The organism is Pseudomonas sp. CG7 (assembly GCF_023701885.1).
Classification (GTDB): Bacteria; Pseudomonadota; Gammaproteobacteria; order Pseudomonadales; family Pseudomonadaceae; genus Aquipseudomonas; species Aquipseudomonas zanjanensis.
The window spans coordinates 1-47,026 of record NZ_JABAEE010000057.1 but is presented as its reverse complement, the minus strand read 5'-3'; the positions used below and the strand labels follow the sequence as shown (position 1 = coordinate 47,026).

Annotated in this window: 41 protein-coding genes and 5 pseudogenes; 24 read left to right on the top strand and 22 right to left on the bottom strand. The window is 60.4% G+C overall.

Going from position 1 to position 47,026, the window contains the following annotated elements; all coding sequences use genetic code 11:
* The 3 genes and pseudogenes from HGO40_RS21385 to HGO40_RS21375 form a co-directional block, all read right to left on the bottom strand.
* Window positions 1-260 (bottom strand): annotated as a pseudogene (locus HGO40_RS21385) (erythromycin esterase family protein); the annotation flags it as partial.
* Between the two features lie 69 nt (window positions 261-329).
* On the bottom strand, window positions 330-1,115 hold the full coding sequence (locus HGO40_RS21380; RefSeq protein WP_250964641.1) for a sulfite exporter TauE/SafE family protein: 786 nt from the start codon (window positions 1,113-1,115) through the stop codon (window positions 330-332).
* A 106-nt stretch (window positions 1,116-1,221) separates the two neighbouring features.
* Window positions 1,222-1,926, bottom strand: coding sequence for a hypothetical protein (locus tag HGO40_RS21375; RefSeq protein ID WP_250964640.1), 705 nt, complete (start codon window positions 1,924-1,926; stop codon window positions 1,222-1,224).
* Between the two features lie 341 nt (window positions 1,927-2,267).
* Between HGO40_RS21375 and HGO40_RS21370 the strand changes: the two genes are divergently transcribed.
* Together HGO40_RS21370 and HGO40_RS21365 are read left to right on the top strand one after the other, a co-directional pair.
* Window positions 2,268-3,416, top strand: coding sequence for an aldose epimerase family protein (locus tag HGO40_RS21370; protein ID WP_186708518.1), 1,149 nt, complete (start codon window positions 2,268-2,270; stop codon window positions 3,414-3,416).
* Between the two features lie 161 nt (window positions 3,417-3,577).
* Window positions 3,578-4,399 (top strand): aldo/keto reductase, encoded by an 822-nt coding sequence (locus HGO40_RS21365; protein WP_250964639.1) that lies wholly within the window; start codon window positions 3,578-3,580, stop codon window positions 4,397-4,399.
* Window positions 4,400-4,547: 148 nt separating this feature from the next.
* Here HGO40_RS21365 and HGO40_RS21360 read toward each other — a convergent pair whose 3' ends face one another.
* The gene (locus HGO40_RS21360) at window positions 4,548-6,911 is read right to left on the bottom strand and encodes a DNA polymerase II (RefSeq protein WP_250964638.1); all 2,364 of its coding nucleotides are present in this window, start codon (window positions 6,909-6,911) and stop codon (window positions 4,548-4,550) included.
* 375 nt (window positions 6,912-7,286) lie between these two features.
* Between HGO40_RS21360 and HGO40_RS21355 the strand changes: the two are divergent.
* The 5 genes and pseudogenes from HGO40_RS21355 to HGO40_RS21335 form a co-directional block, all read left to right on the top strand.
* A pseudogene (locus HGO40_RS21355) lies at window positions 7,287-7,724 on the top strand (CBS domain-containing protein); the annotation flags it as partial.
* 72 nt (window positions 7,725-7,796) lie between these two features.
* Window positions 7,797-8,393 (top strand): paraquat-inducible protein A, encoded by a 597-nt coding sequence (locus HGO40_RS21350; RefSeq protein WP_186708496.1) that lies wholly within the window; start codon window positions 7,797-7,799, stop codon window positions 8,391-8,393.
* Window positions 8,390-9,049 carry a paraquat-inducible protein A gene (locus HGO40_RS21345; RefSeq protein WP_250964637.1) on the top strand — a complete coding sequence of 220 codons (660 nt, stop codon included), beginning with the start codon at window positions 8,390-8,392 and terminating at the stop codon, window positions 9,047-9,049. The genes HGO40_RS21350 and HGO40_RS21345 overlap by 4 nt, the downstream gene beginning before the upstream one ends.
* The gene (locus HGO40_RS21340; protein WP_250964636.1) at window positions 9,030-10,688 is read left to right on the top strand and encodes a PqiB family protein; all 1,659 of its coding nucleotides are present in this window, start codon (window positions 9,030-9,032) and stop codon (window positions 10,686-10,688) included. Before HGO40_RS21345 ends, HGO40_RS21340 begins: the two co-directional genes overlap by 20 nt.
* Before the next feature lie 17 nt (window positions 10,689-10,705).
* Complete coding sequence (locus HGO40_RS21335; RefSeq protein WP_250964635.1) at window positions 10,706-11,242, top strand: PqiC family protein; 537 nt, start codon at window positions 10,706-10,708, stop codon at window positions 11,240-11,242.
* 103 nt (window positions 11,243-11,345) lie between these two features.
* On the opposite strand, the gene HGO40_RS21330 is transcribed toward HGO40_RS21335, so the two are convergent.
* Complete coding sequence (locus HGO40_RS21330) at window positions 11,346-11,975, bottom strand: glutathione S-transferase family protein (RefSeq protein WP_250964634.1); 630 nt, start codon at window positions 11,973-11,975, stop codon at window positions 11,346-11,348.
* 221 nt (window positions 11,976-12,196) lie between these two features.
* Between HGO40_RS21330 and HGO40_RS21325 the strand changes: the two are divergent.
* A pseudogene (locus HGO40_RS21325) lies at window positions 12,197-12,466 on the top strand (hypothetical protein); the annotation flags it as partial.
* A gap of 208 nt (window positions 12,467-12,674) precedes the next feature.
* On the opposite strand, the gene HGO40_RS21320 reads toward HGO40_RS21325, so the two are convergent.
* The 7 genes from HGO40_RS21320 to HGO40_RS21290 all read right to left on the bottom strand — a co-directional run bounded on the left by HGO40_RS21320 (window position 12,675) and on the right by HGO40_RS21290 (window position 21,026).
* Window positions 12,675-13,769, bottom strand: a complete 1,095-nt coding sequence (locus HGO40_RS21320) for a DUF1615 domain-containing protein (RefSeq protein WP_250964633.1) — start codon at window positions 13,767-13,769, stop codon at window positions 12,675-12,677.
* Window positions 13,770-14,029: 260 nt separating this feature from the next.
* Window positions 14,030-15,004 carry a porphobilinogen synthase gene (gene hemB, locus HGO40_RS21315; RefSeq protein WP_250964632.1) on the bottom strand — a complete coding sequence of 325 codons (975 nt, stop codon included), beginning with the start codon at window positions 15,002-15,004 and terminating at the stop codon, window positions 14,030-14,032.
* 116 nt (window positions 15,005-15,120) lie between these two features.
* Window positions 15,121-15,978, bottom strand: a complete 858-nt coding sequence (locus tag HGO40_RS21310; protein ID WP_250964631.1) for a PhzF family phenazine biosynthesis protein — start codon at window positions 15,976-15,978, stop codon at window positions 15,121-15,123.
* Complete coding sequence (locus HGO40_RS21305) at window positions 15,975-16,673, bottom strand: glutathione binding-like protein (RefSeq protein WP_250964630.1); 699 nt, start codon at window positions 16,671-16,673, stop codon at window positions 15,975-15,977. Before HGO40_RS21305 ends, HGO40_RS21310 begins: the two co-directional genes overlap by 4 nt.
* A gap of 129 nt (window positions 16,674-16,802) precedes the next feature.
* The gene (locus HGO40_RS21300) at window positions 16,803-17,969 is read right to left on the bottom strand and encodes an alkaline phosphatase family protein (protein WP_250964629.1); all 1,167 of its coding nucleotides are present in this window, start codon (window positions 17,967-17,969) and stop codon (window positions 16,803-16,805) included.
* A gap of 10 nt (window positions 17,970-17,979) precedes the next feature.
* Window positions 17,980-19,419: an FAD/NAD(P)-binding protein gene (locus HGO40_RS21295; protein ID WP_250964628.1), complete on the bottom strand. Its 1,440-nt coding sequence runs from the start codon at window positions 19,417-19,419 to the stop codon at window positions 17,980-17,982.
* Complete coding sequence (locus tag HGO40_RS21290) at window positions 19,416-21,026, bottom strand: AMP-binding protein (protein WP_250964627.1); 1,611 nt, start codon at window positions 21,024-21,026, stop codon at window positions 19,416-19,418. The genes HGO40_RS21295 and HGO40_RS21290 overlap by 4 nt, the downstream gene beginning before the upstream one ends.
* A 904-nt stretch (window positions 21,027-21,930) precedes the next feature.
* Between HGO40_RS21290 and HGO40_RS21285 the strand changes: the two are divergent.
* A pseudogene (locus HGO40_RS21285) lies at window positions 21,931-22,602 on the top strand (histidine phosphatase family protein).
* Between the two features lie 182 nt (window positions 22,603-22,784).
* On the opposite strand, the gene mnmH reads toward HGO40_RS21285, so the two are convergent.
* Together mnmH and selD are read right to left on the bottom strand one after the other, a co-directional pair.
* Window positions 22,785-23,888 (bottom strand): tRNA 2-selenouridine(34) synthase MnmH, encoded by a 1,104-nt coding sequence (gene mnmH, locus HGO40_RS21280; RefSeq protein WP_250964626.1) that lies wholly within the window; start codon window positions 23,886-23,888, stop codon window positions 22,785-22,787.
* Window positions 23,888-24,922, bottom strand: coding sequence for a selenide, water dikinase SelD (gene selD, locus HGO40_RS21275; protein WP_250964625.1), 1,035 nt, complete (start codon window positions 24,920-24,922; stop codon window positions 23,888-23,890). Before selD ends, mnmH begins: the two co-directional genes overlap by 1 nt.
* A 184-nt stretch (window positions 24,923-25,106) precedes the next feature.
* Here selD and HGO40_RS21270 point away from each other — a divergent pair, with 184 nt between their 5' ends.
* The 3 genes from HGO40_RS21270 (at window position 25,107) to HGO40_RS21260 (ending at window position 27,088) form a co-directional block, all read left to right on the top strand.
* Entirely contained in the window at window positions 25,107-25,391 is a 285-nt protein-coding gene (locus HGO40_RS21270; RefSeq protein ID WP_250964624.1) for a hypothetical protein, read from the top strand.
* A gap of 238 nt (window positions 25,392-25,629) precedes the next feature.
* Complete coding sequence (locus HGO40_RS21265; protein ID WP_250964623.1) at window positions 25,630-26,415, top strand: hypothetical protein; 786 nt, start codon at window positions 25,630-25,632, stop codon at window positions 26,413-26,415.
* A gap of 85 nt (window positions 26,416-26,500) precedes the next feature.
* Window positions 26,501-27,088 (top strand): DcrB/PsbP domain-containing protein, encoded by a 588-nt coding sequence (locus tag HGO40_RS21260; RefSeq protein ID WP_250964622.1) that lies wholly within the window; start codon window positions 26,501-26,503, stop codon window positions 27,086-27,088.
* Between the two features lie 387 nt (window positions 27,089-27,475).
* Here the strand turns inward: HGO40_RS21260 and HGO40_RS21255 are convergent, their stop codons facing one another.
* From HGO40_RS21255 to HGO40_RS21240, 4 genes are all read right to left on the bottom strand, one after another.
* Window positions 27,476-28,192 carry an alpha/beta hydrolase gene (locus tag HGO40_RS21255; RefSeq protein ID WP_250964621.1) on the bottom strand — a complete coding sequence of 239 codons (717 nt, stop codon included), beginning with the start codon at window positions 28,190-28,192 and terminating at the stop codon, window positions 27,476-27,478.
* 65 nt (window positions 28,193-28,257) lie between these two features.
* Window positions 28,258-29,370: a succinylglutamate desuccinylase/aspartoacylase family protein gene (locus tag HGO40_RS21250; RefSeq protein WP_250964620.1), complete on the bottom strand. Its 1,113-nt coding sequence runs from the start codon at window positions 29,368-29,370 to the stop codon at window positions 28,258-28,260.
* Window positions 29,371-29,473: 103 nt separating this feature from the next.
* Window positions 29,474-30,253 (bottom strand): L-arginine-binding protein AotJ, encoded by a 780-nt coding sequence (gene aotJ, locus HGO40_RS21245; RefSeq protein ID WP_250964619.1) that lies wholly within the window; start codon window positions 30,251-30,253, stop codon window positions 29,474-29,476.
* 363 nt (window positions 30,254-30,616) lie between these two features.
* A complete protein-coding gene (locus HGO40_RS21240; protein WP_186710054.1) occupies window positions 30,617-31,051 on the bottom strand; it encodes a rhodanese-like domain-containing protein in 435 nt (144 codons plus the stop codon).
* 103 nt (window positions 31,052-31,154) lie between these two features.
* Between HGO40_RS21240 and ftrA the strand changes: the two genes are divergently transcribed.
* Window positions 31,155-32,114: a transcriptional regulator FtrA gene (gene ftrA / locus HGO40_RS21235; RefSeq protein ID WP_250964618.1), complete on the top strand. Its 960-nt coding sequence runs from the start codon at window positions 31,155-31,157 to the stop codon at window positions 32,112-32,114.
* Window positions 32,115-32,324: 210 nt separating this feature from the next.
* On the opposite strand, the gene cobF is transcribed toward ftrA, so the two are convergent.
* Window positions 32,325-33,083 carry a precorrin-6A synthase (deacetylating) gene (gene cobF, locus HGO40_RS21230; protein WP_250964617.1) on the bottom strand — a complete coding sequence of 253 codons (759 nt, stop codon included), beginning with the start codon at window positions 33,081-33,083 and terminating at the stop codon, window positions 32,325-32,327.
* A complete protein-coding gene (locus tag HGO40_RS21225) occupies window positions 33,080-33,658 on the bottom strand; it encodes a histidine phosphatase family protein (protein WP_250964616.1) in 579 nt (192 codons plus the stop codon). Before HGO40_RS21225 ends, cobF begins: the two co-directional genes overlap by 4 nt.
* Window positions 33,659-33,957: 299 nt before the next feature.
* On the opposite strand from HGO40_RS21225, the gene HGO40_RS21220 reads away from it, so the two are divergent.
* From HGO40_RS21220 to HGO40_RS21185, 8 genes are all read left to right on the top strand, one after another.
* Window positions 33,958-34,812 carry a MurR/RpiR family transcriptional regulator gene (locus HGO40_RS21220; RefSeq protein WP_250964615.1) on the top strand — a complete coding sequence of 285 codons (855 nt, stop codon included), beginning with the start codon at window positions 33,958-33,960 and terminating at the stop codon, window positions 34,810-34,812.
* A gap of 2 nt (window positions 34,813-34,814) precedes the next feature.
* Complete coding sequence (locus tag HGO40_RS21215; protein WP_250964614.1) at window positions 34,815-35,459, top strand: cysteine hydrolase family protein; 645 nt, start codon at window positions 34,815-34,817, stop codon at window positions 35,457-35,459.
* Window positions 35,456-36,808, top strand: coding sequence for a type I glutamate--ammonia ligase (locus HGO40_RS21210; protein ID WP_250964613.1), 1,353 nt, complete (start codon window positions 35,456-35,458; stop codon window positions 36,806-36,808). Before HGO40_RS21215 ends, HGO40_RS21210 begins: the two co-directional genes overlap by 4 nt.
* Entirely contained in the window at window positions 36,792-37,544 is a 753-nt protein-coding gene (locus HGO40_RS21205) for an N-formylglutamate amidohydrolase (RefSeq protein ID WP_250964612.1), read from the top strand. Before HGO40_RS21210 ends, HGO40_RS21205 begins: the two co-directional genes overlap by 17 nt.
* A gap of 67 nt (window positions 37,545-37,611) precedes the next feature.
* Complete coding sequence (locus HGO40_RS21200) at window positions 37,612-38,961, top strand: APC family permease (protein WP_250964611.1); 1,350 nt, start codon at window positions 37,612-37,614, stop codon at window positions 38,959-38,961.
* A 110-nt stretch (window positions 38,962-39,071) separates the two neighbouring features.
* Window positions 39,072-40,088, top strand: a complete 1,017-nt coding sequence (locus tag HGO40_RS21195; protein ID WP_250964610.1) for an arginine N-succinyltransferase — start codon at window positions 39,072-39,074, stop codon at window positions 40,086-40,088.
* Window positions 40,089-40,149: 61 nt separating this feature from the next.
* Window positions 40,150-41,184: an arginine N-succinyltransferase gene (gene astA / locus HGO40_RS21190; RefSeq protein WP_250964609.1), complete on the top strand. Its 1,035-nt coding sequence runs from the start codon at window positions 40,150-40,152 to the stop codon at window positions 41,182-41,184.
* A gap of 173 nt (window positions 41,185-41,357) precedes the next feature.
* On the top strand, window positions 41,358-42,227 hold the full coding sequence (locus tag HGO40_RS21185; RefSeq protein ID WP_250964608.1) for an oxaloacetate decarboxylase: 870 nt from the start codon (window positions 41,358-41,360) through the stop codon (window positions 42,225-42,227).
* A 142-nt stretch (window positions 42,228-42,369) separates the two neighbouring features.
* Here the strand turns inward: HGO40_RS21185 and HGO40_RS21180 are convergent, their stop codons facing one another.
* Window positions 42,370-43,599 carry an acyl-CoA dehydrogenase gene (locus HGO40_RS21180; RefSeq protein WP_053120907.1) on the bottom strand — a complete coding sequence of 410 codons (1,230 nt, stop codon included), beginning with the start codon at window positions 43,597-43,599 and terminating at the stop codon, window positions 42,370-42,372.
* Window positions 43,600-43,776: 177 nt separating this feature from the next.
* Here HGO40_RS21180 and HGO40_RS21175 point away from each other — a divergent pair, with 177 nt between their 5' ends.
* The 3 genes from HGO40_RS21175 to HGO40_RS21165 all read left to right on the top strand — a co-directional run bounded on the left by HGO40_RS21175 (window position 43,777) and on the right by HGO40_RS21165 (window position 46,351).
* The gene (locus tag HGO40_RS21175; RefSeq protein ID WP_250964607.1) at window positions 43,777-44,706 is read left to right on the top strand and encodes a LysR family transcriptional regulator; all 930 of its coding nucleotides are present in this window, start codon (window positions 43,777-43,779) and stop codon (window positions 44,704-44,706) included.
* 187 nt (window positions 44,707-44,893) lie between these two features.
* On the top strand, window positions 44,894-45,295 hold the full coding sequence (locus HGO40_RS21170; protein ID WP_186730703.1) for a MerR family transcriptional regulator: 402 nt from the start codon (window positions 44,894-44,896) through the stop codon (window positions 45,293-45,295).
* Window positions 45,296-45,451: 156 nt separating this feature from the next.
* Complete coding sequence (locus HGO40_RS21165) at window positions 45,452-46,351, top strand: hydroxymethylglutaryl-CoA lyase (protein ID WP_250964606.1); 900 nt, start codon at window positions 45,452-45,454, stop codon at window positions 46,349-46,351.
* A 563-nt stretch (window positions 46,352-46,914) separates the two neighbouring features.
* Here HGO40_RS21165 and HGO40_RS21160 read toward each other — a convergent pair.
* A pseudogene (locus HGO40_RS21160) lies at window positions 46,915-47,026 on the bottom strand (IS110 family transposase); the annotation flags it as partial.

Below are 47,026 nucleotides of genomic sequence, written 5' to 3'. Positions count from 1 at the left end.
ACGCTATTGAAGCCGTGACGCTCTATCAGGTGTCGGGTAATGGCGGCACGGGTCCGATAGAATTCATGGGTGCCGTGGCTGGCCTCGCCAATCAACACGACCTTGGCATCAGCGAAGCGATCGAACATCTCACCAAAGGCCGGGCTGTCCTCGGCAGGCAATGGCTCGACGTGGTGACGCAGGATATCGGCAATGTCGGTGCGAGGCTCGGCGCCACGCCGGCGTAGTCGTTGCAGCAGATCTCTGGCTGGGCTGCTCATGGGTCTTGGCCTCATCAGTACCTGGTTTACAGGTATGACTGTGGCTATGGACCCATGACTCCGATCAAATCAGAACGCGAGTTTGAAGCCGATCATCGCCAGCATCACCGCCAGGCAAGGCCGTAGGACCTCATCGGAGATGCGTCCCGACAAATGGCTGCCCAGGTAGATCCCCGGCAACGAACCGATCAGCAGGAAACCCAGGATATGCCAATCCATGTTGCCCATGCTCGCATGGCCCAGGCCAGCCACCAGGGTCAGCGGCACGGCGTGGGCGATCTCGGTGCCCACCAGGCGCTTGGTGACCAGGAACGGATAAAGAATGAACAGCGCCACAGTGCCCAGGGCACCAGCACCGATGGAGGTCAACGCGACCATCGTGCCCAGCACGAGGCCGGTGATGACCGTCAGCACATTGAGTCGTGAACCGGAGGGGTTGTAATGACCGCCGGCACGATCATGGGCGAATTGCAGCAGGCGCTTCTTGAACAGGATCGCCAGGGCGGTGGCGAACAACACAAAGCCCAAGGCTTGTTTGATCACCGCGTTCATAGCGTCGGGCGAGCTGTGCAGGCTGCTGAGAAACCACAGCGTCAAGCCGACCGCCGGCACGCTGCCCAGGGTCAACCAGCCGGTGATTGCCCAATCGATATTGCGGTTTTTTGCGTGAACCAGGACACCGCCAGACTTGGTAATGGCCGCGTACAGCAGGTCGGTGCCCACCGCTGTCGCGGGGTTGATACCAAACCACAACAGGATCGGGGTCATCAGTGAACCACCGCCACCGCCGGTCATTCCAACGATGAAGCCGACCACCAGGCCCGCAACGCCTAAACCGACATTACCGAAATCCATTGAACCCGTCTCGCCACGACCGCGTGAAAAATCTGGCCGCGAGCATAGCGATTTTTCTTATAACCCCCTATATCGATGTGATCTATCTTTATTCCTTTTTCTCAGCTCACTGGACAGGCAGGAAGTTGAGGAACAGCAGGCTCTGGGCGTAATTCAAGCCGATGCGCCGGTAACGCTCATCGAGCATCTGGGTCAGCAGGTCCAATCGGGCGACGATTTTGCCGAACTCCACGGCGAAACTCAGGTTGCTGCCCTCCTCCGAAATCTCGTTGGAAAACAGCAACGGCGTGCCGTCCTTGTTCTGCCGCTGACTGAGCAGCCAAGTGGCTTTTTCGATGTTGCGCGCCGCATTGCTGACAAAACGCGGGTCGATGGTATCGGTCATGTAGAACTCGAGGCGATTGCCGTGAGCCGTGACCAACATGCTGCCGATGGCATAGATGAACGCCCCGACCCGATCACCGAGAAATTCCGGGCTCATGGCATAGCTGAGGGCGGCCAAGTCCTTCTTGCCCCCCAACGTCGGCAAGGGTTGTTGCTGCTCGATGGCCATGCGCACCTGTTTTTCCGCGGTGCGGGCGTCGAGAAAGCCGGACTTGCGCAGTTCCTCGGGGTTGCGCAGGTACAGCTTGCTCATCAGCAGGTAAAGGCTTTGCAAATTGTCGTGCATCGACAACGTCGCCATGCGGTCGACGCTGGTCTGCAAGAACTCCTGGGGCCTGGCTTCGCTGAACTGCGTGACCATGTCCTGCCCCTGTTGATGGCTGCAGCCGCCGCTGAACAGCATCGACACACCAACCAATCCGGCCATGCAGGCTTGGCGCAACCTCGTCACAGAAGAAAAAACACCGGCCATCGAGTCTCAATCTAGGCATGGGGAAGCGATGGGGGTCGCCGCTTCCAGGCCAAGGATAGAGCTGTAAAAACCGCAAAAGTGCGACGCCCGAGGTGAAAGCGTTCGCTTGGGCAAGCCTCGCCTCGATCAATTAGTCTTACTTTTTAATTGATAAATCCCGATTTATAGCTATAAATCCCTTTCCAGCCCTCAAATAGAAAGACTACTGAACAGAAAAACCTTCATCGCTGTCCGACCAAGTAACGGACTCGACCGCGTTAAAACAACAACAAAACAACAGGAAGGAAGGTCACACCATGCTTGAATCCAGACATCTGCTCACGGCCCTCGGAGTCTCTCTGATGATTGCCACCTCCTCCCAGGCCGCCGGCCTGACCAATGAACGCGTTGCCTTCGGCAAGACCGACGACGGCACCGCGGTTGAGAAATTCGTCCTGCGCAACAGCCACGGCATCGAGGCGACCGTCATCACCTATGGCGGGATCCTCCAGTCGCTGATCGTGCCGGACAAAAACGGCATGACCGCTGATGTCGTGCTCGGCTTCGACGATGTGCAGGGCTACCAGAAGAACGGCAGCGTGTATTTCGGCGCGACCATCGGCCGCTTTGGCAATCGCCTGGCCGGTGGGGCGTTCGAGCTGGATGGCAAGCGTTACCAGGTGCCGCAGAACGACAAGGACAATTCCTTGCACGGTGGGCCACAAGGGTTCGACAAACGTGTTTGGAAAGCCGAACCGAGCAATGACAAGGATTCGGTGGGCGTGACCCTGACGTACCTGTCGGCGGATGGCGAAATGGGCTTTCCCGGCAACCTGAAGACGGATGTCACCTACAGCCTCAACGACAAGAACGAGCTGCGCATCGACTACAAGGCCACCACCGACAAGCCGACCGTGTTGAACCTGACCAACCACAGCTATTTCAACCTGGCGGGTGCAGGCAACGGTGACATCCTCAAACAAGTCGCGACCCTGCACGCGGCCCGTTACACCCCGGTCACCGGCAAACTCATTCCCACCGGCGAGCTAGCCCCCGTGGCCGGCACACCGATGGATTTCACCAAGCCCACCGCCATCGGCACGCACATCAAGGCTGATCACCCACAACTCAAGTTCGCCGAACCGAAACAGGGCGGCTTCGATTTCAACTGGGTGCTGGATGCCAAGGGCGATGTGGACAAACTGGCCGCCGAGGTGCATGACCCGCAGTCCGGACGACTCCTGCAGCTCTACACCAGCGAACCTGGCGTGCAGTTCTACACCAGCAACTTCCTCGACGGCACCGTCAAGGGCAAGCAAGGCAAGGTCTATCCGCATTGGGGCGCGTTCACCCTGGAAACCCAGCATTACCCCGACTCGCCAAACCAGCCGGACTTCCCTTCGACGCGGCTTGATCCGGGCCAGACCTACACCCAGACGATGGTATTGAAGTTCTCCACGAAATAGAAAAGCTGCGCAACACCCGTAGGAGCTGTCGAGCGAAGCGAGGCTGCGATCTTTCCCCAGCCAATTGAGTCTGGAGCGAAACATCAAAAGATCGCAGGCTTCGCCAGCTCCTACTATCCTGCTGTCCATTGGATGATGGATCAGCACAACAGGAGAGAGCCATGAGGACGCTGGAATTGGCGGGGGTGTCCGTACCGGTCATTGGCCAGGGCACCTGGCGCATGGGTGAAGAACCGTCCCATCACAAAAAAGAAGTGGCCGCCCTGCGGTTAGGGATCGAACTGGGCATGACCCTGATCGACACTGCAGAGATGTATGCCGAAGGCGGCGCAGAGACCGTCGTCGGCGAAGCGATCACCGGCCTGCGCGACCAGGTGTTCCTGGTGAGCAAGGTCTATCCCCACAACGCCAGCCGCAAAGGCATTCCCCTCGCCTGCGAACGCAGCTTGCGCCGGCTCGACACCGATTACATTGATCTTTACCTGCTGCACTGGCGCGGCCAGTACCCCTTGGAAGAAACCGTCGAAGCGTTCGAGCGTCTGCGCGAAGAAGGCAAGATCGGCCGTTGGGGGGTGTCGAACCTTGACGTCGATGACCTTGAGGAGCTGGCTTCTCCGGTCTGCGCCACCAATCAAGTGCTGTACAACCTGCAGGAACGCGGCATCGAATTCGACCTGCTGCCTTGGTGCCAGCAACAACGCATGCCGATCATGGCTTACTGTCCGGTCGGCCAGGGCGGGCACTTGCTCAAGGATCACACCCTGGGGCAAATTGCCGAGCGCCATCGCGCAACGTCGGCCCAGATAGCACTGGCCTGGTTGCTTCGCCAAGACAACGTGATTGCCATTCCCAAGGCTGTGAAGCCTGAGCATGTGCGCCTGAATGCCGAAGCGGCCAACCTCAGGCTCGATCCCCAGGACCTGGCCGCCCTCGACCTGATCTTTCCCCAGCCCCAGGGCAAGCAGCGGTTGGCGATGGTCTGACCCTCGCGATCAGAAGCTTTTTGTGGCGAGGGAGCTTGCTCCCGCTGGGTCGCGTAGCGGCCCCATTATGCTTTCGATCGCTGCGCAATCGAGCGGGAGCAAGCTCCCTCGCCACAAAAGCAGTCCGGCGCCTCGCAAACGACAGCCGTTAGAACAACCCCATCTGCCCCCCCACCAACGTCGAAAAGTCATCGTCCACAAACGGCAGGATCGCGTCCGCCACCGGCTGCAGCTGTTTGGTCACGTAGTGGTCGTAATCGATTGGTGCGCTGCGGGTTTCCAGCGGTTCGGGACCGGCGACAGTGATGACATAGCTGATCCAGCCGCCATTCTGGTATTGCCGCGGACGGCCCTGGCGCTGGTTGAACTCATCGGCCAACCGCGCGGCCCGTACATGGGGCGGGACGTTGCGTTCATAGTCGTCCAGCGGTCGACGCAGGCGCTTGCGGTAGACCAGCCGCTCATCGAAGGCACCGGACAGGGTCTGCTGCACATAATCGCGCACATAGTCCTGGTAGGGCTTGCGGTGGAAGATCCGCCCGTACAACTCCTGCTGGAACTGCCGGGCCAGCGGCGACCAATCGGTCCGCACGGTTTCCAAACCCTTGTAGACGATTTCATCGCTGCCGTCGGCGCGGGTCACCAGCCCGGCGTAGCGTTTCTTGCTGCCCTCCTCGGCACCTCGGATGGTCGGCATCAGGAAGCGCTTGAAATGCGTTTCGAACTGCAGCTCCAGCGCGCTTTCCAGCCCGAACTCGGCACGCACCTGTTCACGCCACCATTGGTTGACGTGCGCCACCAGCTCGCGACCAATCTTGGCTGCCTCCTCCTGGCCGTGGGCGCGGCGCAGCCAGACGAAAGTGGAATCGGTATCGCCGTAGATCACCGAATGCCCCTGGGCTTCGATCAACTGGCGGGTGTGCTGCATGATCTGGTGGCCACGCAGAGTGATGGACGAAGCCAGGCGCGTGTCGAAGAAGCGACAGCCACTGGAACCGAGCACGCCATAGAATGCGTTCATGATGATTTTCAACGCCTGGGACAGCGGCGCATTGTGTTCACGCTTGGCGGTTTCCCGGCCTTCGGCGACCCGCGCGACGATGGCCGGCAGGCAGTGTCGAGTACGGGAGAAGCGCGCCCCGCGAAAGCCGGGCACCGACTCGTCGTCATCCGGGTGGCGCAGCCCTTCGATCAAGCCCACCGGGTCGATCAGGAAGGTGCGGATGATCGACGGATACAGGCTTTTGTAGTCCAGCACCAGCACCGACTCGTAGAGCCCCGGTTGAGAGTCCATGACAAACCCGCCCGGGCTGGCCTCGGGCGGGCGCTGGCCAAGATTGGGGGCAACGAAGCCCTGGCGGTGCATCAGCGGCATGTACAGGTGCGTGAAGGCTGCCACCGAACCACCGCTGCGGTCCGCTGGCAGGCCGGTGACACTGGCCCGCTCCAAGAGGAACTTGAGCAGTTCGGTCTTGGCGAAGATCCGCGTTACCAGCTCGCAGTCCTTGAGGTTGTAGCGGGCCAGGGCCGGCTTGTCCTCGGCGAACATGCGATTGATCTCGTCCATGCGCTGGTACGGGTTGTCGATGGACTTGCCCTCCCCCAGTAGCGTCTGGGCGACGTTTTCAAGGCTGAACGACGGAAAACTCCAGGTGGCCGAGCGCAGGGACTCGATGCCGTCGATGATCAGCCGACCGGCCGCCGAGGCGAAGAAGTGGTTGTTGCGCGCACCGTGCTCACGCCATTGCATTTCTTCGCCACCACGCCCCAGGCGCAACGGCACCGCCAGCCGCCGGGCATGCTCATGCAACACCCGCAGGTCGAACTGCACCAGGTTCCCGCCAATGATCGCGTCGGGGTCGAAACGGGCGAACCAGTCGTTGAGTTTCTTCAGCAGCAGCGTGCGCGATTCGCAATATTCCAGCTGGAAGTCCACGCCGGTCTCGTCGCCGTTAGGTGGCCCGAGCATGTAGACCTGGCGCTCGCCGCAGCCTTCCAGGGCAATGGAATACAACTCGCCCTGGGCGGTGGTTTCGATGTCCAGGGACACCAGGCGCAACGGTGGACGGTAATCGGGCGCCGGTTTCATCTGGGCATCGACCAGCAGGCCATCCGCGGCCGGGGTACCGCCGAACCAGACCGGGGCAGTGATGAAACGCTCCATCAGGTAGCGCTCCGGCGGCCGGATGTCCGCTTCGAACACCTCCACACCGGCGCGGCGCAAGGTGGTGTCCAGGCGCATCAGCTGGGCATGTTGCTGGCAATACAGGCCCAGCACCGGGCGATGCTCGAAATCCAGCAGGTCAAGGGGGCGCAGTTCTATGTCCTTCTCCCCTTGCAGCAAGGCTTCGAGCTGGCCGCGCTGGACCTGCGGCACAAAGGCCACCGACGTTTGCACGGGCAGGCGCACGCGCCGGGGACCGGCGTCGGTCGCCAGCCAGAACTCGACTTCGGTGCCGGCCGGGGTGTCGCGCCAATGCCGGGTCAGGACGAAGCCCTGCTGTAGATCCACCGCTGCAACCTCGAATTTTGCGTAGGCGATGATTCTACCTGTGGCGGGGGAACTTCACCTGCCCAACTGACACACCACCCACCTGCTTAACTGACACCCACCTGCTTTTTGTGGCGAGGGAGCTTGCTCCCGCTGGGGTGCGCAGCAGCCCCAAAACCGACCACCTCGGTATATCGGGCGAATGCCAACAACCAGGGGCTGCTGCGCAGCCCAGCGGGAGCAAGCTCCCTCGCCACAGGGTGCATGGCGTCACTTCGGTGGTGAATTCACCGGCAATGACGTTTTTGGACGATTGGCCGCCGCTTTACCGCTTGCTCTGCGCCGTTGGGTCTACGATGCTTTAACCACCTGCAAAAACAACACCCGAGGCTCCCCATGAAAACCGTCGCGCAGTTGCTCCGGATAAAAGACGAGACGAACCAGCAAGTGCACACCATCTCACCGGACGACATGGTATTGCAGGCCCTGATGCGCATGGCCGAGAAGAACGTCGGTGCCTTGCTGGTGGTGAAGAACGATGAGGTGCTGGGGATCATCAGCGAGCGCGACTATGCGCGCAAAATGGTCCTGCACGGGCGCTCGTCGGTGGGCACGATGGTCAGTGACATCATGGTCTCCCCGGTGATCACCATCGACCCGCACCAGAATGTCGAGACCTGCCTGAGCATCATGACCGAGAAGCACTTGCGCCATTTGCCGGTGGTAGAAGACGGCAAACTCGTCGGGCTGCTGTCCATCGGTGACCTGGTCAAGGAAGCCATCGCCGAACAGGCCGACCTGATCCGACAACTGGAGCAATACTTTCGCGGCGAATTATCTTGTCCAACGGGTTGCTCATTCTCAACGCACTTCTATATTGAAGGGGTTGTTCCTGCGAGCATCCCGATGGCCGCCACCGACCGACTGATCATTTGTGAACATTGCGATGCGGTGTACGAGCCGGTTGTGCTCGCTCCGCACCAGAAAGCCGCGTGCGTGCGCTGTCACGCGGTGATCCAGCGCTACAACGGCCTGACCATCGAACAGCGCCTGGCCTTGAGCGTGACGGCCGCGGTGTTGTGGGCTTTCGCCAACATTTATCCGGTGATGAGCATCCGCCTCCAGGGCCTGAGCAACAGCGCGACGTTGTGGGACTCCATCGTGGCGCTGAGCCAGGGCCCCATCACTTTCATCGCCCTGGTGACAGCGGTGGCAATCATCATTGCACCGGCCTTCCAACTGGCGCTGCTGCTCTGGGTCCTGGGCCATGCCTACCTCCAGCGGCGGGCACCGGGGTTCGCCCTGTGCATGCGCAGCCTGGAAACCCTGCGGCCCTGGAGCATGCTGGAGGTGTGCCTGCTGGGCGCACTGGTGGCGGTGATCAAGCTCGCCGGCCTGCTGGATGTACTCCCAGGCATCGGCCTGTTCGCCCTCGCGGCCTTGAGCCTGTTGATGATCCGCATTGCCGGACGTGATGTCCGCGACCTGTGGGACAGCCTATGAGCGGCCAGCCGCTGGACACCCCGCCCGAGGCCCGCGACCTGAACCTGTGCCTGTGCCACAGTTGCGGCCTGGCCTGCGACATGACCGACGAACCCGATACCTGCCCCCGTTGCGACGCCGCCCTGCACCGACGCAAACCCAATGCCATCACCCGCACCTGGGCCTACATGCTCGCCGCGCTGGTGTTCTACATCCCAGCCAACCTGCTTCCGGTCATGAACACCCAGATGCTCGGCGAAGGCGCCGACAGCACGATCATCAGCGGCGTCATCGAGGTCTGGCAAGGCGGCGCCTGGGATATCGCCCTGATCATTTTCATCGCCAGCATCGCGGTGCCCGGCCTCAAGTTCGTCGTGCTGACCCTGCTGCTGGTGACCGCACAGCGGCGCAGCACCTGGGCCCAGGTCCAACGGGCGAAGCTGTACCGACTGGTGGAAGTCATCGGCTACTGGTCGATGCTCGACGTGCTGGTGGTGGCCCTGGTGGCGGCCCTGGTCAAGTTCCAGGCACTGAGCGATATCGAACCGCGACCGGGTATCCTGTTTTTCGGCCTCGTGGTGTTGTTCACCATGCTGTCGGCCATGAGTTTCGACCCCCGGCTGATCTGGGACACCCAACCTTCCGAGGAGACCATGGATGAAGTCGCAAGTCACTGACGGGCAACAACCCGCACCCGGTCGGGCTCACGTCAGCACCCGTCGCTGGACGGTGTCGCTGGTGTGGATCGTGCCGATCATCGCGGTGCTGGTGGGCATTTCCCTGGTGGTCAACAACTGGCTGCAGGAAGGCCCGACCATCACCATCACCTTCAAGACCGGCCAGGGCCTGACCGCCAACAAGACCCAGGTGAAATACCGCAACGTGGTCATCGGCCAGGTCACCGACGTGCAATTGAGTGAAGACCAGAAGAACGTCACCGCCACGGTCAAGCTCGCCAAGACCGCCGACACCTTCACCCACGAAGACTCGGTGTTCTGGGTCGTGCGGCCACGTATCGGGGCCGGTGGGATCTCGGGAATCGACACGCTGCTGTCCGGCGATTTCATCGGTGCCGACGCTGGCCAGTCGAAAGTGCGCGCCAAATCCTTCACCGGCCTGGAAGCCCCGCCGCCGATCACCTATGGCGAACCGGGCAAACGCTTCACCCTGCACTCCCAGGACCTCGGTTCGCTGGACATTGGCTCACCGGTGTACCTGCGCAAGATCCCTGTGGGCCAGGTCGTGTCCTATGCGCTGGACGCCGAGGGCAAAGGCGTCAACATCGACGTGTTCGTCAACGCGCCCAACGACCGGTACGTCACCGAAAACACCCGGTTCTGGAACGTCAGCGGCGTGGACGTGAACGTCGGCGCCAACGGGTTCGCCGTCAAGACCGAGTCGCTCTCGGCCTTGCTGCTAGGCGGCATCGCGTTCAGGGCACCGGAATACAGTCCAAACGACACCATTGCCAGCGAAGACCAGACCTTCGAATTGTTTGCCGACCAGCAGAGCGCCCTCGCTCCACCCGACGGCAAGGGACAATACCTGGCCCTGCGTTTTGACCAGGCACTGCGCGGGTTGCGAGTCGGGGCACCGGTGGAGTTCCTAGGCGTTGAAGTCGGCCGGGTGGTGGCCATCAACCTGGATTTCGATGAGAAACAACGCAGCTTTCCGGTCAACGTCGGCGTGGTGATCTACCCTCAGCGCCTGGGCAAGGCCCATGAAAAACTGCTCAAGTCGCTCAACCACGATCCGGAAGACGAAGCCGCCGGTGCCCGCCTGATCGGCAGCTTTGTCGAGCGCGGCCTGCGGGCCCAAGCCCGCAGCGGCAACCTGCTGACCGGGCAGTTGTACATCTCGCTGGACTTTTACCCCAAGGCGGAAAAAGTGGCCTTCGACCCCAGCGCCCGCCCCGTGCGGATTCCAACCCTCCCGGGCAGCCTGCAGCAATTGCAGGAACAACTGCAGACGATGGTCGAGCGGATCAACAAGCTGCCATTGGAGAGCATCGCCGGCAACCTGGATGGCAACCTGGTGGAGTTGCGCAAAGGCCTGGCCCAGTTCAACAGCAAGACCCTGCCCGGCGTGCAAAGCACCTTGCAGGACGTCAGCAAGACCCTGCAATCGGCCAACTCGACCCTGGCCGAAGACTCGCCGCAGCGTGAACAACTGACCCAGACCTTGGACGACCTGGGCCGCATGTCGCGCTCGTTGCGCGAGCTGTCGGACTACCTGAGTCGCCATCCCGAATCGCTGCTTCGCGGTCGTCCCAAGGACGCACCGGCACAGAACCTGACCTTGCCGGTGAAAGAATGATCACAGGAGCCCGCCCCATGCCACTGACGCTGAAACTCTCCCTGGTTGCCGTGGCCCTGCTGCTCGGTGCCTGTCGCAGCGATCCGATCCATTACCACACCCTGAGCCCGGTCCAGCCGGAAGGCCAGTCACGCTCTGGCATGGACATCCAGATCGAACAGGTGAGCGTTCCTCCCCAGGTGGATCGCACCCAGATGGTCATTCGCCAAGGCAGCAGCGGGTTGGCGATCCTCGAAACCGAATGGTGGGGCGCCAGCCTGGCGGATGAGCTGCACAGCAGCCTGGACGAACAACTGAGCAACCCTGGCGCGCCGAAATCATCGCTGCGGGTGGATGTGCAGCGCTTTGACTCGATCCCGGGCCGCTACGCCCGCATGGACGTGCAATGGCGGCTGCGCAGCCTGAGCGGCGATGTTCGCCCCCTCGTTTGTCGCAGCAGCCTGCAGACACCGTCGGGCGCCAGTATCGACGACCTGGTGACAGCCCATCAGCAGAACGTCCGGCAATTTGTCGACCTTGTCGAGCAGGCGGCTGCGCGCAAGGTCTGTCCTTGACCTGTAGGAGCTGTCGAGCGAAGCGAGGCTGCGATCTTTTGATCTTTCGCTTGAGATTCAAGCGTCAGGGGAAAGATCGCAGCCTCGCTTCGCTCGGCAGCTCCTACAACGGCCAATGCAGCGACAGTATCGGCGCCACGCGTGGATGGCGGTCGATGCGCTCCAACAATCCGTGGAATTGCGGGCGGGCGTTGAGCATCGCCTCTCGCGTATTTCTCCACTTGGTGATCACAGCCGCCAGGATATCCAACGCCCCCGGCTCGGCACCGCCGAGAAACGGCTGGGCCGGGAATTGGTCGGCAAACAGCGCCCAGTTGCGGTAGAGCCGTTGCTGGGTACCTGATACCAAGCGCTGCCGAGTCTCTTCGTCTGCATCGTCCAGCCAGCGCTCCGGAAAATCGATGATGCCGATGGGGGTGTAGCAGTTGGCCGCGATGTAAACCAGGCCTCGTATGGCTTGCGCACGTTGGGCTGCGTCGTCAGGGAGCAGCTTCGAGGCGGGAAAGGTCAGCCCGAGGTGAATCAGAATCGCCGATGCCTCGGTCAGCACCGAGCCATCCGGCAGTTGCAGCGTCGGAACCTGCTTCAAGGGGTTGAGGGCCTCGAGCTCTTTCGCTGCTTCACTTTCTTCCGTCGAATAGGCATCGACCCGCCGATAAGCCACATCACAAAGGTCCAGCGCCACCTCCACTGCCGACGAGCCGGATTGCCTGTGACCGAATAACTGATACATGAGCTTGCCTCCTGCCTGTGGGTTACCCTGTAGAGCCTACAAACCTGGCTGTGTTCCACCCGAAGGACGACGCGCACGCCAGGGGACACCCTCACTGGATCAACCGACATCGAGCTATCACTGCCGTCGATGTTCACCATCATGCCAATGAAGTTCTCTTGATGATCGCCCGGGACAACAATGGCCCCACACAAACCACTGCACCCCCGGAGCACACCATCATGAAACGCCAAGTCATCCTCAGCCTCGCTTTCTCCGTACTGGCCGCCAACGTATTCGCCGCCTCCTCGCAACCCGTCGTCGCCGAAGGCGGTTCTGATCGCCTGATCGAAAACCGCGTCGCTGAAGGTGGCGCTGATCGCCTGCTGGATCGCCGCGTGGCCGAAGATGGCTCCGACCGCCTGATCGAAAACCGCGTAGCTGAAGGTGGCGCTGATCGCCTGCTGGAACGCCGCGTCGCTGAAGGTGGCTCTGATCGCCTGATCGAAAACCACGCATGAGTTGCTTGACCGTAATACCTGAAAACATCGCAAGTCATAGGCAACACACCCCGTGGCGAGGGAGCTTGCTCCCGCTCGGGCGCGCAGCGGCCGCAACGCTCGACAAGCCGCTGCGTAGCCCGCCCGCCACCCCAATCAAGACGCCTCCCCCCTAAAAGCCCGGCCTCATCCACCGGGCTTTTTTTTGCCCCGACATCTGCTAACGCCCCGCCGCCCGCGCCATGCAGCGCTGATAACGCTCATCCACCCGCTTGGCAAACCACGCCGTTGTCAGCTTGCGCGTTATCTTCGGGCTCTTGAGCACGATCCCCGGCAATATCGCCCGCGGCAACGGCTTGCCCTCGGCGCGCTCAGCCAGTTCGAACACCCGCTTGTAGAGCTTGCTGTCCTCGAACGCCAGGCTGTCGCCCTGCTCCAACTGATCGCGAATGGTCGGGTTGCGCATCCCCAACGACTTGCCCAGCGTGCGAACCGCCAGCTCCGTGCTGCCCGGCATGATCGAGTCATGGGCAACCAGATCGCCATCCAGCGCCAGGGAAATGCCCGACGCCACACTCACCGCATGCTGGAAAGCCGCGTTGCGACTGGCGTACCACCCGGCATTGAAATCGGCGAAACGATACAACGGCTCGGTATAGCTCACCGCATAACCCAGCAGATGCGCGATACCGAAGTACATCCCGCCACGGCGACTGAACACTTCGCGACGAATCGAACCATCCACCGTATAGGGGTAATCCCGCGCATTGGCTTGGGCAAACGCGATGCTGACCTGCATCGGGCCACCGGTGTGCACCGGATTGAAACCGCCGAACAGCGTCTTGCCCAGCGGCACCATGCCGATGAAATCATCGAAAATCCCGCTCAGCTCTTTCTCGCTACGCGCCGCATTGAGTCGATCGCTGTAGCTTTTGCCGTTGGGCGAACGCACCTGGAGCGCGCCGCTGACCAACAGCTCCGGAATGTGCACCTTCGCCGCACGGCGGTTGATCTCTTGACGAGCGATCTTGCCCAGCCCTGGCACTGGCGGGTCGGCCTGGAACGTCGACTCCTGTTCGGTCACCGCCAGGACCGCACAGATATTCTGCGTCGTGGACGGAATCTGCTGGGCCGCAAAGGCCACGTAGATGTCAGTCGCCCAACCTTGGCGATCCGTCGTCTTGGCCGGCAACAATTGCACGATCTGCTTCTTGACCTCAGCAGGCTGGCGCTCGGGCTCCTGGGCCTGACGACTGCCACAACCGGCCAGGGCCAGCAACGCCGCGAGGCTGATCATCAATCGGTTGAATTGCATGGGGCTCCATCGGGTTTGTTATTCCGGAGCAACCATACGATCAAAAGTGAATGCGAGCTACAGCCCACTGTGGGAGCGAGCCTGCTCGCGAAGGCGGCGGCACTGGCAACATTGATACAAGCTGACCCACCGCTATCGCGAGCAAGCTCGCTCCCACAGGGGAATGGCGGTGGACCTGGATTTCCCATCCAGCCCAAAACCACTGTGGGAGCGAGCTTGCTCGCGAAGGCGGCGGCATTGGCAACATTGATGCAGGCGGATCAGATCCCGCTCAGCGCCAGGTCCATGGCGAAGTAAGTGAAGATCAGATCCGCCCCTGCCCGCTTGATTGCGCCAAGGCTCTCGCGGACCACGCGGGCTTCGTCGATGGCGCCGGCCTGGGCGGCGAATTTGATCATCGCGTATTCGCCACTGACCTGATACGCCGACAGCGGCAGGTTCGACGCCTGGCGAATGTCGCGGATGATATCGAGGTAGGCACCGGCCGGCTTGACCATCAGCGCATCGGCACCTTCCTGCTCGTCGAGCAGGGATTCGCGCAAGGCTTCGCGGCGGTTCATCGGGTTCATCTGATAGCTCTTGCGGTCGCCTTTGAGCGCGCTACCGCCGGCCTCGCGGAACGGGCCATAGAGCGCCGAAGCGAATTTGGTGGAATAGGCCATGATTGCCGTCTGGCTGAAACCGGCGTCATCCAGGGCCTTGCGAATCGCCTGCACCTGCCCGTCCATGGCTGCCGACGGCGCGATCACATCGGCACCGGCGCGGGCCGCCGCCACGGCTTGCTTACCCAGGTTGACCAAGGTCCGGTCGTTGTCCACTTCATCGCCGTGGAGGACACCGCAATGACCATGATCGGTGTATTCACAGAAGCAGGTGTCGGACATCACGATCATTTCCGGCACCGCGTCCTTGCAGATCCCGGCCATGCGCGACACCAGGCCGCGCTCGCTCCAAGTGTCGCTGCCGTCGTTGTCCAAGTGATGGGACACACCAAAAGTCATTACCGACCTGATGCCGGCACGGGCATAGCGCTCGATCTCACTGGCCAGCTTCGACTCAGGGATGCGCACCACGCCGGGCATGCTCTTGATCGGCACAAAATCATCGATTTCTTCTTCGACGAAAATCGGCAGCACCAGGTCGTTCAAGGTGATCTCGGTTTCCTGGAACAGGCTGCGCAAGCTTGCATTGCGACGCAGGCGGCGTGGACGTGCTTCGGGGAACTGGCTGGACATGGGACTCCTGGGCAAAAAAGGGTGCTCGATCACAAAGCGCAAAGCTTATGCCCTGGCCAGCCAGGGCACAAACGCCTGCTGGAAAACAGAGTGTTACCAGCCGAGCAATAATCGCCTCACACGGTCAACGAGCCATTGATGCACGTCACGACTGCGCCGCCAATCCAGACCTCCTCCCCCACCTGCTCGACATGAATGCGCCCGGCCCGGCCCATCGTCAGTCCCTGACTGACCACGTAGGACGCCGGCGCCAGGCCTTTGTCCAGCATCCATTGCGCGAGCCCGGCGTTCAGGCTTCCGGTGGCCGGATCCTCGGGCATGCCATCACCGGCGATGAAGCCGCGCACTTCAAAGTGGGCCTCAGCGCCGTCCACGGCCCGATCCCAGGGGGCAATCACGCCCACGGCCAGATCCAACAACCGTTGATAATCAGGCTCAAGCGTCAGCACCTGCTGGCGATCCTTGAGCATCACCGCCAGCCAGCCGGCACCGTTGTCGACCCATTGCGCCTCGACAATCGCCTCCGCGGCAAGCCCCAGCCCCTTGCGCACCCGCTCCAGCAGCTCGGCGTCCAGCGGACCGGACTTGAGCAAGGGCGGCGCGAGGAACGCCAACCCATGATCGCTGCGGCGAATCCTGACCAGGCCGACGCCGCACTCCTGCACGATCTCCTGCCCTTTTGGCACGCCGCCGGCTTCCAGCCAGGCGTGACAACTGCCCAAGGTCGGATGCCCGGCAAACGGCAACTCGGTCGAGGTGGTGAAGATACGCACCCGGTAATCGGCTTCCGGGTGCCGCGGCGCCAACAGGAACGTGGATTCGCTGAGGTTGGGCCAATTGGCAAAGGCCGCCATGTGCCCGTCACCGAGCCCATCGGCCCCCAGCACCACCGCCAGTGGATTGCCTTTGAGCGGCACGTCGCTGAACACATCCAGTTGCTTGTAATCGAAACGGCGGGACGTCGGGCCACTCATTCCGGAATTTTCAACCCGCGCGCCACAGCCGGTCGCGCCAGGAAGCGCTCCAATACCCGCGTCACATTGGGGAAGTTCTGGATACCTACCAGATCACCGGCCTCATAAAAACCGATCAAGTTGCGCACCCAGGGAAACGTGGCGATATCGGCGATGGTGTAGCGCTCGCCCATGATCCAGTCCCGGCCTTGCAGACGGCCATCGAGGACCTTGAGCAGGCGCTTGCTCTCCTCGACATACCGATCCCGCGGCCGCTTGTCCTCGTAGTCCTTGCCGGCGAACTTGTTGAAGAACCCCAACTGCCCGAACATCGGCCCGACCCCACCCATCTGGAACATCAGCCACTGGATCGTCTCGTAGCGCGCCGCCGATTCCTGGGCCAGCAACTGCCCGCTCTTGTCCGCCAGATAAATCAGGATCGCCCCCGACTCGAACAGCGCCAACGGCTGGTCTCCCGGCCCATGGGGATCGAGAATCGCCGGGATCTTGTTGTTGGGATTCAGGGAAAGGAACTCAGGCGACAACTGGTCGTTGCTGGCGAAGTCCACTTTGTGAGGCTCGTACGGCAGGCCGATCTCCTCCAGCATGATCGAGACCTTCACGCCGTTGGGGGTAGGCAGCGAGTAGAGCTGGAGCCACTCCGGGTATTGGGCGGGCCATTTTTCGGTGATGGGGAACGGGGTCAAGTCGGGCATGGGGTCGGCTCCAGGTGTTTATCTAAAGAACTGGAGCTTAAATCAGAAGGCTCAGCTTTTGGATCCGGAATTTTTCGTTGGATGAATTGGTAGGCCCGTGGCTCTGAGCCGAGCCACGGGCCTATGGAGTTATCCTTTGGAGTAAATCAGAAGCGGAGAAAGCTGATCCTCCTCAGTCAAGGCCCCGTGATGCCCTTTCCATGACGTTTGTTTTTTCTCCGTAAGGCTCTGTACGATGCCACCGCGTCCTGTCGGATATACAATCAGATCTCCCAAGCGCTGTTCGAAGGAGGCTCTCACAGGCCCTCCGAACAAACCCTCATCAACCGCTTGGCTGCGAGAAAGCACCATGAAATCGTCGCCGAGCTTGTTCTTCCAGCGCTCTAATACGGCCGACGTTTTTCCAGCCTCCGCGTAAATGTGCCGGGCACGAATATCACCCGCAATCCACGACACGTCCTCTTGAAGACCGGGGTCGGTATCGAAGTCGAAAATGGCTTCAGAAGAAAGAGTTGTCATGCCGTGGTCGGCAGCGACAAGTAGCTTTGTTCCTCGAACAAGCGCGCTGGCCGTTGAGGAGATCAGAGTATCCACCTGTCGCAGGCTGTCGAGCCAAGCTTCTGAGTTCGTACCATAGACATGACCCACGTAATCCAACTCACCCAAATAAACGTAAATCAACCGTCGCGATGATTTTTTTAACGCCCCTCTAATTTTAAAACCACAATGCCAATAGTCCATATAGGGAGTGATTGTGGCCCCTTTATAAATGGCTTTACTGTAATAGGAGTTAGCAATTTTTAACGGGAGTATGCATTCTATTTTCAGCCCCAGCTCACTGGCACTTTCCCAAGCTGTCTTTTCGACTGTAAAAATTGGAAGGTCAACGGAATGAGCACCGTTTGTCTGACTACGACAAATGCTGCCCGTTTGCCATGACAACGGGGAAAATGCGGTCTGATTATCCAACGCAAAGCGACTCCCAACTATGCCATGCTGACCGCTTCCTTGACCGAGAGCAAAAGAAGCCAAACTGGCCGCGGTAGTGGCAGGGAATCCGACTCCAAAAGACTGACCTGTGCGAAGCAGTGTTTTCAGGAATGGTGCATGGGACTGATACTCGTCGAGCAATAGCTGACCCAAACCGTCAACTATAAAAATGACCAGTCCATTTGTAGGTTGGAGACCGAATCCAGAATCAAATGAGGAAACACCCAGACTCGCCAAAATGGCATGTGACAGTTGAGACAATCCGGACTTTTGAGCGTGACACGCGTTTTGAGTCGATATCTTCATGTCAGCGGTCTCAAGAAAGAATAGCGGAACTGGCAGCGACGCTGTGCATGACGTTGCGTACTACATCGGTGGTTGCCAGAAACTCTCCCTTCGTCAAATCACCCACGACAAAGAGCCCTGGAACCTCATTATTACGATTGGAAAGTGCTTGATAAGTTAGTGGATTGATGGAGAGACCACCCAATGGGTTGATCGTGATCGAGCCATTGGCTAACATACTCCTCAACAAGGGCACCTCTTTTAAGTCCTTATCTCCATAACCAACACCACGCCCATCGATCAAGTACTGAACATTCAAGCATTCGTTTCGACCATGATAGATATCAAAACCCTGCTCAGTTGTTTCGATTCCCTGTAAGTCAGCGTGAATCTCTAACTGCGCACTCTGCATCAATTGCAGTATACGTACAGCACTAGAGGCAGGAAACGCCGCTAAATACGTCATCCAAGGTCCATAGTATTTTTCCATGAACGCAGCTTTCTCTGGATCACTTAGCTTCGCCCACAACTTATCTATGATCGAATAAGAGGCCAACAAAACGCTTTGCCACAGATGATTACCCTGCGAGCAACTGCTTATTTCTCGCTCAAGCTCCTCCATCCGTGTCGCTCCGGGTTTTGCTAGGGTATCCCAGTCAATGAGACCATTTGTGACCCTATCGAGTTCTTTTTTATGGTGCGCAAGAATGGACTCAAGTGTTTGGTCTTTTTCATTCAGCAGAGCTGTGATAAACGTGCTTGGATCATAGCCAGAGTGCTCAGCAATAACCTTGGGTAGTTTGCCGGTTCTGGATACCATGGTTATTTTTCCAGTATGACCTTTTTCTTGTAGTGCCAGCGCTGCATCAATCGCCGTTAACCGAGAACCAATAATCCCCACCGTGGCGTGGGTCGGTATATCCATAGTTTGGTAGGGAGAGCAGAATAGCTTTTGGGGGGCATTGGGTAGCAACGGAAACCTAGGCGCATGCCCGATACAAATAATAACCTTGTCAAAAATTTCTTTGGTGCCGTTGCTAAACTCCACGGAAAACTTTCCAACAGACTGAATAGGTGTTACACAGGAAACCGACGTATTAATAAGTTCCGCAAAAGAGGCGCCGTTCAGCGCGCTTTGTAACTGGTGACCTACATACAATCCAAATAAACGCCGCGATGGAAACTCTGACCATGCCTGTTCTTTATCCGAGAACGCTTCTTGCCATAACGATTGATTTTTTGCGCGCCACTCGACAAACTCTAAAGAATTATCAGGATTAATGCTCATGACTGAAGCAGGCAGATTGATCAGATGACTGCTATAGCCGGTACCAAAAGCCAGACCCGAGCCCGGTTTTCGCCCATCGGCTATAACGTACTCAAGTACAGAATATTGTGTTTCGAGGTGAGAGCATAGCTGAATAAACAGACTAACTCCGGTAGGCCCCGCACCCACTTGAAGAATTCTCATTTGGCCGCTCCTGCTTGCAACGTGATAGCTATCCTATTCGCTTCAACTCGATCTATCTTGCCACTCATGGTCACCGGCAAATCCTTAGCAAAGTAAATATCATTACTGCTGACAGGATAATCCTCAAGACTGGAAACATGCTGGGCGATTGCTTCGCGCTTTAGTTTGGCACTCGTCGGCTTTAGTTTTACCAGCAAAAGTATTTTTTTATTTAAATCGTGTGGTGTTGTGGTAGCAACGCACTCCAAAATATCTTCATGGGCGCGCAAGTGCGCCTCTAACTCTGTGAGGTCTATGAGTTTTCCGGGTACTTTAATCCGAGCATCGGCGCGGCCATGAAGATTGAAATTTTGCCCATCATATGAAGCCAGGTCGCCCGTCCGGTACCATCGAGCATGGCGACCAAGCGGTAGACGACGCAGATATCGACCTGATGTTCTGACGTCATTGTGCAAATACCCCTGACCAACACCACCTCCGCCAATATAGAGTTCTCCCACCTCATGGAGATCAGTATGCGTACCGTCATCTTTTAGAATCGTAATTAAAGTACACGGAAAGGGCACACCAATAGGAAGAGGAGCATCATTTTGGAGCTTACTCAGCGCTTCATGGGTAGCCTCAAAATAGGTGCTATCTATAGTTGTTTCGGTCGTCCCATATGAAAACACCAAGCGACAGTCATCAGAAATTATTTTACGAACATCCTTAAACTCCCTAACACGCATAACATCAGACCCAGCAATCAGCAGTTTGAAACTACTCAGTTTTACGTCATTTCTCAATGCATAACCGCAGAGCTCCCTAAGAATTATTGGAGTAAACTCGGCGCACTCTATTTGGTGGGCAACAATAAAGTCAGCTAGACTTTCAACAACATGTTTCTCGGTTGAAGAAGGCACGTAGATTATGGCTCCGGAACAAAGCCCACGAAGCCAGTCACCAGCAAACACGTCAAAGGAGAGGCTGGCGAATTGAAGATGCCTTTTGAGTTTTTTTAATTGATAGACCGCGTCCCACCCCTTGAATATCTCAATCAGATTGGCATGCCCAATAGCTACTCCCTTGGGGTCTCCAGTTGATCCAGAGGTGAACATAATGTAGGCCAAGGGATGGTAGCGTTGCGTGAGGGCAGCACAGGATGCAGGTGTAGGCAGTTCCTTATAGTGGACAAACTCAGGATCATTGATTTTCCAAATATAAGGAAGGCCTTGTTCGGATAGAACGAACTCGACATTGGCTACGGCCAAGGTACGTTGTATTTTTGCAGAAGGCATAAAGGGGTCTATTGGGCAGTAAATGCATCCCGCGTGGAGACACCCCAACATAGAGGCAAGCGCATCACCAATATTATTTTGTATAATCGCAATTACACTACCGATCGCTACACCTCTGCCTTGAATATAAGCCGACACCTTATATATTTTATTTCTGAGCTCTTGATATGTGACAACATCATCACCTACCACAATAGCTGTCGCACCAGGTGAGGAGTAGCAGTGATCCAGTACAAGATCAAGTATCGAATCATGAGGAACTGCCTGAGACATAAATAAACCCTTATATTTATAATTTGGCGCATCAAGCTTTAAGCGTGACGCCGTCAACCAAAGAACACCATGATCTAGAAATTGGAAACAAGGCGCACCAATGCCAGGCTTGATTTTACTAAAGGCATATCTGAATCATATATTTCGTGAAAAACATAAGATTCCGAAGGCCGCAGCAAATTATCCACCACTGAGAGTGGTGTTCCGTAGACACACATCGATGTAAATAATCAGGGAGAGAGTTTGTTAAGACAACAAACATACGCGAGACGAAACCCAGGCGTTATCCTAATCATTTTCCGCCTTCCTTGGCTGTCATCTGAACTCAATGTTTAGCGGCTGTTGATCCCCCTGTCAACCCTCAACTGTTTGTTTAGGCGAACTAACCATACGCAGTGGGCGTTTCAAAGTTATTCGCAAAAGCCACAAAATGTAACAGCACCTTCGCAAACTACTTAGGAGTCGCCACACTCCATGCAAAAGATATATCGAAAGTAAGCATCATCAAAAAAATACAGCACCAATATTTTGCAGGCCTAGGTAAGACACCTGTCAGATAAGTACGACACCTAATTAAACAAAAGAGCAGTCAGTAGCTGAGATGCAGAACCTTGCAGTGCCGGACGAACATGAGACTTCTGTCGAGGCTGAGGAGATGAGTCAGGGAAAGAAGCGGTGAACGCAGACGATTCGCTAAATTCAAATTTCCATGGCCCCGTCACAGAATTCACACCACCCCTTCTTAAATCCGCAACATCCTGTCGCTAACATTCGCCCTACCTCCTCGCAGGAGGCCTTACAGTGCAGCCAAAATCGAACCAAAGCGCTCAAAGGGACTCTGAGCAATGCCCCCGAGAATTCGACGAGGCGTAACGACAGGGAAAACACCCGAAGCCAGGCGCCTCGCGGTGCCAGGGTTTGTCAGCCTGACTCACGCGTGCCGAAGACTATTTATTCGATGATGAACCCACTGAATTTCGCCAGACGTTTCAAACACCGTTCGTGGCTGATGCTGCCGACGCTGCTTGTGGTCTGTGGCCTGGTGTTGTCGCTGGATTCCAGCGTCAGTCGTGCCCAGCCAGCCGACGGTGTACAGACCCTGGTGTTCCTGCGCCACGCGGAGAAACCCGCCGGCGGCCTGGGCCAGCTCAACTGCCAGGGCCTCAACCGCGCCATCGACCTGGCCACCCTGTTGCCGGAAAAATTCGGCAAGGCCGATTACGTGTTCGCGGCCAACCCTACCCGCAATGTCGAGGAGGGCGAGCTGGACAACTCCTACAGCTACATTCGCCCGCTGATGACCATCAGCCCCAGCGCCATCAAGCTCGGGTTGCCGGTGAACATCAATTAATCGGCCAACGACACCAGCGACCTGGCTGATGAACTGCTGGACGACAAGTACCACAACGCCACCATCTACACCGCCTGGTCCCATGGTTACCTGCCGGAGCTGATCAACGAAGTCGCCGGGGAGGCCTTGGGCAAGAAGCAGACCATTACCGATGACTGGGCCTCGGGAGACTTCGATTCGCTGTATGTGCTGACCCTGACCTGGCACAACGGCAAGGCCAGCCTCACCAGCCAGAGCTATAAGCAGGGGTTGGATAATGGCCAGGAGACCTGCCCGACCTGATCAGCGAGCCTCTCCCACAGGGGAATTGGGCAAGGCATCAATATCTGGCAGCACCACAGAACAGTGTGGGAGCGAGCTTGCTCGCGATAGCGGTGTATCAGCCAACATCACCGCCACTGATCCACCGCTATCGTCGGATCGCCGCCCGGAGCAAGCTCGCTCCCACAGGGGATTTTCGGTGGTCACCCGCCCCTCAGCGCCCGCTCGCGCAAGTACGCCAGCACCGCCGCCTGCTCCCCCGAGAACTCGCTCCGCAGCCCTTTCTTTTCCCGCTGGAACACGTACATCGGGTCGTAATACTCACGCAACAGACCTTCGATCCACCCGCGATGCAAATCGACGGCGCCGCTGTTGGCCTGTTCGGCCAAGGCGGCTTCCAGGATGTCCTTCAGGCGTCGGTGGCGGTCGCCGCCCAGGCGTTTGTGGATGTTGTCCAGGCTTGCCAGCAGTCGCTCGGAAACCAGCGAGAAGCCTTCGTCGCCGTGCACCGCGACAAATTCCGCGCAAAGATCGACGACGTAATCCTGCAGGATCCGCTCGACCCGACGCTCCACGCTGTCCTCCAGCCAGACCATCGGAACCTGCTGCATGCGCTGATACAAGGACAGCGGCAAGGCGCAACTGCCGACCGCACGACTCTCATCTTCCAGCACAAATTGCCCGATACCGGCGGCGCGCTTTTTCAGCACGTCCACGGCCAGGCGATTCTCGAAATCGATGTTGGACGGCTGGCCCGTGGCGCGTTTGCCGAAGCTCGAACCGCGATGGTTGGCATACCCTTCCAGGTCCAGGCTGTTGCCCAGTTGGCCCAGCACTTGGGTCTTGCCGGTGCCGGTCATGCCGCCCAGCAGCACCAGGTCGCACTGGGCGACTGCCTGCTCGATGGTGTCCAGCAAGAACGTGCGCATCGCCTTGTAGCCACCGCCAACCCGAGGGTAGTCGATGCCCGCTTCGTCCTTGAGCCACTGTTGGACGATCTGCGAACGCAAGCCGCCGCGAAAGCAATACAGCAAGCCTTCGGGATGGGCCTTGGCGAACGCGGCCCAAGCCTGGATGCGCTGGGCCTTGGTCTCGCCGGACACCAGTTGATGGCCCAGGACGATGGCGGCCTGCTGCCCCTGCTGCTTGTAACAGGTACCGACGCGTTGCCGTTCGTTGTCGGTCATCAACGGCAAATTGACCACGCCGGGAAAGGCACCCTTGATGAATTCCACCGGGGCGCGCGTGTCCATCATCGGTAAATCATTGAGGAAGATGTCGCGGTAATCGGTGATGTCATGGCTCATCAAGACACCTCGACCGCGTGACTCTGTCGCTCGACCAACTCGCCGATGGGTTCCAGCGCCAGACCGAGTTCAGCGGCCACCCGCAGGAACTCGCCCTCGCCTTCGGGGGTGACGGCAACCAACAAACCGCCGCTGGTCTGCGGGTCGCACAGCACACGCTTGTGCAGGTCCTGGACCCGACCGACCTTGCTGGCGTAGCTGTCGTAGTTGCGCAGCGTTCCGCCCGGCACGCAGCCCAGGTCGAGGTAGTACTCGACGCCTGGCAAACGCGGCACCGCGTCGTAGCGGATGCGCGCGGTCAGTTGGCTGCCGTCGGCCATTTCCACCAAGTGCCCGAGCAGGCCGAAACCGGTGACATCGGTCATCGCGGTCACGCCGTCGAGCTTGCCGAAGCGGCTGCCAGGCTTGTTGAGGGTGCACATCCAGTCACGGGCCAGGCCAACATCGGCGGCGCGCAGCTTGCCCTTCTTTTCCGCCGTGGTGAGGATACCGATGCCCAGGGGCTTGGTCAGGTACAAGCGGCAACCAGCGGTGGCTGTGTCGTTGCGCTTCATGTGGCGCTTTTGCACCAGGCCTGTCACCGCCAGGCCGAACATCGGCTCAGGCGCATCGATCGAGTGCCCGCCCGCCAGGGGGATACCGGCCTCGTCGCACACGGAACGACCGCCGCGAATCACTTCCCGGGCGATTTCCGGGGCCAACACGTTGACTGGCCAGCCGAGAATCGCGATGGCCATCAGCGGGTCACCGCCCATGGCATAGATGTCGCTGATGGCATTGGTGGCAGCGATGCGGCCGAAATCGAAGGGATCATCGACAATCGGCATGAAAAAATCGGTGGTCGAAACCACTCCACGCTCCTCGTCGATAGCGTACACCGCCGCGTCGTCGCGAGAAGCATTGCCGACCCACAGCTTCGGGTCGAGGTTCTGCGCACCACTGCCGGCGAGGATCACTTCCAGCACTTGGGGCGAAATCTTGCAGCCGCAACCGGCGCCGTGGCTGTACTGGGTCAGGCGAATCGGCTCGCTCATGGGCATCCCTCTATTCAGTCAATGGGCCGATTCTAGCAGCAACGCCACCGACTCAGTGCCGCGCCGAGCATTCACCCATACAACAGGTTGGGGCGATTCCCCCCTCAGCCCATCAGATGGAATTTTCCATTTCTGAAGGGATCACTTGAACATCACCCCCGCTTATCCACCCAGGAGACTGCCGATGCGCCTCGCACCCGCTGCTGCCGACAGCACTCATATCGATTACGGCCTCGACACGCTATTTGGTCGCGAAACCAAAAGCGTCCACTGCCAGTTCGATGTCAAACGCCTCGACGACGGCGAACCGCCCTGGTTCGCGCTGCACCTGCGCCCGCCATTGCCGACGGATCTGGAAAAGGCCCAGATCGTGGTATTCAGCGCCGAAGGCAAACGCATCAGCGGCATTGTCCGGCGAGCCGAACGCCTGGCTGATGACAGCCTGCTACTGGACGTGGAACCCGACTGAGGTTTCCCAGGCACCGCGGCCTGATAAGCGTCATGGCCGTCCCGCCGCTATCGCGAGCAAGCTCGCTCCCACAGGGGGTGTCGAACCCAATGGCGAGACCCACACCGCCCCACTGTGGGAGCGAGCTTGCTCGCGATGACGTTAGCCCAGACGCCCCAATCCTGTGGGAGTGCGCTGTATAGGGCATTGAGCCAGACGGTGCTAACGGGGCGCTTCTACCACAGACAAGGATGAGCGCGTGCTGCTGCTCAAATTGCTGGTGATTCCCATGTTCCTGCTGCTGATTTCCCGGGCTGGCAGGCGCTGGGGGCCGAGCGTGGCCGGCTGGCTGTCGGGGTTGCCAGTGGTAGTGGGGCCGATTCTGTTGTTCCTGGCCGTGGAACAGGGCGAGCTGTTTGCCGCGCAGTCGGCGACCGCGGCATTGGCGGCCATGTTTGCGATGATTGCCTTCTGCGTGGTGTACGCCCAAGTCGCCCAGCGCCGTAACTGGCCGTGGGCGCTGGGCACCGCGTTGGGCGTCTGGGCCGTGGTGGCGTTGATCCTGTCCTGGCTACCGGCTTCACTGCCGTTGTCGAGCCTGATCGCCTTGGTCGCGCTGTTGGCGGCGCCGTATCTGTTTCCGACGGTCCGACCGGCGATGAACGGGCCGGCGGTAAAATCCGACAAGTTGCTGCTGCGCATGATCGCCGGCGCACTGTTGACCCTGGCGGTGACGCTGCTGGCCAGCACCGTGGGCGAACGCTGGAGCGGGCTGCTCGCGGTGTTCCCGGTGCTGGGCAGCGTCATGGCGGTGTTCTCCCAACACACCCGCGGGCCGGCCTTCACCGTCACGCTGCTGCGAGCGACGGCCACCGGCATGTATTGCTTCGCCGCCTTCTGCCTGACCCTGGCCCTCGCCCTGCCTGTGATGGGCATGCCGGCTTTTGCCTTGGGCGTCGCGGTGTCGGTGGCCATGTTGCTGGTGACCCGACGCCTGCTGGCGCGGGCACCCTCCGGCGTTACCACACTCCTTTCGCCGAAATGACGCCTCTTCGGCGCTGGCGCTGGAGTCCGGTGCGACGCCCATGGGATGATCGGCCTTCAAGCGCGACCATCCGTGGAGAGTTTCAATGTCATTGCTGAGTAAACAAGCCGCCGCCCTGTTGCTGGGGGCCATCGCCAGCCTGGTCGTGGCATCCGCCCAGGCGGCCCCGGCCAAACCTGCCAGTGATGCGCCGGCGCAGAAGGTATCGATGCTCGGCGGCAAGTTCATCTTCACCTTGCCCAAGGGCTTCACGGCAATGCCATTGCCCGCCGGCGAGGCTGCCCAGGGCACCGCCGGGGCGACGGGGACGATGTACAGCAATGCCACCAGCAGGACCGTGGTGATCGCAGCGGAAAACGTCATCATCAACGGCGCGAATGTGAAGGATGACGATGGTGCGTTCCTCGACACCACCATGGCCGACTTCGCCGTTCAGCGCCTCAAGTCCCTGCCGGACGCCAAGATCCTCAGCGAAAAAAGCCTGAAGCAAAAAGGCACCGGCCTGGGCCTGCGACAGCTCGACACCCAGGCGACCCAGGGCGGTGGGCCGACCCTCGACAGCACCTTGCTGGCTGCCTCCGGCACTCGCATGGCGGCGGTGCAAATCATCTCCCGGGCCAGCGACAAGGCAGGTCATGAAGCGTTGGTGAAACAGATCGCCAGCGGTCAATAAGCGCCCCGAAACCTGTGGGAGCCGGGCTTGCTCGCGATGGCGGCGGCCCACATGGCATCGATGCAAGGTGACACACCACTATCGCGAGCAGGCTCGCTCCCACAGTGGACTTGGGTGTACGCAACATCTAAGTCGGTCGCTGAACCTTGTGGGAGCCGGACTTGCCCGCGATGGGCCTCAACAGTCAGCATCTTAGTGACAGACACACCGCTATCGCGAGCAAGCTCGCTCCCACAGTGGACTTGGGTGTACGCAATATCTAAGTCCGTCGCTGAACCCGGTGGGAGCCGAGCTTGCTCACGATGGCGTCGGCCCACATGGCATCGATACAAGCTGACCCACCGCTATCGCGAGCAAGCTCAGCTCCCACAGTGGACCTTCTTGCAGTCAGGGATTGAGCCGTTCCAGCCAGGCCCGCAGGTCTTGGACTTCCAAGGCAGTGATGCTGTGGCCGACGCCCGGGTAGGCATGGAATTCCGGTTCCAGCGCCAGCGTTTTCAGGAAACTGTTGGCCTCGGTGCCATCGTGATACGGGATGATCGGGTCTGCCGTGCCATGACCGATGAACACCGCCAGCGTCCGGCGTGACTCGTCGGGGGTCAGCTCCGCCCGCAGCACCGACAGGACCCGCCCGCCCATCGCGGCAATGCCGCCGACGGCTTCAGGGTGTCGCAAGGCCACTTCATAGCTCATCATCGCCCCCTGGCTGAACCCCACCAGGTAGACCTTGCTTGCATCGGTCGAATATTTGGCCCGGGCCTTGTCGATGAAGTCCAGCAGCATCTGGCCGCTGGCCTTCAGGTCCGAAGTGTCACCGTCATAAGCGCCGTCGCCCTTTTTCGCGAACCACTGGTAACGGTCCTGCTCCATGCTCTTCGGCGCCCGCACCGAGAGGTAGTTGTAGTCCCGGGGTAGCTCATCCTTGAGTTCGAACAGGTCCTGCTCGTTACTGCCGGAACCGTGCAGGAAGATCACCAGCGGTCGGTTCCGGGCGTGCTCATCGACGTGGGCCAGGTAGTTGAGCGGCAAGTCCGTGTGCAACGAGGGTTGGGCCTGCAACCCGGATGAGACCAGCAACAGAAACAGGGCGAGCGCTTTGAACATCGATCTTCCTCCATCGTTTCGACAGCCGCACGGCAAGGCGCGTGCGGTGAGGTAGACAGCAGTTATCAGTCGTTGATCAATTTCCCCGTACGAATCGGTTCACGCCCGGCGACTTTCGCCTGCCAGATACCCGGCTGCGTATAACGTCCACGGTCCAGGGCGAACAACCCACCGCTGGTGCCGGCCCGCACGGTGGTGACCAGATCGCCCAAAGGGTCGACCACTTCAAACAGCGGATCGCCCCGCTCCACCCATTCACCGGCCTCCCGCAGAAAACTCACCACGCCATGGTGCGGCGCGAACAGGTATTGCGTGCCTTCGAACGGAAAGCCTGCACAGCACTGCTCTGGCGCGGGCGGCCACTCCCCGGCGATGAAACCCTGCTCGGCCAGGAACCCGAGGATGGCTTCACAATTGGCCTGGGCCTGCTCCACCCGGGTATCGCCCATGCTGCCCAGCTCCAGCGTTGTCGCCAGGTTCGCCGGTGGGATTGCCGCCGCGGGAAAGGCCTTGGCCAGGCGCAACCAGGGCGAGGAGCAGGATTCATCGAACGAACTGCCGCCCGAATCCTCGCACAGCAACGCCACACCCGCTTTCAAGCGTGCGGCCAGGGAACGCCATTGCGGCCACTGTTGCGGCAAGGCGTACAAGTGGATAGCGGCCTCGAAATCGCAATGCAGATCCAAGGTAATGTCGGCGTCGCAGGCGTGGCGCAGCAGCAGGCGATGCAGCGCTTCGAGTTGCGATGGAGGTGGCGGCAGGTCGTCGAGGACCTCGGTCATGGCCTGGCGGATCAAGGTGATATTGGCAGCCGGATCGTCGCCCAGGCGCTCACCGATACGCTGCGCCACCGGTGCGCTGAGCTCCACGAAGGAACGGTTGAAATTCTTGCCGCTACCCAGTTCGAAACGCCCCATGTGGGCACTTTGCAGATGTTGATCCAGGCCGATGGGGTTGGCCACCGGCACCAGCTCGATCACGCCCTTGAGCATGCCCTGGGCCTCCAGGTCGTTGAGCCGCTGCTTCAGCTCCCAGGCGGTGCGCATGCCCGGCAGTTCATCGGCGTGCAGGCTGGCCTGGATGTAGGCCTTGCGCGGGCCGTGGCCGTAACGAAACACACTGAGCCGGCGTTCGGTGCCCAGGTGACTCCATGGCAAGGTATGGTCGATGCGTTGCATGAGGAACTCCGAATGACGGCATGACGATAGGCGCAGGGTAAACAATCGCCCATGAAAAAGGTGGCCGGCCGGGTCAACGGCGGGCCACCTTGGGGTTCAGCGATTAATGCCCGTAGACGTCGAAGGCGAAGTATTTGTCCTGCACCTTCTTGTACGTGCCGTTAGCGCGGATTTCGGTGATGGCCGCGTTGAATTGATCGGCCAGGGCCTTATCGCCCTTGCGCACCGCAATGCCGGCGCCGCCGCCAAAGTATTTCGCGTCTTCATAGGTCGGGCCGACGAAGGCGAAGCCTTTGCCGGCGTCGGTTTTCAGGAAGCCTTCGTCGAGGTTGACCGAGTCGGCCAGCATGGCGTCGAGGCGACCGGAGACCATGTCCAGGTTGGCTTCCTGCTGGGAGCCGTAGCGCACCAGGTCGATCCCGGCGGGCACCAGCACTTCGGTGGCGAAACGGTCGTGGGTGCTGGCGCGCAGCACACCGACTTTCTTGCCCTTGAGTTCGGTCAGCGGATCCTTGACCGCGGTGCCTTCCTTCATCACGAAGCGGGCCGGGGTATGGTAGTACTTGATGGTGAAATCGACGTTTTTCTTGCGATCGTCGGTGATGGTCATGGACGACAGGATCGCATCGATTTTCTTCACTTTCAGCGCGGGGATCAGGCCATCGAACTCCTGCTCGACCCAGACGCACTTGACCTTCATCTGTTCACACAGGGCATCGCCGATATCGACGTCGAAGCCGGCCAGCTTGCCGTCGGGGGTTTTCATCGAAAAAGGTGGGTAACCGGCTTCGATCCCGAGGCGGATCGGCTTGGCGTCTTCGGCCACGGCCGACAGGGACAATACGGACAGTGCCAGGGCACCGAACATGGCTAGCTTCTTCATTTTCGCTCCTGAGTGCGCAGGTATTTTATTGGATCGTTATAGGCAGATTCATAGCAGCATTCGGTCAGCAAAAACCGAAGTGGCCGGGAGTCTAGAGGGGCACTCAGGAGGGGAATTATGTTGAGGCGACAAATAGTTATAAAAACAGCCAGGTGCGGCTGGCGGTCAAGGGATTTGCGAAAAGCCTGACAGGGAAACACTCCAAAGGCAGGTAAACACCCTGTGGCAGATACCCCCTGTGGCGAGGGAGCTTGCTCCCGCTGGGGCGCGCAGCGGCCCCAATAAAGGCGAGGCACCAAGGGGCTGCTGCGCAGCCCAGCGGGAGCAAGCTCCCTCGCCACAAAAGCCTGGTTGCAGGAGGCATCAGCAATCGCAGCTGATCGCCTCGTCCGCCACGCGCTCCACCGAGCCGGTCAGGCGAAAGCCTTCGTCGAGCCAGCCCATGATGCCGCCGATCATTTCCTTGACCGGGTAACCCAAGGTTGCCAAACGCACCGCCGCCTTGTTCGCGCCATTGCAATGGGGACCGGCGCAATACACCACGAACAAGGTGGTCTTGGCATAGGCCGCCAGCGCCTGGGCGGTGAGCGTGCGGGTCGGCAGGTTGATCGCCCCGGGGACATGGCCGCGCTCATAGGCCAGCGGTCCGCGAACATCCACCAGCACAAAATCGACATGACCGGCCTGTTGACTGGCGTGAACGTCGGAACAATCCGTTTCGAACGACAAGCGACGGCTGAAATGCTCCAGGGCAATATCGGAAGGGGCGGCAGGCACTTCGCGAACCAGGCTGGTCATGGGTACGTACTCCAAGGGTAGATAAAGGCGTGGAGAGACTTTATCCCCCCGATGCTTGCCGCTACAGTGGCGTACAAGACACTCTGTGGGAACTTTCCGACAAATGCAGCCTATCCCGGGTTTGGTCGCGATCCTCGCCTACGACGGCCTGTGCACCTTCGAATTCGGTGTCGCCGTCGAGATTTTCGGATTGGAACGGCCGGAATTCAATTTCCCTTGGTACGAGCATCGGATCGTCGCGGTCGATGATGGCCCGATGCGCGCCATGGGCGGCTTCCAGGTATTGGCCGATGGCGGCATGGAACTGCTCGAAACCGCCCGGACCATTGTCATACCAGGCTGGCGCAGCCGCAGCGAGCCACCGTCCCAGGCGCTGCTCGACGCATTGCGCAGGGCCCATGCCCGTGGGGCGCGTCTGTTGTCGATCTGCTCCGGTGCCTTCGTGCTGGCCGCCGCCGGCCTGCTCGATGGCCTCGGCGCCACGACTCACTGGCGCTACACCGACGAACTGGCCAAGAGCTTTCCCGCCGTGCGGGTCGACCCGGATGTGTTGTACGTCGACTCGGGGCAGGTCATTACTTCGGCGGGCAGCGCCGCCGGCATCGACGCCTGTCTGCATCTGGTGGCACGGGACTATGGTCTTCAGGTCGCCAACACCGTGGCGCGCCGGTTGGTGATGACACCGCAACGGACCGGCGGCCAGGCGCAGTTCATCCCCTCGCCGGTCAGCCGTACGCCACGCAGCGACCTGTCGAGCGTCATGCAATGGGCCCGCGAGCGCCTGCACGAACCCCTCGGCGTGCGCGAGCTGGCCAGCCAGGCGGCCATGAGCGAACGCACCTTCCTGCGCCACTTCACCCAGGCCTGCGGTGTCTCGCCCAAGGCCTGGCTGCAACACGAACGCCTGGCCCGGGCCCGGGAGCTGCTGGAAAGCACCGGCGACAACACCGACAACATTGCGCAACTGTGTGGTTATCGCTCGGTGGAAAGCTTTCGCGTGGCGTTTCGCAGCGTGGTGGGGTTGGCGCCGTCGGTGTATCGGGAACGGTGTGGGCGGGGATAAAGATGCCGGGAAATCATGCCCCTCCGTGGCGAGGGAGCTTGCTCCCGCTCGACTGCGCAGCAGGCGCTGTAGGAGCTGCCGAAGGCTGCGATCTTTTATCTTTCCCTTGGGACTCAAGTGCCTAGGGAAAGATCGCAGCCTCGTTGCACTCGACAGCTCCTACAGGCCCAGCGGGAGCAAGCTCCCTCGCCACAGGGTGAGGTGCAAGCGTCATCGTGGCTTACGCAACAAATACGTATCCATGATCCACCCATTGGCCTCTCGCGCGGCCTTGCGGGTGCGTTCGATATCATCGGCCACGTCTCCCAGCCGGCCGGCGATCAGGATTTCGTCCGGCATTCCCACATAGGCGCCCCAATAAATCTGCGTATCGGGATCGCTGACGTGGCGATAGCCATCCTCGGCATCGAGCATCACCACCACACTGGCCGCGTCGCCCACCTGCCCCGCCACCAAACGGCGTCCGGTGGTGATTTCCAGCGAACCGCCAATAGTGTTCAACGGCACTTTGTGCCGGGCGGCCAAGGCCTGGGCACTGGTGATGCCGGGGATCACCTCGAATTCGAAAGCGCAGCGGCCCGCCTCGAGAATCGCCTGCAGGATGCGCACGGTACTGTCGTACAACGCCGGGTCGCCCCACACCAGAAAACCGCCCCGCTGCCCATCAGACAGTTCTTCATTGATCAACCGTTCGAAGGTGGCCTGTTTGGCGCGATTCAGCGCTTCGACGCTGTCCTTGTAGTCCACGTCGCCGCGTTGGCGTTCCGGGCTGTAGGCTGCGACGAAACGGTAGGGGCGATCAACGATGTAGCGTCGACAGATTTCGCGCCGCAGGGCCAACAGTTTGTCCTTGGCCGGGCCCTTGTCCATGAGGAAGACCACGTCCAAGCGGGTCAAGGCTTTCACTGCCTGCATCGTCACGTGGTCCGGATCGCCGGCCCCAATACCAATGACGGATAACTGCTTCATCGCGGCGACTCCTGGCCAGGTTCCTGGGCGCGCAATCGCCATACGCCGTTGAAACGCAACTCCAGGGTGGACAACGGTTCGATGTCGATCCGGTTGAACGTGGCGGCCGGGCAACCCAAGACGGTCATCAGCGCGGCACGAATCACGAAGGGGTGGGTGACGGCCAGCAGATGCCCCGGTCGGGCTTCCAGACTGGCCAGCCAGTCTGCGACACGGCGACACAACCGGGCGACGGATTCACCGCCATGGGGAGCCGCCTCGGCATCGTCGAGCCAGGTTTGCAGGGCCTGCGGTTCAACCTTGAGCAATTCATCGATGGACAATCCGCGCCAGCGTCCAAGGTCACAATCGGCCAGGGCCGGGTCCACCTGAGGCTCGTCGCCGAACAGCGCGGCGGTCTGGCGAGTGCGCAGCTCCGGCCCGCAGAGCAGTTGCCTGACGTTTCCATAGCCATGCTCGATCTGCCCACGGCGCCCCAGCCAGCCGGCGTCCAGTGCTTCGTCCAGACCGAAGCGCGCCTGCTTCTGGGCAACGGTGCGGGCGTGGCAGATCAACGTCAGGCGAGTGGTTTGCACACTGGATTCTCAGGTAATCGGACGGGGCCCATGGGCTGAATATTCACGGGTTTAGTTGTACAGCACCTTATACGAAATCAAATAACTGAGACAAAAAGGCGTTATTTCCGACGACTCCATGAGCAACGACTGACATACCAGGCCCAGCTGACCAAGACCAATTCCTACAGGGCTTTCGCACAACTTTGGAGCATTTTAAACGGAACGTAAAAACCACTGGACATGTAGCACTAGCTACATAAATACTGTTTTCAGGAGTTATGAAAGAAAACCAACATTCATCCAGGCAAGGAGCACGGATGCCGCCCCTCAGAGACCTGATCACCGATCCCGGCCTGGTATTGACGCCGTCGGAACGCAAGGTCGTACGTGCCCTGCTCGATCATTACCCACGCAACGGCCTCGGTCCGATGTCACGCCTGGCAGACCATGCCGGTGTCAGCGACCCGACCATCGTGCGGCTGGTGAAAAAACTCGGGTTTGGCGGTTATGCCGAATTCCAGGATGCGCTGCTCAGCGACATGGACCATCGCCTGCGCTCCCCCCGCACCCTGTTGCAACCACGGGCCAAATTGCAGCAAGGCGATATCTGGAGCCAATACCTGGCCGCCAGCCAACGCAACCTCAACGACACCCAGGCGCTGACCCAACCCGAAGACGTGCGCATTCTCGTGCAGTGGTTGCTCGACAGCCGCCATCCGGTGCATTGTTTCGGCGGCCGCTTCAGCAGCTTTCTAGCCCATTACTTGCTCAACCATTTGCGGCTGCTGCGTGCCGGCTGTTTTGCCCTGGAAGACAACGCCCAACTGCCTGACCGGCTGTTCGACGTGCAGCGCCAGGACGTGGTGCTGATTTTCGATTACCGTCGCTACCAGGCCCAGGCCCTGCGCGTGGCCAGCGCGGCCAAGGCGCGGCACGCCCGGGTCGTGCTGTTCAGCGACGTCTATGCTTCGCCGTTGCGCGAGCTGGCGGACCTGATCATCAGCGCCCCGGTGGAATCGGTCTCGGCCTTTGACAGCCTGGTGCCGGCGCTGGCCCAGGTCGAGGCCCTGATCGCCTGCCTGACCCTGCAATGCCCAGAGCTGGCCGAACGCCTGGAAGGCATCGACGCCTTGCGCACGGAATTCAACACGCACCTGTTGGAGGAAAAATAAGGATGTTCTCGCTCCCCCACCGCTCGCCTCGGGATCTGCCATTCACCCGCCAACACACGGCATTGCTGTTGGTGGACATGCAGCGCGCCTGGCTGGAACCGCAATTCGATGCCCACCTGAACAGCCCCGAGGCCGCGTACTTCCTCCAGCGGGCCCGCCAGCAGGTCATTCCCAACCAGCAGCGCTTGCTCAACGCTATGCGAGAGGCGCGGCAAAACGTATTGCACACCCACATCGAAAGCCTCACCGCCGATGGCCGCGACCGCTCCCTGGATCACAAGCTGTCGGACATGCACCTGCCCAAGGGCAGCCCTGAAGCGCAGATCATTGCCGAGCTGACGCCGCAGGAAAACGACATCGTGCTGCCCAAGACCTCCTCCGGGGTGTTCAATTCCACCAACATCGACTACGTGCTGCGCAACCTGGAGACCCGGCACTTGATCGTCGCCGGAATCGTCACCGACCAGTGCGTCGACATGGCCGTGCGCGACGCCGCCGACCGCGGCTACCTGGTCACGCTGGTGGAAGATGCCTGCGCCACTTACACCGAACAACGGCACCTGGCGTGCCTGAACGCGATCAAGGGCTACTGCTGGATCACCGATACCGACACGGTACTCGCTCGCCTGCAGGAGATGCAGCCATGAGCCGCCCCGACGCCGCCGCCCTCCTCGCGCCGCTGCCGGTCACGACCCTGGTGACCACCGACCTGATCGGCGTGACCCGTGGGCGCTCGTTTCCCAGCGATGAATTGCCCCACTACGTCGCTGCCGGCTGTGGCTGGGTGCCGGCCAACAGCGCGTTGACGCCCCAGGACATCATCGCCTCGACCAACCCCTGGGGCGCCTATGGCGACCTGCGGCTGGTACCGGACCTGTCCAGCCGGGTGACTGTCAATAATGGCCCAGACGCCCAGGCACCGGCCCTGGACTTCATCCATTGCGACATTCGAGAGACCGACGGCCGGCCCTGGAGCGCCTGTCCGCGCACGCTGCTGCAGGATGAAGTGGAGCGTTATCGCAGCGAACTGGGCCTGCAAGTTTTCGCCGCCTTCGAGCATGAGTTCAACCTGGCTGCCACCCCTGCGCAGCCTGATCGCCTGGCCTTCAGCCTCCAGGCCCAGCGCCAGCAAGCCGGGTTCGCCGGGGGGTTGCTCAGCGCCCTGCGGGCCGGCGGCGTCGAGCCGGAAATGTTCCTGCCCGAATACGGCAAGCAACAATACGAAATCACCTGCCGCCCGACCCTGGGCGTGGCCGCTGCCGACCGGGCGGTGAACGTCCGGGAAATCACCCGCGAGATCGCCCGGCAGATGGGCCTGGACGTGAGTTTCGCCCCCAAGACCTCGGAACATGCCGTGTGCAACGGCGTGCATCTGCACCTGAGCCTGCAGAACCTGAGCGCGGATCCGGTGCTGCATGACGCCGTCAGCAGCAATGGCTTGTCCAGCCTCGGCCAGCATTGGGCCGCGGGTATGTTGCATTATCTGCCGGCGCTGTGTGCGCTGACCGCGCCGACGCCGCTGTCCTACGAGCGCCTGCAACCTCATCACTGGAGCGCCTCTTATGCGTGCCTGGGACAGCGCAACCGCGAAGCGGCGCTGCGCATCTGCCCCACCGTGAGCCTGGGCGGGAAACCACTGGCGAACCAGTACAACTTGGAGTTCCGCGCCATGGACGCCACCGCCTCGCCGCACCTGGCGATGGCCGCGCTGTTGATTGCCGGACGGCTGGGCATCCAGCAACGGCTGCCATTGCAGGCGGTCACCGATGAAATACCCGATGAGCTGGATGAAACACAACGCCGCGCCCGTGGCATTATCGCCCTGCCGACAACCCTGGCACAGGCACTGGACTGCCTGCGCCACAGCGGGGCATTGCTCGAGACCCTGCCCGGCCCGCTGGTCGAAACCTATTTCGCCTTGAAGGCCCAGGAATTGGCCTTGACCCAGGCGCTCTCACCTGTCGAGCGTTGCGAGCACTATGCACGAATCTATTGAATGTGCTGAAACGGGCCTCTACACCAGGCCAGCCTATCGATTGACCCCGGAAGACTCCGACCACCCGGTGCTGCTGGTGTGCGAACACGCCAGCCGTTTCATTCCCGTGGCGCTGAACGACCTGGGCCTGGATGAAACCGCGTCCCAGGAACACATCGCCTGGGACATCGGCGCCCTGCTGCTGGCCGAACGCCTGTCCGAAACCCTGGGCGCGACCTTGCTGTCGGCCAATTACTCACGGCTGTTGATCGACCTCAACCGCCCGCTGCACGTGCCCGACAGCATTCCGGCCCAGAGCGAGATCTACCAGGTCCCGGGCAACCACGATCTGGACGAGGCCACCCGCGAATATCGCCAGCAGTGCCTGTTCCATCCCTTCCATGATCGGTTGCGAGCGTTGATCGACCAGCGCCTGGCGGCCAACCGGCCGGTGCGCGTGGTAGGCATCCACAGTTTCACCCCGGTGTTCTATGGCCAGCCACGCGCACTGGAAGCCGGCGTGCTGTTCGGCGAAGCCAAGGAATACGCCCAGCACATCGTCGACGGGCTGAGCCGGCATTCGCTGCGGGCAGCGGGCAACCAGCCCTACAAGATCAACCCCCTGACCGACATGACAGTCCCGGTGCACGGCGATGGCCGTGGCCTGGATTCGGTGCTGATCGAAGTGCGCAACGACCAACTGCGCAGCCCAGAATCGGTACGGACCTGGAGCGCCTACCTGGCGCCCCTGCTGTAGCGGCAGGCTTCCAGCGACAGACAGCAAGCAAGCGCAATCCACACACAGCTGAAAAGGAAAACGGCTCATGAGCATCGAGGCATTTGGCTACAAACAGGAATTGAAACGCGGCCTGTCACTGACAGACCTGGTGGTCTACGGGATGATCTTCATGATCCCCATCGCACCGTTCGGCGTGTATGGCTACGTCAACGCCGAAGCACCGGGGATGGTGCCGCTGGCCTACATCATCGGCATGGTGGCGATGCTGTTTACCGCGTTGAGCTACGGCAGCATGGCCCGGGCCTTTCCGGTGGCAGGTTCGGTCTATTCCTACGCACAACGGGGCCTTAACCCACACGTTGGGTTCATTGCCGGCTGGCTGATGCTGCTGGACTACCTGCTGATCCCGCCACTGCTCTATGTCTACGCCGCCATGGCGCTGAACCATTTGTACCCGGACATTCCCAAGGTCGGTTTCATCCTGGCCTTCCTGGTGAGCGCGACCTTCGTCAACCTGCGGGGCATCACCTTCACCGCGCGGATGAATATCATCTTCCTGCTGGCACAGCTGGTGGTGCTGGGGATTTTCCTGTTCTACGCCTGGAACGCCCTGCAGGGTGGGGCCGGTCACGGCCAACTGACCCTGGCGCCGCTGTACAGCCCGGAACACTTCAACTTCGCCCTGCTGATGCAAGCCGTGTCCATCGCGGTGCTGTCGTTCCTGGGTTTCGACGCCATTTCCACCCTGGCTGAAGAGGTCAAGGGTGACCCGGGGCGCAGCGTCGGCAAGGCGGCACTGGTGACCTTGCTGGTGATGGGGGCGATTTTCGTGGTGCAGACCTGGATCGCCACCGACCTGGCGGCCGGCATGGGCTTCAAATCCGCCGACACCGCGTTCTATGAAATCGCCGAGCTGGCGGCCGGCAGTTGGCTGGCCACGTTGACCGCGGTGGCCACGGCCCTGGCCTGGGGCGTGGCGGTGGCGATCACCTCCCAGGCAGCGGTGTCGAGACTGTTGTTCGGCATGGCCCGGGACGGCCAGTTACCCAAGGTGTTGGCCAAGGTCCATCCGAAACACAACACCCCCTACATGAGCATCTACCTGGTGGCGGTGCTGTCGTTGCTGATCTGCTACCTGTTCATCAACGCCGTGGACACCCTCACCTCCCTGGTCAATTTCGGCGCCCTGAGCGGCTTCATGTTGCTGCACATCACGGTCATCAACCATTACTGGCGCCGCCAACAGTCCGGCCAACTGATTCGCCACGTGATCTGCCCGCTGGTCGGCTTCGTGATCGTCGCGGCCATCATGTACAACATGGGCGTGGCTGCGCAGAAACTCGGCCTGATCTGGATTGCCGCGGGTGTGGTCTATCTGTGCCTGCTCAACAAATTCGGCAGTCGTACCGCCCTGCCCGATCCAGCAGGTCAATGAGGAGCGGCGGTCGAAAGGGTTCGGCCAGCCGTGGTTAAAACGCGTGGACATCGACAGTGATCGTCAAGCCCGGTGCCAGTCACGGGCTCCCTGGAACAGGAGTGCAATCCATGCTGGCCTTACGTCCAGTTCAATTAGCCGATCTGCCGCAGCTGCAACAATTGGCCCGTGACAGCCTGGTGGGCGTCACGTCGCTGCCGGACGATACCGGGCGTCTTGAGGAAAAAATCCTCGACTCGTGCGCCTCGTTCGCAGCCGATGTGCAGGGGCCGGGGGCGGAAAATTATTTTTTCGTCCTGCAGGACTTGGAGTCCGGGCGCCTGGTGGGTTGTTCGGAGATCCTCTCCAGCACCGGTTGCAACGAGCCGTTCTACAGCCTGCGCAACCGGCCGTTTTCCAGCGAGTCCCGGGAGCTGAACATCCAGCATGGCGTGCCCGCGCTGTCGTTGTGCCAGGACCTCAACGGGCAGACGCTGCTGCGTGGCTTCCACATTGACGCCGAGCGGGTGCGCACGCCGGCATCGGAGCTGCTGTCCCGAGCCCGGCTGATGTTCATCGCCGCCCACCCCCAGCGCTTTGCCGAATCGGTCATCACTGAAATCGTCGGTTTCAGCAGCGAAGACGGCCAGTCGCCCTTCTGGGACGCCATTGGCCAGCACTTCTTCGACCTGCCCTATGTCGAAGCTGAACGATTGTGTGGCTTGCAGAGCCGGACCTTTCTCGCCGAACTGATGCCGCAGTACCCGATCTACGTGCCCATGCTCCCGCCAGCGGCCCAGGCCTGCATCGGCCGGGTGCATCCCGACGGCCAGGAAGCCTTCGATATCCTCGAACGCGAGGGTTTCGAAACCAACAGCTACGTCGATATCTTCGACGGCGGGCCGACCTTGCATGCCCGTATCGCCCATATCCGTTCCATCACGCAAAGTCGCCTCACCACCGCCAGGCAGAGCCTGCAGATTGACGCCCGCGGCTTGTACCTGGTGAGCAACGAGCACTTGGGCAGCTACCGGGCCATTATTGCCGAGCTGGACGTCAACGCCGACGGCCCGGTGGTCCTGTCACCCGCCATGCTGACCGCCCTGGACATCCAGGACGGCGCACGGATCCGGGTGGTTGCCCTATGAGCCTCATTCGAACCCATGGCTTGCACCGACGTTTGGACCGACACGACAAAGGAGCTGCAGCATGATTGTTCGTCCGGTGGCCATCACCGATCTGCCTGCCTTGCTGGACCTGGCCCGTTGCGCGGGGCCCGGGTTCACCAGCCTGCCGGCCAACGAAGAGCGCCTCGCCCATCGTGTTCGCTGGGCCCAGCGGACCTTTGCCGGGCAAGTCGAACGCGCCGACGCCGACTACCTGTTCGCGCTCGAAGACGACGACCGGCAGGTGGTGGGCATCAGCGCCTTGACCGGGGCGGTGGGACTGCGTGAGCCCTGGTACAACTATCGGGTCGGGGTCACGGTCAGCTCGGCGCCGGAGCTGGGCATCCAACGACAGCTCCCGACGCTGTTTCTCAACAACGAGATGTCCGGGCAATCGGAAATCTGCTCATTGTTCCTGCACCCCGAGCAACGCCCCGGCCACAACGGCCGCTTGCTGTCCCTGGCACGCCTGCTGTTCGTGGCCGAGTTTCCCCATCTGTTCGGCGAAAAACTGATCGCCGAACTGCGGGGCCACGCCGACGAACAGGGCTGTTCGCCGTTCTGGGACAGCCTGGGACGGCACTTTTTCAAGAAGGACTTCAGCTACGCCGACCAGTTGTCCGGCATGGGCAACAAGTCGTTCATCGCCGAGCTGATGCCACGCCAGCCGCTGTACACCTGCCTGCTCACCGAACAGGCCCAGGCGGTGATCGGCAAGGCTCATCCGAACACCGAGCCGGCCCTGAAGATCCTCAGTGCCGAGGGTTTCAGCCATAAGGGCTACATCGACATTTTTGACGGTGGCCCGGTGATCGAGGCGCCGGTGTCGAAGATTCGCAGTGTACGCGACAGCCAGGCGCTGACCCTGGCCATTGGCACCCCGGATGAACGCGCACCGGTCTGGCTGATTCACAACCGGCGCCTGGAAAACTGCCGTGTGACCAGCGCCCGCGCGCACTTGCATGGCCACACCTTGGTGGTCGATCGCCTCATCGCCAAACGCCTGCAAGTGCAACCGGGTGACACCGTGCGCGCCGTGGCATTGCCTAGGCAGGGACAACAGGCGGTGGCGGCATAGCCCGCGTATCCGTCGGCTACCGGCCTTCGGGACTTGGGACCGTTGCGCTGATGCCATAACGGCATCGTCCATACGCATTCGTCATCATCTTTGCGCTTGCCACGTGATAGCCTTTGGATCTTTCGGCGTTGACACTTTTGCTCAAGCCTTTCCATTCCATTGGTGGAACTCATATGTCCAGGCTTTCCCATCAAGATTTGCGTCGTAACTTTCGTCAACTACTGGCTTCCAAGACCTGCTACCACACCGCCTCGGTGTTTGACCCGATGTCGGCGCGCATTGCCGCTGACCTGGGTTTTGAAGTCGGCATCCTCGGAGGCTCGGTGGCGTCGTTGCAAGTATTGGGCGCGCCGGACTTCGCCCTGATCACCCTCAGCGAATTCGCCGAACAGGCCACCCGTATCGGTCGCGTGGCCCAACTGCCATTCATTGCCGACGCCGATCATGGCTATGGCAATGCCCTGAACGTGATGCGCACCATCATCGAACTGGAGCGGGCCGGCGTTGCGGCGTTGACCATCGAGGACACCTTGCTGCCGGCCCAGTTCGGGCGTAAATCCACCGACTTGATCGGCGTGGCCGAGGGCGTCGGCAAGATTCGGGCGGCGCTGGAAGCGCGAGTCGACCCGGAAATGGCAATCATCGCCCGGACTAATGCGGGGATCCTGCCGGTGCAGGAAATCATCAGCCGGACCCAGCAATATGAACGTGCCGGGGCGGACGGGATTTGCATGGTGGGCGTGCAAGACTTCGATCATCTGGAGAAAATCAGCGAAAACCTGACGGTGCCGCTGATGCTCGTCACCTATGGCAACCCATTGCTGCGCGACGACAAGCGCCTGGCCGAACTGGGCGTGCGCGTGACCATCGACGGCCACGGCGCCTACTTCGCCGCGATCAAGGCGACTTACGACAGCCTTCGCGAACAACGGCAGATTTTCACCCAGGCCTCGGACCTCAGCGCCACCGAGCTGACGCACACCTACACCCAGCCCGAGGACTACATCCGCTGGGCCGAGGAGTACATGAGCGTCAAGGAGTAAGCTGATTCAGCTGTCCTGGAGGCCGTCATCTCGAGCAAGCTCGCTCCCACAGTGGGTCTGCGGTGAGACGTATATCTGGCCCGCACGTCCATTCCTGTGGGAGCGAGCTTGCTCGCGATAGCGGTGCAAGCATGACGAACCTTCAGCGCCCGCTGCGCAGCATTTCCTTGGGCACGTACTTGCCGATCTCGAACTTGCCAATCGCGGCGCGGTGGACTTCATCCGGGCCGTCGGCCAGGCGCAGGGTGCGTTGCATGGCGTACATGTAGGCCAGCGGGAAATCGTTGGAAACCCCAGCGCCACCGTGGATCTGGATCGCCCGGTCGATGACCTTCAAAGCCACGTTCGGCGCGACGACCTTGATCTGGGCGATTTCGCTTTTCGCCACTTTATTGCCCACGGTGTCCATCATGTACGCCGCCTTCAACGTCAGCAGGCGCGCCATGTCGATTTCCATCCGCGAGTCGGCGATCTTGTCGATGTTACCGCCCAGGCGCGCCAACGGCTGGCCGAAAGCGGTGCGGCTGACGGCCCGCTTGCACATCAACTCCAAGGCGCGCTCGGCCATGCCGATGGAGCGCATGCAGTGGTGGATCCGGCCCGGGCCGAGGCGGCCCTGGGCAATCTCGAAGCCACGGCCTTCACCCAGCAGGACGTTTTCGTACGGCACCCGCACGTTATCGAACAGCACCTCGGCATGGCCGTGAGGCGCATCGTCGTAGCCGAACACCGGCAGCGGCCGGACGATCTTGACCCCGGGGGTGTCCACCGGAACCAGAATCATCGAATGCTGGGCATGCCGTGGTGCATCGGGGTTGCTCAAGCCCATGAAGATCAAGATCTTGCAGCGCGGATCGCAGGCGCCTGAGGTCCACCATTTCTTGCCATTGATCACCCACTGGTCGCCGTCACGCTCGGCGCGGGCCGCCATATTGGTGGCGTCCGAAGAAGCCACGTCCGGCTCGGTCATGGCAAAGGCCGAACGAATCTCGCCGCGCAGCAGGGGTTCGAGCCAGCGCTGCTTTTGTTCTTCATTGGCGTAGCGCACCAGCACTTCCATGTTGCCGGTGTCCGGTGCCGAACAGTTGAACGGCTCCGGCCCCAACAACGAGCGCCCCATGATCTCTGCCAGCGGCGCGTATTCCAGGTTGGTCAGGCCGGCGCCCAGCTCGGACTCTGGCAGGAACAGGTTCCACAGGCCTTCTGCCTTGGCCTTGGCCTTGAGCTCTTCCATGATGGCCGTGGGTTGCCAGCGGTCGCCTTCGGCCACTTGTCGTTCGAACACCGCTTCGGCCGGGTAGACGTAGGCGTCCATGAACGCTGTGACGCGTTCACGCAGTTCCTGAACCTTGGGGGAATAGGCAAAATCCATGGGCAGCACCTTCTTGGCAGAGGTTGTTTTAGGTCATGAAATCGATGCTAGTTCAGCTACGAAAATTTACCTAACCTATTCTCAGCGTGTATTAACATTCATCACCGATATATGTTTCACTGATTCTCATCGCCACCCGGCACCTCACAACAAGCCCAAGAACAAGAGTGCAGCGCCATGAATCTGAGCAAGGTCGACCTCAACCTTTTCATTGTCTTCGATGCGATCTACACCGAAGCCAACCTGACCCGCGCCGGGCAGATCGTCGGCATCACTCAGCCAGCCGTGTCCAATGCCCTGGCCCGTCTGCGCGAGACCTTCAACGACCCTCTCTTCGTGCGCACCGCCCAAGGCATGGTGCCGACGCCCATGGCCCAGAACATCATCGGCCCGGTGCGCAACGCCTTGTCATTGCTGCGGGTGTCAGTGCAGGAAAGCCGGATCTTCAACCCGCTGCAGGCCGTCAAGACCTATCGCATCAGCATGACCGACCTCACCGAAGGCGTGATCCTGCCGCTGCTGTTTCAACGCCTGCGCCGCCTGGCGCCGACCGTGGCGATCGAGAGTTTCCTGTCCAAGCGCCGTGAAACCACCAAGGAACTGGCCGCCGGCCGCCTCGATTTCGCCGTGGACGCACCGCTCAACACCGACCCGCAGGTGCGCCACGTCAAGTTAATGGAAGATCGCTACGTATGCGCCATGCGCAAGGGCCATCCCCTGGCGGGCAAGGAAAAGATCAGCCTCGACGATTACCTGGCCCAGACCCACGTGCACATTTCCAGCCGCCGTAACGGCCTGGGTTACGTTGACCTGGCCCTCGGCAAGATGGGCATCCAACGCAAGATCGCCTTGCGCTCCCAGCATTACTTGATGGCCTCCCAAGTGCTGCAGCAGACCGACATGGTCATGACCGTCCCCGAGCGCTTTGCCCGGCGTCACGATTTGCACGCCTTCCTGCTCCCGGTGAATGACGTGCCACCGGTGGAAACCCATCTCTACTGGCACGAAAGCACCGACCAGGACCCGGCCAACCGCTGGATGCGCGAGCAGATGATCGAGCTGTGCCAGCAGGTGACAGCCCATGAGAAGAAGCTCGATCAGGTTTAGCCTGATCCCATTGTGGGAGCGAGCTTGCTCGCGATAGCGTCAGATCAGTCGCCATTGATATTGACTGGTCTACCGCTATCGCGAGCAAGCTCGCTCCCACAGGTTTTATGTGCAAGAACCGCACTGCTTGACGCGCACGTCAACCTGCCTTTAGCTTAGCGCCAACCCTTTCGTTTCGAGCGCTTCCATGAGCAGCCAGACCTACAGCATCTCCGACCTCGCCCGCGAATTGGATATCACGACACGGGCCATCCGTTTCTACGAAGAACAAGGCCTGTTGAGCCCGGAGCGACGGGGTCAGGAGCGCATTTACTCGCCGCGGGACAAGGTCAGCCTGAAGCTGATCCTGCGTGGCAAGCGCATTGGTTTTTCCCTCGCTGAGTGCCGCGAGCTGATCGAACTCTACGACCCCACCAGCGGCAACCAGAAACAACTGCACAGCATGCTGGCAAAAATCGCCGAGCGCCGGGAACAGCTCGAACAGCAATTGCTGGACATCGAACAGATGAAGCTGGAACTCGACACCGCCGAAGAACGCTGTATCCAGGCGCTGGAGCAGACGCTCAAGGGCGAGGAAATCGCCCAGTAACACTTCATGCCCCTTGTGGGAGCGAGCTTGCTCGCGATAGCGGTAGACCGGCCAATATCAATGGCGACTGATCCGACGCTATCGCGAGCAAGCTCGCTCCCACAGGGGGACATCATCGCTCTCGATATTTTGGCAATTCATTACAGGTCACTCCCCATGCCCCTCCCCTCCTTTGTACGCTTGATCGAAGTCGGCCCCCGCGACGGGCTGCAGAATGAAGCCCAGCCCATCAGCGTCGCCGACAAGGTGCGCCTGGTGGATGCCCTGAGTGCAGCCGGCCTGGGTTACATCGAAGTCGGCAGTTTCGTCTCGCCCAAGTGGGTGCCGCAAATGGCCGGGTCCGCCGAGGTGTTCGCGCAGATCCAGCGCAAGCCCGGTGTGACCTATGGCGCCCTGGCGCCGAACCTGCGGGGTTTTGAGGATGCACTGGCGGCCGGCGTAAAAGAAGTGGCGGTGTTCGCCGCCGCGTCCGAAGCGTTTTCCCAGCGCAACATCAATTGCTCCATCAAGGAAAGCCTGGAGCGCTTCGCGCCGATCATGGACGCCGCCAGACAGCACGGCGTCAGTGTGCGCGGCTACGTTTCTTGCGTGCTGGGCTGCCCTTATGAAGGGGCGGTCAAGCCTGAGCAGGTCGCGTGGGTCGCTCGGGAGTTGTATGCGATGGGCTGCTACGAAGTCTCCCTGGGTGACACCATCGGCACGGGCACCGCTGGCGTCACCCGCAGGATGTTCGAGGTGGTGGGCGCCGAAGTGCCGCGGGACAAACTCGCCGGACATTTCCACGACACCTACGGCCAAGCCATGGCCAATGTGTACGCCAGCCTGCAGGAAGGCATCGCGGTGTTCGACAGTTCCATCGCCGGCCTCGGCGGTTGCCCGTACGCCAAGGGTGCCAGCGGTAACGTCGCCACCGAAGACGTGCTGTACCTGCTCAATGGGTTGGGTATCGAAACCGGTGTCGACCTGGACGCATTGATCGCCGCGGGGCGGCAAATCTGTGACGTGCTCGGCCGCCCCAGCGGTTCGCGCGTGGCCAAGGCCCGCAGCGCACACTGAGGTGTTACCGCTGGCTTTGTAACAGCGGCGAAACGAGTAACACGGAAACAATTTGTCAGGTTTGGTCCGACAGGTTTTTCAGCTGAAAATCACAACATATTGATTTATATAGAGTTTTAAAAGTTGGCACGCCACCTGCTATATCTCTGGCATAACAAGAATAAAAAAACGCAGCAAACCCAATAAAAACAAGACGAAACGACTCTGACATAACAAAAACAACACGGCAGAGACGCAGCTAACAGATTTTATTGGAGAAGATGGGCTTTTCAGGGTGCTTTCAGGAGCAACCCGCAACCGGGCAGAGAACAATAAAACTACCTTCAGGTAGCTCCCGAATCGGTTGGATCGCAAAGCGAAAAAGCAAATCAGCGCTCAAAAAAATACGTATGCTCTTGATCCCGGATGGGGATCGCCAAAAACAGCAGTAAAGGGCCACGGCTGCCAATAACAACAACAGGCCGCCCCTCAATAATAAAAAAGAGCACGCGACGACAAAATTAAAGGGGAGCTTCGGCTCCCCTTTGTGCTGTCTGGCGTTTGGGTTTTTCGTGTGGGAGATTCTATGTTGCAGGGCAACCCTGCAACATAGGCTTCGGCTGGTATTCGCTCTGATTTTTCATCAAGGCAAATGCCACCCGGCAGAGCTTGCGAGCAAGCACCACCAATGCCTGG

What these genes read in the sequence shown, in the direction of transcription:
- HGO40_RS21380 (WP_250964641.1), bottom strand. Translation starts at nt 1,115, where the DNA reads ATGGATTTCGGTAATGTCGGTTTAGGCGTTGCGGGCCTGGTGGTCGGC.
- HGO40_RS21375 (WP_250964640.1), bottom strand. Translation starts at nt 1,926, where the DNA reads ATGGCCGGATTGGTTGGTGTGTCGATGCTGTTCAGCGGCGGCTGCAGC.
- HGO40_RS21370 (WP_186708518.1), top strand. Translation starts at nt 2,268, where the DNA reads ATGCTTGAATCCAGACATCTGCTCACGGCCCTCGGAGTCTCTCTGATG.
- HGO40_RS21365 (WP_250964639.1), top strand. Translation starts at nt 3,578, where the DNA reads ATGAGGACGCTGGAATTGGCGGGGGTGTCCGTACCGGTCATTGGCCAG.
- HGO40_RS21350 (WP_186708496.1), top strand. Translation starts at nt 7,797, where the DNA reads ATGGCCGCCACCGACCGACTGATCATTTGTGAACATTGCGATGCGGTG.
- HGO40_RS21345 (WP_250964637.1), top strand. Translation starts at nt 8,390, where the DNA reads ATGAGCGGCCAGCCGCTGGACACCCCGCCCGAGGCCCGCGACCTGAAC.
- HGO40_RS21340 (WP_250964636.1), top strand. Translation starts at nt 9,030, where the DNA reads ATGAAGTCGCAAGTCACTGACGGGCAACAACCCGCACCCGGTCGGGCT.
- HGO40_RS21335 (WP_250964635.1), top strand. Translation starts at nt 10,706, where the DNA reads ATGCCACTGACGCTGAAACTCTCCCTGGTTGCCGTGGCCCTGCTGCTC.
- HGO40_RS21330 (WP_250964634.1), bottom strand. Translation starts at nt 11,975, where the DNA reads ATGTATCAGTTATTCGGTCACAGGCAATCCGGCTCGTCGGCAGTGGAG.
- HGO40_RS21320 (WP_250964633.1), bottom strand. Translation starts at nt 13,769, where the DNA reads ATGCAATTCAACCGATTGATGATCAGCCTCGCGGCGTTGCTGGCCCTG.
- hemB (WP_250964632.1), bottom strand. Translation starts at nt 15,004, where the DNA reads ATGTCCAGCCAGTTCCCCGAAGCACGTCCACGCCGCCTGCGTCGCAAT.
- HGO40_RS21310 (WP_250964631.1), bottom strand. Translation starts at nt 15,978, where the DNA reads ATGAGTGGCCCGACGTCCCGCCGTTTCGATTACAAGCAACTGGATGTG.
- HGO40_RS21305 (WP_250964630.1), bottom strand. Translation starts at nt 16,673, where the DNA reads ATGCCCGACTTGACCCCGTTCCCCATCACCGAAAAATGGCCCGCCCAA.
- HGO40_RS21300 (WP_250964629.1), bottom strand. Translation starts at nt 17,969, where the DNA reads ATGAAGATATCGACTCAAAACGCGTGTCACGCTCAAAAGTCCGGATTG.
- HGO40_RS21295 (WP_250964628.1), bottom strand. Translation starts at nt 19,419, where the DNA reads ATGAGAATTCTTCAAGTGGGTGCGGGGCCTACCGGAGTTAGTCTGTTT.
- mnmH (WP_250964626.1), bottom strand. Translation starts at nt 23,888, where the DNA reads ATGAGCCATGACATCACCGATTACCGCGACATCTTCCTCAATGATTTA.
- selD (WP_250964625.1), bottom strand. Translation starts at nt 24,922, where the DNA reads ATGAGCGAGCCGATTCGCCTGACCCAGTACAGCCACGGCGCCGGTTGC.
- HGO40_RS21270 (WP_250964624.1), top strand. Translation starts at nt 25,107, where the DNA reads ATGCGCCTCGCACCCGCTGCTGCCGACAGCACTCATATCGATTACGGC.
- HGO40_RS21260 (WP_250964622.1), top strand. Translation starts at nt 26,501, where the DNA reads ATGTCATTGCTGAGTAAACAAGCCGCCGCCCTGTTGCTGGGGGCCATC.
- HGO40_RS21255 (WP_250964621.1), bottom strand. Translation starts at nt 28,192, where the DNA reads ATGTTCAAAGCGCTCGCCCTGTTTCTGTTGCTGGTCTCATCCGGGTTG.
- HGO40_RS21250 (WP_250964620.1), bottom strand. Translation starts at nt 29,370, where the DNA reads ATGCAACGCATCGACCATACCTTGCCATGGAGTCACCTGGGCACCGAA.
- aotJ (WP_250964619.1), bottom strand. Translation starts at nt 30,253, where the DNA reads ATGAAGAAGCTAGCCATGTTCGGTGCCCTGGCACTGTCCGTATTGTCC.
- HGO40_RS21240 (WP_186710054.1), bottom strand. Translation starts at nt 31,051, where the DNA reads ATGACCAGCCTGGTTCGCGAAGTGCCTGCCGCCCCTTCCGATATTGCC.
- ftrA (WP_250964618.1), top strand. Translation starts at nt 31,155, where the DNA reads ATGCAGCCTATCCCGGGTTTGGTCGCGATCCTCGCCTACGACGGCCTG.
- cobF (WP_250964617.1), bottom strand. Translation starts at nt 33,083, where the DNA reads ATGAAGCAGTTATCCGTCATTGGTATTGGGGCCGGCGATCCGGACCAC.
- HGO40_RS21220 (WP_250964615.1), top strand. Translation starts at nt 33,958, where the DNA reads ATGCCGCCCCTCAGAGACCTGATCACCGATCCCGGCCTGGTATTGACG.
- HGO40_RS21215 (WP_250964614.1), top strand. Translation starts at nt 34,815, where the DNA reads ATGTTCTCGCTCCCCCACCGCTCGCCTCGGGATCTGCCATTCACCCGC.
- HGO40_RS21210 (WP_250964613.1), top strand. Translation starts at nt 35,456, where the DNA reads ATGAGCCGCCCCGACGCCGCCGCCCTCCTCGCGCCGCTGCCGGTCACG.
- HGO40_RS21205 (WP_250964612.1), top strand. Translation starts at nt 36,792, where the DNA reads ATGCACGAATCTATTGAATGTGCTGAAACGGGCCTCTACACCAGGCCA.
- HGO40_RS21200 (WP_250964611.1), top strand. Translation starts at nt 37,612, where the DNA reads ATGAGCATCGAGGCATTTGGCTACAAACAGGAATTGAAACGCGGCCTG.
- HGO40_RS21195 (WP_250964610.1), top strand. Translation starts at nt 39,072, where the DNA reads ATGCTGGCCTTACGTCCAGTTCAATTAGCCGATCTGCCGCAGCTGCAA.
- astA (WP_250964609.1), top strand. Translation starts at nt 40,150, where the DNA reads ATGATTGTTCGTCCGGTGGCCATCACCGATCTGCCTGCCTTGCTGGAC.
- HGO40_RS21185 (WP_250964608.1), top strand. Translation starts at nt 41,358, where the DNA reads ATGTCCAGGCTTTCCCATCAAGATTTGCGTCGTAACTTTCGTCAACTA.
- HGO40_RS21180 (WP_053120907.1), bottom strand. Translation starts at nt 43,599, where the DNA reads ATGGATTTTGCCTATTCCCCCAAGGTTCAGGAACTGCGTGAACGCGTC.
- HGO40_RS21175 (WP_250964607.1), top strand. Translation starts at nt 43,777, where the DNA reads ATGAATCTGAGCAAGGTCGACCTCAACCTTTTCATTGTCTTCGATGCG.
- HGO40_RS21170 (WP_186730703.1), top strand. Translation starts at nt 44,894, where the DNA reads ATGAGCAGCCAGACCTACAGCATCTCCGACCTCGCCCGCGAATTGGAT.
- HGO40_RS21165 (WP_250964606.1), top strand. Translation starts at nt 45,452, where the DNA reads ATGCCCCTCCCCTCCTTTGTACGCTTGATCGAAGTCGGCCCCCGCGAC.